At 34.3% G+C, this 57671-nt stretch carries 42 protein-coding genes (2 of these 42 running past the window's edge); 6 read left to right on the forward strand and 36 right to left on the reverse strand.

Features of this window, described 5'->3' with window-relative positions:
- From VF726_RS22785 to VF726_RS22885, 21 genes are all read right to left on the reverse strand, one after another.
- Window positions 1-2073, reverse strand: the 5' portion of a protein-coding gene (locus VF726_RS22785; protein WP_440172347.1) for a DEAD/DEAH box helicase. Its footprint begins 1143 nt before the window's first position; only the first 2073 of its 3216 coding nucleotides appear in the window; the start codon lies at window positions 2071-2073; its stop codon lies off the left edge, out of view.
- A 51-nt stretch (window positions 2074-2124) separates the two neighbouring features.
- Window positions 2125-2841 carry a hypothetical protein gene (locus tag VF726_RS22790; RefSeq protein WP_440172349.1) on the reverse strand — a complete coding sequence of 239 codons (717 nt, stop codon included), beginning with the start codon at window positions 2839-2841 and terminating at the stop codon, window positions 2125-2127.
- 14 nt (window positions 2842-2855) lie between these two features.
- Window positions 2856-4790 carry a BREX-3 system phosphatase PglZ gene (gene pglZ / locus VF726_RS22795; protein WP_440172351.1) on the reverse strand — a complete coding sequence of 645 codons (1935 nt, stop codon included), beginning with the start codon at window positions 4788-4790 and terminating at the stop codon, window positions 2856-2858.
- Window positions 4791-4802: 12 nt separating this feature from the next.
- Window positions 4803-7577, reverse strand: a complete 2775-nt coding sequence (locus VF726_RS22800) for a DNA methyltransferase (RefSeq protein ID WP_440172353.1) — start codon at window positions 7575-7577, stop codon at window positions 4803-4805.
- A gap of 16 nt (window positions 7578-7593) precedes the next feature.
- Window positions 7594-11292: a DUF6079 family protein gene (locus tag VF726_RS22805; protein WP_440172355.1), complete on the reverse strand. Its 3699-nt coding sequence runs from the start codon at window positions 11290-11292 to the stop codon at window positions 7594-7596.
- Between the two features lie 20 nt (window positions 11293-11312).
- The gene (gene brxF / locus VF726_RS22810) at window positions 11313-11753 is read right to left on the reverse strand and encodes a BREX-3 system P-loop-containing protein BrxF (RefSeq protein ID WP_440172358.1); all 441 of its coding nucleotides are present in this window, start codon (window positions 11751-11753) and stop codon (window positions 11313-11315) included.
- Between the two features lie 169 nt (window positions 11754-11922).
- Window positions 11923-13632 carry a DrmB family protein gene (drmB, locus tag VF726_RS22815; RefSeq protein ID WP_440172361.1) on the reverse strand — a complete coding sequence of 570 codons (1710 nt, stop codon included), beginning with the start codon at window positions 13630-13632 and terminating at the stop codon, window positions 11923-11925.
- Window positions 13625-16768, reverse strand: coding sequence for a DISARM system helicase DrmA (gene drmA, locus VF726_RS22820; RefSeq protein WP_440172363.1), 3144 nt, complete (start codon window positions 16766-16768; stop codon window positions 13625-13627). The genes drmB and drmA overlap by 8 nt, the downstream gene beginning before the upstream one ends.
- 290 nt (window positions 16769-17058) lie before the next feature.
- Window positions 17059-18012, reverse strand: coding sequence for a helix-turn-helix transcriptional regulator (locus VF726_RS22825; RefSeq protein ID WP_440172365.1), 954 nt, complete (start codon window positions 18010-18012; stop codon window positions 17059-17061).
- 88 nt (window positions 18013-18100) lie between these two features.
- Window positions 18101-18517, reverse strand: coding sequence for a hypothetical protein (locus VF726_RS22830; protein WP_254232354.1), 417 nt, complete (start codon window positions 18515-18517; stop codon window positions 18101-18103).
- A 69-nt stretch (window positions 18518-18586) separates the two neighbouring features.
- Window positions 18587-20431 (reverse strand): PD-(D/E)XK nuclease family protein, encoded by a 1845-nt coding sequence (locus VF726_RS22835; RefSeq protein ID WP_440172367.1) that lies wholly within the window; start codon window positions 20429-20431, stop codon window positions 18587-18589.
- A gap of 127 nt (window positions 20432-20558) precedes the next feature.
- Entirely contained in the window at window positions 20559-21338 is a 780-nt protein-coding gene (locus VF726_RS22840) for a hypothetical protein (RefSeq protein ID WP_440172369.1), read from the reverse strand.
- A gap of 215 nt (window positions 21339-21553) precedes the next feature.
- A complete protein-coding gene (locus VF726_RS22845; RefSeq protein ID WP_000951055.1) occupies window positions 21554-21730 on the reverse strand; it encodes a hypothetical protein in 177 nt (58 codons plus the stop codon).
- A 145-nt stretch (window positions 21731-21875) separates the two neighbouring features.
- Window positions 21876-22268, reverse strand: a complete 393-nt coding sequence (locus VF726_RS22850) for an SMI1/KNR4 family protein (protein WP_000434549.1) — start codon at window positions 22266-22268, stop codon at window positions 21876-21878.
- Between the two features lie 2 nt (window positions 22269-22270).
- Window positions 22271-22882, reverse strand: a complete 612-nt coding sequence (locus VF726_RS22855) for an HNH/ENDO VII family nuclease (protein ID WP_000260285.1) — start codon at window positions 22880-22882, stop codon at window positions 22271-22273.
- Window positions 22882-25983, reverse strand: a complete 3102-nt coding sequence (locus tag VF726_RS22860) for an ATP-binding protein (RefSeq protein WP_440172373.1) — start codon at window positions 25981-25983, stop codon at window positions 22882-22884. Before VF726_RS22860 ends, VF726_RS22855 begins: the two co-directional genes overlap by 1 nt.
- Before the next feature lie 26 nt (window positions 25984-26009).
- On the reverse strand, window positions 26010-26615 hold the full coding sequence (locus VF726_RS22865; protein ID WP_240671927.1) for a hypothetical protein: 606 nt from the start codon (window positions 26613-26615) through the stop codon (window positions 26010-26012).
- A 152-nt stretch (window positions 26616-26767) separates the two neighbouring features.
- Window positions 26768-28906 (reverse strand): dynamin family protein, encoded by a 2139-nt coding sequence (locus VF726_RS22870; RefSeq protein ID WP_440172375.1) that lies wholly within the window; start codon window positions 28904-28906, stop codon window positions 26768-26770.
- Entirely contained in the window at window positions 28903-29919 is a 1017-nt protein-coding gene (locus VF726_RS22875) for a hypothetical protein (protein WP_440172377.1), read from the reverse strand. The genes VF726_RS22870 and VF726_RS22875 overlap by 4 nt, the downstream gene beginning before the upstream one ends.
- Window positions 29920-29962: 43 nt before the next feature.
- Window positions 29963-31483 (reverse strand): dynamin family protein, encoded by a 1521-nt coding sequence (locus tag VF726_RS22880; RefSeq protein WP_440172379.1) that lies wholly within the window; start codon window positions 31481-31483, stop codon window positions 29963-29965.
- Between the two features lie 99 nt (window positions 31484-31582).
- Complete coding sequence (locus VF726_RS22885; protein WP_440172382.1) at window positions 31583-32554, reverse strand: helix-turn-helix transcriptional regulator; 972 nt, start codon at window positions 32552-32554, stop codon at window positions 31583-31585.
- 355 nt (window positions 32555-32909) lie between these two features.
- Between VF726_RS22885 and VF726_RS22890 the strand changes: the two genes are divergently transcribed.
- Window positions 32910-33248, forward strand: coding sequence for a hypothetical protein (locus tag VF726_RS22890; RefSeq protein WP_440172384.1), 339 nt, complete (start codon window positions 32910-32912; stop codon window positions 33246-33248).
- Window positions 33249-33556: 308 nt separating this feature from the next.
- Here VF726_RS22890 and VF726_RS22895 read toward each other — a convergent pair whose 3' ends face one another.
- Both VF726_RS22895 and VF726_RS22900 read right to left on the reverse strand, forming a co-directional pair.
- Entirely contained in the window at window positions 33557-34534 is a 978-nt protein-coding gene (locus VF726_RS22895; protein WP_440172386.1) for an ornithine cyclodeaminase family protein, read from the reverse strand.
- Between the two features lie 19 nt (window positions 34535-34553).
- On the reverse strand, window positions 34554-35606 hold the full coding sequence (locus VF726_RS22900) for a proline racemase family protein (RefSeq protein ID WP_440172388.1): 1053 nt from the start codon (window positions 35604-35606) through the stop codon (window positions 34554-34556).
- Window positions 35607-35695: 89 nt separating this feature from the next.
- On the opposite strand from VF726_RS22900, the gene VF726_RS22905 reads away from it, so the two are divergent.
- Window positions 35696-35938, forward strand: coding sequence for a YflJ family protein (locus VF726_RS22905; RefSeq protein WP_440172391.1), 243 nt, complete (start codon window positions 35696-35698; stop codon window positions 35936-35938).
- A gap of 205 nt (window positions 35939-36143) precedes the next feature.
- Here VF726_RS22905 and VF726_RS22910 read toward each other — a convergent pair whose 3' ends face one another.
- The 3 genes from VF726_RS22910 to VF726_RS22920 form a co-directional block, all read right to left on the reverse strand.
- Window positions 36144-37097: a TRM11 family SAM-dependent methyltransferase gene (locus tag VF726_RS22910; RefSeq protein WP_440172394.1), complete on the reverse strand. Its 954-nt coding sequence runs from the start codon at window positions 37095-37097 to the stop codon at window positions 36144-36146.
- Window positions 37098-37238: 141 nt separating this feature from the next.
- Window positions 37239-38828: an N-acetylmuramoyl-L-alanine amidase gene (locus VF726_RS22915; protein WP_440172397.1), complete on the reverse strand. Its 1590-nt coding sequence runs from the start codon at window positions 38826-38828 to the stop codon at window positions 37239-37241.
- A gap of 380 nt (window positions 38829-39208) precedes the next feature.
- Entirely contained in the window at window positions 39209-40258 is a 1050-nt protein-coding gene (locus tag VF726_RS22920) for a M42 family metallopeptidase (RefSeq protein WP_440172399.1), read from the reverse strand.
- A 126-nt stretch (window positions 40259-40384) separates the two neighbouring features.
- Here VF726_RS22920 and VF726_RS22925 point away from each other — a divergent pair, with 126 nt between their 5' ends.
- Entirely contained in the window at window positions 40385-40564 is a 180-nt protein-coding gene (locus tag VF726_RS22925) for a hypothetical protein (RefSeq protein ID WP_440172402.1), read from the forward strand.
- A 21-nt stretch (window positions 40565-40585) separates the two neighbouring features.
- On the opposite strand, the gene VF726_RS22930 is transcribed toward VF726_RS22925, so the two are convergent.
- From VF726_RS22930 to VF726_RS22940, 3 genes are all read right to left on the reverse strand, one after another.
- Window positions 40586-40912 (reverse strand): nucleoside triphosphate pyrophosphohydrolase, encoded by a 327-nt coding sequence (locus VF726_RS22930; RefSeq protein ID WP_429600902.1) that lies wholly within the window; start codon window positions 40910-40912, stop codon window positions 40586-40588.
- Between the two features lie 17 nt (window positions 40913-40929).
- Window positions 40930-41250: a hypothetical protein gene (locus VF726_RS22935; protein ID WP_440172405.1), complete on the reverse strand. Its 321-nt coding sequence runs from the start codon at window positions 41248-41250 to the stop codon at window positions 40930-40932.
- A gap of 111 nt (window positions 41251-41361) precedes the next feature.
- On the reverse strand, window positions 41362-42150 hold the full coding sequence (locus tag VF726_RS22940) for an enoyl-CoA hydratase (RefSeq protein WP_098667804.1): 789 nt from the start codon (window positions 42148-42150) through the stop codon (window positions 41362-41364).
- A gap of 299 nt (window positions 42151-42449) precedes the next feature.
- Here VF726_RS22940 and VF726_RS22945 point away from each other — a divergent pair, with 299 nt between their 5' ends.
- Complete coding sequence (locus VF726_RS22945; protein WP_440172409.1) at window positions 42450-43829, forward strand: O-antigen ligase family protein; 1380 nt, start codon at window positions 42450-42452, stop codon at window positions 43827-43829.
- A 34-nt stretch (window positions 43830-43863) separates the two neighbouring features.
- Here the strand turns inward: VF726_RS22945 and VF726_RS22950 are convergent, their stop codons facing one another.
- The 3 genes from VF726_RS22950 to VF726_RS22960 all read right to left on the reverse strand — a co-directional run bounded on the left by VF726_RS22950 (window position 43864) and on the right by VF726_RS22960 (window position 46795).
- The gene (locus VF726_RS22950; protein ID WP_440172412.1) at window positions 43864-44172 is read right to left on the reverse strand and encodes a putative quinol monooxygenase; all 309 of its coding nucleotides are present in this window, start codon (window positions 44170-44172) and stop codon (window positions 43864-43866) included.
- Between the two features lie 124 nt (window positions 44173-44296).
- A complete protein-coding gene (locus VF726_RS22955; protein ID WP_440172414.1) occupies window positions 44297-45328 on the reverse strand; it encodes a hypothetical protein in 1032 nt (343 codons plus the stop codon).
- Between the two features lie 9 nt (window positions 45329-45337).
- A complete protein-coding gene (locus VF726_RS22960; RefSeq protein WP_151631513.1) occupies window positions 45338-46795 on the reverse strand; it encodes an MBOAT family O-acyltransferase in 1458 nt (485 codons plus the stop codon).
- A 228-nt stretch (window positions 46796-47023) separates the two neighbouring features.
- Between VF726_RS22960 and VF726_RS22965 the strand changes: the two genes are divergently transcribed.
- Window positions 47024-48439, forward strand: a complete 1416-nt coding sequence (locus tag VF726_RS22965) for an MBOAT family O-acyltransferase (RefSeq protein ID WP_440172416.1) — start codon at window positions 47024-47026, stop codon at window positions 48437-48439.
- Window positions 48440-48561: 122 nt separating this feature from the next.
- The gene (gene patB1 / locus VF726_RS22970) at window positions 48562-49752 is read left to right on the forward strand and encodes a secondary cell wall polysaccharide O-acetyltransferase PatB1 (protein ID WP_440172418.1); all 1191 of its coding nucleotides are present in this window, start codon (window positions 48562-48564) and stop codon (window positions 49750-49752) included.
- 96 nt (window positions 49753-49848) lie between these two features.
- Here patB1 and VF726_RS22975 read toward each other — a convergent pair whose 3' ends face one another.
- The 4 genes from VF726_RS22975 to VF726_RS22990 form a co-directional block, all read right to left on the reverse strand.
- Window positions 49849-52434 carry an S-layer homology domain-containing protein gene (locus VF726_RS22975; RefSeq protein WP_440172420.1) on the reverse strand — a complete coding sequence of 862 codons (2586 nt, stop codon included), beginning with the start codon at window positions 52432-52434 and terminating at the stop codon, window positions 49849-49851.
- A gap of 714 nt (window positions 52435-53148) precedes the next feature.
- Window positions 53149-55581, reverse strand: a complete 2433-nt coding sequence (locus VF726_RS22980) for an S-layer homology domain-containing protein (protein ID WP_440172423.1) — start codon at window positions 55579-55581, stop codon at window positions 53149-53151.
- A gap of 678 nt (window positions 55582-56259) precedes the next feature.
- The gene (gene csaB, locus VF726_RS22985; RefSeq protein WP_440172425.1) at window positions 56260-57363 is read right to left on the reverse strand and encodes a polysaccharide pyruvyl transferase CsaB; all 1104 of its coding nucleotides are present in this window, start codon (window positions 57361-57363) and stop codon (window positions 56260-56262) included.
- Between the two features lie 141 nt (window positions 57364-57504).
- Window positions 57505-57671: the 3' end of a putative polysaccharide biosynthesis protein gene (locus VF726_RS22990; RefSeq protein ID WP_440172427.1), read on the reverse strand. The gene runs 1354 nt beyond the window's last position; 167 of the gene's 1521 nt are visible here — the last part of the coding sequence; its start codon lies beyond the right edge, outside the window — the gene reads right to left on this strand; its stop codon occupies window positions 57505-57507.

Raw genomic sequence — 57671 nt, forward strand, 5'->3', positions numbered from 1 at the left:
TTTCTCACGTTTTAAATTTGTAAGATCAACGTTATCTTCAGTCATTCGCTCTTCATTCATTAAGGCTAACAGCTTCTGATGTTCTTCAGATAAAGTTTTTTCCATACCAGCAATGACTTCATCAAGATGTTCACGTTTTATAATAGCTTGTTGCATTAAATCTGCTAAACTATCATAATGATCTTCCAAAATATCACCCATAAAATCATATACGAGATCAGACCCTAAATCTGATTTCATCAGCTCCATTTTATCTAGTAACTTAGTCATTACACTACCTTCACGAGTATTTTGCGCTACTAAATTAAAAACAAACACTTCATTTTTTTGTCCAATACGATGAATACGCCCCATACGCTGCTCTAGCTTATTCGGGTTCCATGGAATATCATAATTTATCATCTGATTACAAAACTGAAGGTTAATAGACTCCCCACCAGCATCTGTAGCTATCATAATTTGACATTCATTACGGAACATTTCAACTTGTTTCCGACGTTGCTCCATAGACAAGCTTCCAATAATTTTTGCTATTTTCGGTACCCGTTTCAAAAGCTTTTCTTCTAAATAATTCAAAGTATCTACAGATTCCGTAAAAATTAAAATCTTTTCATTATGATTTAAAAGCCCACTCGCTCCAAATAATGTCTCTTCTAACTCTTGATATTTTTTCTCCACAACATACAACTTAATATTTTCAGCTTGCTGAATAAGCTTTTTCAATACAATCAATTCTTTTTTCAGTTCTTTTGTATCAATAACATCAATTGATTTCTCAAGCTGAAGTTCTATTTTCTCTTGAATATCGCTACCTTCTTCTAAATAATTCTCTGTTTCTAGGTTTTTCATTTTCTTTATATACTTATTGCGTTCAGCTTCTGTTTGTTTATATAGCTTAATTAATCGATTATATCTTCTTTTTAAAGATAAATAAATCGCATCAATAGAAGAACTTAATCGACGCTGCAATAACATCATCGCAAACGCTGTACTATTACTGCCATTATTCATTGCGCGATTAAAATACTCTCGTACGTATTCAGTTACCGCATCATACAACGCTAATTCTTCATCTGTTAAATTAAATTGAGTTGTTTTCGTAGTTCTTTTTGGAAATAATGGCGTTCCATCAAAATTCTTTAAGTTTTCTTTTAAACGACGAATAATAAACGGATTCGTTTTTTCTTTTAAACTTTCAGTTGTCTTACTACTGGAGAAAATATCTTCATCGATTAACTTCATTAAGTGTCTAAAGTTTTCAGAATCACCTTTATGCGGCGTTGCAGTTAGCAATAAACAGTGATTTGTTTTTCTTAAAAGTGATTCCCCTAACTGATATAATTTTGTTCGAAATGTTTTCTTTTTAACCGTCCCATGTGTATACGCCGCCATCTTATGTGCTTCATCTACAATTACCAAATCAAACTGTGCTTCTTGAATCAATGCCTTTACATCATCCCTCATAGCCCAATACATAGAAGTTAAACACAATCTATTTGATATAAATGGATTCTTACCACCATACTCTTTTAGTACCGCCCGATTAATAATATGAAAATGCTCATCAAATTTCTGTTCCAACTCTTCTTGCCATTGCTTCAACACAAGTGGAGGAACTAAAACTAAAATTCGCTCAACACTTAACCTTGCTTTTAATTCCTTAATGAGCATTCCAGACATGATCGTTTTTCCAGAACCTGGATCATCAGCCAATAAAAAACGAACGTGTGGCACTTGAAGCATTTTCCCATATACAGCCTCAATTTGGTGCGGTAACGGCAATAAATTCTTGTTCCCTAATGCTCTTGTTTTAGAAAATTTCACTTCATTTTTTAACAATACATATTGTATGTATCTTTGAACATCTAACACTTTTAAGTTTGCAACTTCCTTTTCTTGTTTTAAATGTTTAAAATCATGAATCTTTTCTCGCTCTAACATAATTTCATAATACTTATTTGTTTCTTGACCAATTGCCTCAATAATGACGTATTCTCCAAAAGCTTCACATTTTTTTATTTCTACACTTTCAGGAAACTGTGAACTTGAGACAATTTCACCTACTTTCATCATGAACAATCCCCCTCTATTCATAAGAAAACCTTATTCACCAATGAATAAGGTTTAACTTCTCTTACACTCTACTATTAACATATCTACTCCTTGATGGTGTAACGTTACCTCTTCACATTGACGTAATTCAAACAAATTGAATTCATGACCAAATGGAAATAACATAGGATGGCTTTGTATTATATCAAGTTGTAATGCTGTATTCTCTAAAACATATAACATTATTTTTACAATAAACACATGTAGAACCGGATTACTAATGAATATCTTTTCTGGTAACTGATACGAGCGGTTTTTAGTTGGAATTATAATTCCCCACGCCTTTATACTCATTATTACAGCGCTAGTAGCTACTTCTACTCTCCGCCTATCACCATACTCTTCTTTCATTCTTTTTCCAATCACTGTACTAGGAACTGTATCTTGTAATTGAAACAACTTTCCTAGCTCATGTACAGCATCTTTAAAAAATGGATAAGCTGCTAATGTCATTCCCCAGTGTACAAACACACGCTCTTCTTTTGTTAACACGGGTAATACTTCCAAAACTCTATCACGAATCTCGATTAAATCCTTATCAACTAAATACCATATTTTCATTAACATTGTAACAGCGTTTTTTCTAGACTTCGCTCCTGTAATATCGTTTCGTAAATAGCCATCTAGCACTTCATACATATCTTTGCGAGAATATTTTTTGGCATGATTCGCTATAAAATCTAAATGATGCAATAATACCTTTTGATCAAATCCAACAGGTTTGGTCATAGAATATCCTCTCCTTAATTTTGTTGTACTTTTATAAAAGGTACAACTACTTCTTCTATACTGATTCCACCATGTGTCACAACTTCTTCATTTCTTTGAACAAACGCTTGACCATATTGAGATAAAAGAACATTGTAATTTTCAGGAAGACCAGTATTATTCCAACTCATTGCATCAATTTTAGATGCCGAATCTTTATAAAGTATTGGGTCACTATATATTCGTACTCTTTCGCCTTTTTGATCTACTAAAACACCTTCTGAAATCCGTCCCACCCCTTTAGCTATCGTATTACCATGGTCAGCAGTGAGATAAATAGTATACTTCTCTTTTATTAAATCAACTAATAAGTTTACGAGATAATTAGTCTGTAACCATATTTCTAAATTAGAAACTAAACTTTTTTCGCCTAAAACTGCGTGATGTGTGAACTTATCAATTACATCAATTACTGCTCCATATATTTTTACAGAATTTCTTTTTAATGCAAGAATATTCTCCCTATTGTAATCTTCTTTACCTAATCCTTTTTGATATGCTACATATTGCTTTAACATACCTTGTTTTTCCCAGAAAGCTTTCCAATATCTCTCTTCCGCTGCAGTTGTTTTTATTGTTTTGCTAAATGCAAATGGAATTCTACCTGAAAAAATAGCTTGTCGAGATACAGAAGTAAGTGTCGGTACCCATGCAAATACACCATTTTCCTCAAAAGAAAAACCATTTTCTTTCAAATGTTTTTTCACCTGTTTCCATTGAATAAAACTCATGCCATCCAGTACTAACAGAGCTATCTTTTCATTGTCTCTTCTTTGTGCATGCAATACATGTGGAACATGATGAACCATCTTCGGTTTTGGAATTGGAGGCAAACTTATTAAAGTATGATACTGTTTTAACATCCAATCTTGGAAGTTCTGATTTACTTTCATCATTAATGTGTTTGCCTCTTCCACACATACTGTATCATTACTTTCCAATGCAGTGTACTTATATTCAGCAACCAAATCAATTAACTCAATCCAGTCTTTATACAACTTAATCCTTACAAGTTTCTCGTTAACCCTTTTACTAATGTGGTTTAGCTTTTCGTGAAGCGTCTCTAATTTAGATTCTTCTTCAATTCCTATCTTCATCCAATTAGGGGTTTGTAAAAGTGAATCTTTCTTTACTTTTGAAACGGTCCCTTCCATAAATAAGTTAGCCATTAGTCTCCATACATCATCATTTGTAAATGGATGTATTTTATATAACGGCGCAGGTTCCGAGATTTTCTCACTCTCACACTTTGTATATTCAGATACAAAACAAGACCATTGTTCCTCTAAAAACCCATAAAAAAATCCCGCTGAAGAAATCAATTTTTCTATCGGTAACTTCTGAAACACTTCAAACTGATTGAATTTTTCTATAAGAAACTCCTGTACAACCTGAGGTATTTCTTTCTTTCTATAATGAAGAGAGAGAAGGAGCTTGTACAATTCCACTTCACTATCAATAATTTCATAGGATATTTTATACAAATGTTTTACGATATACTCCAAAGTATCTTTATTAGAAGAAGAGCCTTGATACTGTGCATGCACAGTGAACAAGGCATCTAAATCTTCACGGTTCATACTTCGAAGTATTGGCGCAGAAAACTTTGGAAAGATTGTACTGATATCAATCTTTGTACTAAAGTTACCCTTTATATACTCGTACGGAAACGTAATATCATCATTTGTGTATACCAATAATTTATCAGACTTTAATGACTCACGATATTGTTGCTCGTACAAATAACGAAAAGAAATACTATCTTCAAAACGAATAACCTCATAACCTTCCTCTTTTAAATGACTTAAAAGTAATTCATCATTTAAAAGAAAATCTTGATCATGGACTAATATCATTTTGCTATTTGGATATTGAAATTTTTTCAATATTCCATCACGCCAATTCCCCATCATCATCACCTACTATAGTCCTAAACGAATACAAGCATTATCATAGTACATTAGCAGCTTATCATCTTCTTGAATTATTTTTTCAGGAAGTCGATCTCCGACTTTCACAATCTGATCAAATTCCTTCTCACTATATGCTTTCTTAAATCCAGCACGGATGGCTTCCGTACGGAACTGCTTTAACTTTTTCTTACTACTTTCTAATTCTTCTACATAACCACTAAACTCACGAAGCAACGATTTCTCACGAAGCTTCTCTAGATCTGCTTGCTTGTTTGGATCTGGAACATACCAACGATTCATCGCTTTTTCAATAAGTGCAGAATCATTTGTATCTAAACCACGGAAATCTTTATAATTTCGTCTCAGGTAAGAAGCAACCTGATCTGGTATTTCTCCATCGCCTTCATAGGATAAGAAGTTTTGTTGCAATAAATCATCTAATTCTGGAAGTAATTCATGTTTAGCAATATGTTGAATTTCCTTCATATAATTTGGATGTAAATCTTGTCGAGTTTGCGGTTTCTTTAATAACTGCTGACGAATCCACTCAATTGCACTGTTTTCATCCGATACAAATAAGCTCATTTGTGCAAACTCTTTAACTAGCGTACGTTTTTTATCGTATTCTGCCACTTGACTTTCTAAAAATGCCATGCCGTCACGCATTGGGAAACGTTGTGCTACACCAGATTGAAACTCAGCTGATGAAATCGGAACTGGCAATCCATTTTGAACGTGATATGCTACCATGCGATCGAATAATATACGCGGTGTTCTTTCAGATATAATCTGTGCTTCCCCTTTTACCCCAATAAATACAGGTAATTGTTCTAAATGTTGATTAACAAAAGTCCAAGAAGATTCTGTTGTGTTTATTTCTTTTTTTATCTTCTCAATATTTTCTTGTTTAGGTTTGTATGCAGAAATAACTAAATCTTGTTTAACCGCGGTTGCAGTTGTTACAGCCTTAAAACTACCTTGCTTTTTATCTAAAGCAGATACATTTGCTATAATAAAACCAGCCTTTTGAATCGCTTCTTGGATCGCATTCCAAATAGATGCTTTAGAATTACTAAATTCTACAGTCATCCACCTTCCTGGCTTTAAAATCCGATAATTTTCTTTAAAACAGCTGTACATTAAATCTTTATAATAATTTTCATTTTTTCCTTGTGTATTGTTGACAATTGCTTCAGTTTTCTGATTACTAAACAATCGAAGCCAAGACTCCCAAATAAAATTGAGTTCAGAGTACATTAAATTGGCACCAAACGGTGGATCTGTAAAAATATAATCAACACTATTATCATTGATTTTCATTTCCAACGAAGACTGCGTACTTATAACGCTTGAATTACTAATGCTTGATATTTTTTTTATATCTTGAAATTTTCGTTTTATCTGGTTAAATGGATTGTTTTCTTGTGGAGTCGAACAAATATAATAAGTACCCGAAGTAGACCCACCTTTTTTATTAATTCTCCATCTATACATCCACGTTAAATTAGGAATTGATGCACTTAACACAAACAGTCCAATATTTTTATATGGAGATGACATGACTTCTTTGTATATATCCCCAAGAATAATATCATTCCTAATTGACATTATCTGAAAAACATATTCCAGATTTAAGACTTTTAATCTGCCTATCTCATCTCCTGTAATCATACGATTAACAGGATAAAAAGTTTCCTCTTTATAACTCTTTATTTTCTCAAGCACTAGTAAATCTTCTTTATCTGGTACTTTCTCATATCTTTTAGAGCCTACACTATAGTTAATTAAAACTGGTTTTAATTTCACTTGCGAATGTACTAAGTTTAATTTATTATTAAATTCAGTTTGTGTAGCTCTTTGTACATCTTTTTTCTTTAATAATCCCCCACAGCCTTCACACTTGAATTCTTCTTTAACCTTATTTTCTTTTAAATCAACAGCCACATCCCAATAAGAAAATTCATCACTACAATTGGGACATATAAAAACTTCACTCCATGCAACAAAATTTATTATTCCTTCTGCTCCTTCACTATGTGAAGTTGTTAACATCCATTTATGTTTTTCTTCTATTTCATTTAGCATCTGAAGAAAATATTTCTCAAAGTTTGCAAATTCTTTGTTAGTGTTGTAATTGTAGCTTATATGAGTAGCGACTGTAGATAAATCATTTAATATCGCCTTTCTTTTTCCAAGTTTGGCTACTACATCACCTTCCATATTAAGGATGTTTTTATTATCATCTACTTGCATACCTAACTCATTTATTATTTTTCTATCATCACATAATGAAGCTGCAACTCCAGCCATCCCTGTACCACTAAAACCATCAAAAATTACATCTCCTGGTTCAGTATAATGAAGTATATACTTCATTATTGCTTTATGCGGTACTTTTGTATGATATGCATGAGCCATATACACAGGATCTGATTTCCCTTCACTTACATCGGCTGCAAAAGGTTCACGGTGGTACTCTTCATTTATATCTCTACCATGTTTCTCTACTTTTTCTCTTTCCCACTCTTCAATAAAATCATTTATCCAAGGATTAGGACATACCGTATAATATGGCGGATCAGACAAAGCAATAATATCCTCATCTTCTCCAACAGGAAATCCTTCTATCCCCTTAAGGTCCGGAAGTATTTTACGTAATTCATTTTGAAAATATCTCCGACGGATTTCATCGTTTTCAAATGTCATACCTAAGCAGACAACAGGAACGTTGTCTGCTTGAGTATTTTCATCTAATAGTGATAATTGTTTCGTATCTTTATCCAAATTTGTTTCCTCCTACTTATTTCTTTACCGTTAAACGAACTCGATTTATTTCATTTGTACCAATTAATCCTTTTAGTAGCATATCAAAGTTTTTACGTGCTTCATCTACTGTAATAGGATTTCCATCTCCAAATACTTTCAGAAGTTGCCCCATTTCAATTTGCTCTTTATGAATTCCTTTAAGAACAACACTAATAGCATTAATTAAATTTAATGAAATTGGAAGTTTAAATGCTTTATTTTGAATTAATTCATCCATTAAACGTTTTTGTTCAGATTCAAGTAAATTAATACTTTCTTTTACAATTGAATCATTAAAATTCGTTAATAGTGTTTCTGTCCATGAGTTTAGAAGTTCCCCTAATTGATCTTCTAGCTGCGCCAAAGAAGGCTTTGCTTTATTTTGTTCTTCTCTTGGATTGAATCTGCAATTTGGACACTCCGGCATATGCTGCAGTTTTTCCACTGTTAGATTATAACAATCTTTCAACGCTTTTAAGCTCATTTGCCAATCATCAAAAGCTTGATGAGGTAAGAATGATATCTTAGAGGCCAATGTATTTAAAGCATCATAACGCGGATCCTTTAATAACTCTGATTTTTTCTTATTCTCTGTTGCATTTAATCTTGCTGTTTGATGAAGTACCATATAATGTTCAATATATTCTTTTTTCAATCTCTCAAGCTCTGCCACTTCTCTAGAACAATCTTCATCATTTTTTAAAGCAATGCTTAAATTATCAAGCGACACATCAACATCATCTATCCATTCTTGACTAGGAGACACGATATATCTTGCTTTCGTCAAATAATCTGCTACTTTTGTATATTCATTAATCTTCTGTTGTAACTTCTCAAGCTGATGAACAATTGCTAAGCTTTCTTTTTCTTCTTCAATACGATTTATATCATATTTCAAGTTCACCATTTTAGCACGAGTATTGTAAACTTGTAGCCCTTGTAAAAATTCATTTAAACTACTTAACTTTTTAATTTTTTCTTCTTTCTCTTCTAATGAAAATAACTGTCCATCCCAAATTACAAATCGATTGCGTATATTAGCAACCATCTCAACTGTATTGTTTGTTTCCTCTTTAGCTCTAGAAATAATTCTTTTAATAGAAAAATCTACAGCATCTAAATCAGTAAAATCAATTTGTTCTCCACCAAACATAGCAATTAAAGCTTGTACTGCTGGGACTGGTAAACCACTCGGCTTTTTAATATGACTAAAATATGTTAAATCATTTACAGGCAAACGAACAAATTCAGCAAAATTCATTGCTTCATATGTCGTACCATTTACAGTAACTACAATTTCACCACTTTGAATTAACGATGCTAATACTACCGCTAATAATTCTGGTTCCATTGCGAATTGCTTTGTTAATCTTTGATCCGGTGTCCCTTGTACTGTATTAATGACTTCTATTAATTCATTTTGATTTAACACTTGTCCAGGTTCTTTTTGATTTAGTAATTCTAATACCCATTTCGCATAACCAGAGTTTCTTGCAGTGACATTCCCATTATTATCAAGAAGGACTAAACCATTTAAAATTGCTTCCCCTTGATTTGTTTTCTTTCCATTTAAGTAATCTAACGCATCTTTTACGTATGTTTGCATATTTGATTTCGTAACAAACGATTTATCTAATTTACGAAAAGTCGGGTACTCACTATATTTCACCTCGAACCATTGGGAAAGTAAATCTTGTGAAACCGAATCAAGAATTTGAATTAGGGTATCTGGATTACTTGGAAGGAAGAATCCATGCTCTAAAACATCAGCGTGCTTTCCTCTATAAACAATTTCAAAAGCTTCAACAAAGTTTTCTTTTAACCACTTTACTAACTTCTTCAAATAATCATCCATTTTCGGCTTATATAGATGGCGATTTGTTGTTGTATCTTTGTACATTTCACATGAACCACTATATAGACGTAACAAATTAACAAAATCATCATTTTTCTTAATCAAACGGAAAAATACTTCATCTTCTTTCTGTTCATCTTTAAATTTCGGTTCTTCAAACGGTTGGAGCATATAAATATAAAAGTCACGTTCAGGTTGTGCTGTAGAGCGCTCATTCGGCGCTCCAAAGAATATATATCCTTCACGTTTGACACGACGATCAATCCATGGAATTTCATGCAACCAAATTTTATATCCGCTCACATAAGAAGTATCTGTTACTTCTGTCGCTTGTTTCAATACTTGGAAGTAATAACTATCTAACTGATTGTCTGTCAAACCTTCACCACGCTGTTGAATTAATTCATCAACTGCTGTTACTTTCGCAATATCAATATAATATTGACCATTATCTTTATTTAAAGATACAAATTGGAAACTCGCTGCAGTCATTAAATCTTTCATAGCCGCTTCAATCATCGTTGTTAAAAATTCAGATACGTCTTCATCTAACTCTAACAGCATAGGATTACTTATAAATAATTTGTCACGTAATGCTTCAGATGTAAGACCAATTGGTGTTTTTAAGTCGTCTGTCGTTAAACGATATACAGCTAATGCGTTAACTAGCTGATTGGCTATATTTTTGTATTGACGCTTCACACCTGTCTGAATACATCCTTTTAACATTTCAACTTTATTCATAACCAACTTTACGTTATCATTTGTTCGAAGGGACGAGTCTTCCTCAATGTATTGCCAATAACGATCAAAAGAGATTAATCCTGTAGCTTCTTCAGGAACTTCAAGCATTAATAATTTTTTAATTTCTTTACTAATTGTTTGAAGTACAACACGTTTTTCAGCAATATTTACTTTTTCAAATGTTTCAAGATAGGACGGATGAATTGGATACATGTTTACGAACGTTTCCATATCTTCCGCTAATCCATTGTACAATTTCGTAAATTTACTTAAATGTTCACGAACTAATGCCTTTTGTTCATCATTTTTCTTTAACAAACGCTCAGATACAACAAATGCAATATCCTCACGAACGATCCGAGCTTCTTTAAAACGCTCTTTTACACGACGAAGTGAATCAGCAACAAAACTAAATTTAGGATTATCAAATAGCATTTCCTGTACACCAGAAATAAAACGGAAGCGAGATTTACCACATACTTCTCCTACTTCACGTAAAAAACCTAAATCTAAAGTCAAATCTTGTTCTTTACGACCACGTAAATAGTCAAGTAACTCATCAATTACTAAAAGTAATCCTTTATCTGGATATTGCTCATGGAACAATTCCATCATTTCATAAAACATTTCTTTGTTATTAGTAACTTGATCCGCTGCTGGGAAAGTATAATCAATCCCCATTTTTTCCAATCCACTTTCTAATTCACGACAAATGATATCGCGTAACGGCATTGTAACTGCACCAAATTCGGCACGAACAACTTGAAACCTTCCTTCAATTTCCTTTGCCTTCTCAGCTACTTCTTTATGTCGTAAGTGCTCACTTGCTCCTGGTAATTCTGCAATTGTAGAAATAACACTCATTAAATGAGATTTACCCGTTCCATAGTTACCAACAATAAGCATTCCTTTATTATCAACCCAACGATCGAATTGAATATTTTCAATAATCTCATTCGTTAGTTTTTCTGCCATGTTATCTGAAATAACATATGTATTTAATAGTGAAATTGCATAATCTGTATCATTTGCTTCTTTTAGTTGAACAACCGATTCAACTGCTTCAAACTTTATTAAATCTCCATATTTTAACATCCTTGCAACACTTCCTTTGTTTAATTCGTAATTGGTTTCCCTTCAAAATTACCATTTGAATAATATTCTGGATGTCCATTCTCAGCATAAATCAACTGCCCATTTCTATATATTCCCGGCCATATTACAATGAGTTTATTTCGTTTGCTTATGTTTTCTAACAAACGAATTGAATTAATTTGTAAAACCGGATCAAATAAAATATCAATATATTGAAGTAAATATATTTTAGATGGATTATTAATCTTATTTTGCATAGCTTCTTCAACATAAAGTGGATATTTATTTTTTGAAATAGTCACTAGTGATTCACTTAATATTAGATTTACATTCAATACTTCAATATCTGAATTTAAACTAACTATTTCGTCCACTATAGATTCAACATTACATACAAAAATCAACTTATGCCACCAAGAACTCATATTTTCTATCTCATTTTTTAAAAGATGAAAATCCATCTAGCATACATCCTCTTCAACTAAAATTACAATACATAAAATTAAATTTTCTTTTTCAAAATCCCTATTTTTCGTGTATTTAAAATTCCCTTATATAAAATATAGTAATATAACTTAAATATATTCACAATGAAAAATGGCAATGAAACCCTTCCTAAAAATGGGATTATTATTTGAAAAGTGTCATATTTTCAAATCCTAACAGTGGAACTGTCGTACGACGATCTAATAGATGATTATTCCATTCACATGATGTTTCAGAAACATAAGAACATGCATGACATGCAGCACCATTAATAGATGTTTGTAATTCAAAATCACCATCAGAGCAATGAGGATCTGATGAACAATACTCAAAACGTTCTAATGCTCGTATAAAAATTGGATACAATTTTTCTGGCTTAGATAGTTCAATTAAACCACCTAAACTGCCTTCTGAATCAGAAGACGCTGTGTAAATTAATACGCCCATCATATCAGGACCACAATATAATCTTTCTCTTAAAGATGTTGAGGAATATCCCGAATGTGCTGCAAACTCCTTGATTAACATGTGTGAAAATGTGTGAATCAGAATATCCTTTGGTGCTAAATCTCGACTACTATAACCAAGCTCTTCTCGCATGACATTATATTTATTAATGATTTTGTTAAGTTGCTGCTGTACATTTTGATCTGCTTGCCATTTGTAAATCGCTTTAGGATTAAATTCAAAAAATACGCCTTCACCATGTACTAAAACACCAGGTAACCAATTTTGTCTTTCTTTCATAATAGGAAGTGCATCTAGAGCTTCTTCAAAAAATGGATCTGGATAGTTCAAACGTGTAAATCCATTTAGCACTCTTACTTCACGTAATCGGTCTACACGAACAATCGAATTAAAATATGTAGACATTTCCTCATGTATTGCAACTTGTTTACTAACAAAACCTGTTTCTTCTTGGTCATTAATATCACCAGAAATTAATGTTAACCATTCTTGTTTACGTATTGAATCGTAATTTACTGTCTCCTCATTTAGATAATAATTCATGATCCTTTCATAGTCACTTTCTGGTCTACCTAAAACTGAACAAATCAACGTCTTTTTTGCATTGTCATCATAGTTCTGCATTTCTAGTAAGTTTGCAATTACATCCCTTTTGCTATCAACTATAAACATGATTTCATCACCAGACGAAGCTGTTAAAGGAATTGAAAGAACGCTTGTAATAATTGGTGTATAAATATTGGAAGCTCCACGCAAACTTGTTTTCATACTTTCCGAGCATTCTTCTTTATCATTTAACCAAGGGCGCTCACCAGTACATTGAGGAACATATTTTTCAATTTCCTCCGTTTTCATAATTTGAGCAAGACTATTCTGTTCACCACATTTTACACATGAAACAACAATATCCGATAATGAACCAGCAGAACCTTTCGATTTATATTTCAAGACTGATTTATCACTAGAACATTTTTTACCATTATGCACCCAATCAATCCAAGGAAAATCACTTAAATGTCCTTTTTCACAAACGAGAATAAAACGGGACGGATACAATTTAACACTTTTGTCTTCATTTTTCTTACAATAAAAACACTCTTTACTTGCAAACGAATCCATCATCCCACAAGACGGACATATTCTCCATCGCGGAAACGATCTCGCTCCAACTTTTATACGATCTTCTTCCTCACTAATCAACTTAATATAATCAATATTTAACATTCTCTCTATTCTTGGCTCTTGATAACGATTTTCTCTTGGGATTGACCACTCATCCGCTGCAGAGATAACTACACTATCCTCTAGTAAATCAACAATAGCACCCGGTCCATGATAGTGTAATAACTGAGAAGGGCGCAATTTACCTATTTCCTGCTTACTCATAATTTCTCATCTCCACAATTTTAATTTCACCTTCAACATTTCGTAATGAATTTAATGTAGGTTTTGCATATTGATAATTTGTTCTTTCTTTGAAATTTTTTAAAATATGCCTTGTCCTTCCTTGTTTAACGTTTTGTCGGTAACTTAATTTCTCTTCAGAAATCGCCCTATTTTCCCACCACGAATAGATTTTCTCTATCTCTTTTTTTATATCATTTAGTTCTACTTCACTTGTAGATACCGCTCGTTTTATAATAAATTCTAGAATTTCATCAGTTATGCTGTTTTGCCTAAACTCCACCGCACCATTTTCTTTACGCAATGTATAATCGGTTTGTCGAATCATTCCGACTACAAGACCAGTTAATCCTCTTTCAAGGCTACCACTTGCAAAGGAAGTTACACTTGTCGGTTCAACATAACGATACATCGCCTGATGAAATGCATTGAAACGTTCAAAATGTGATAAATCTCTTGATCTCATCGAATTAAATAAAGTAACAACCAAACCTGGATAGCTACGACCAACACGACTCGTAGCCTGAATATATTCAGAGGCCGTTTTTGGCTGACTGTGCATGACCATTAGCCCCAATCGATTCACATCTACTCCAACAGAAATCATATTAGTTGCTAATACTACATCTAATCCATTCTCATCATATTTACGTTCAATCGCACCTAGCACTTGTGGGATTTCCGCCGCTTTTTTTCTCGAAGTTAATTCTTCCGTAATTAATGGATTGACCGTTTTACTTCGATCACTTAGTAATTTTAAACGAATCGGGATTTCGTCTTTTAACTTCGTTGATGTACCAGATAATTCTTTTACTGTATTAAAGTAACCAAGAATAGTCCAATATGGATCAATAGAGTCATCCTTTTCCTCTAGATTACGAACGATAGAGAGCAATGCAGCATAAACGTGTACCGTATGAATTGCACCACTAACACCTGGTGCACAAACACCTAAATAAAAACGACCAGGTTTTTCTTCTATCGGAATTTGGTAAGAAAAATAATTATCACGCGCATCCGTTACCGATAAAGGAAATTGAGACACTTCTCTACCATACAACCGTTTAACTTGTTCTTGTGCTCCACGAATCGTTGCTGTTGAAGCAATAATTTTAGGGCCTTTTCCATTGTATTGGCATAAATAATCAATTGCTAATTCATACAGTCCTGTTAAGGAGCCTAATGGTCCACTAATTAAATGCAGTTCATCTTGAATTATTAATTCAGGTGGTATTAAACCGTCTATTTCTTCTGTATAAATCCGTTGCTTATTAATTAAATGATAACCCTTATAATCTATATCATTTACAAACCCTTCAATAGGGCTATAGTGTGTTTTCCAACCAAACAACTCACAAAAACGTTTATTCCAAGCAATTTGCGCAATTTTATCTACTGTACCAATTAAGATTGTAGGCACATGATTGTATATAACTTCATCTACAGTATAGGCTGGAATGCCTCCATTACTAGCGTAATAACATTCTGAGTGACTACAAGTAATTCTCTGTCTATGATCTTCAAAGTGATAATCGTGTGCAGATAAACTCGAACCACACCAAGGACAATTTTCTAACTGCACTGGATTTGCCTCAGTCACTTCATTCCCATCAATAATTTGTTGTAACTTTTCCTTTGCTTCTTCAATTTTATTTGGTGTTGAAGCTTGGCCAATCCATAACCCAATTGAAAAAGGCTCTAACCCCCATAATACAGGATCCTTTTGACGTAAAAACTCCGCTGCGCAAACCATTGCAGTAGCACGTTGAAATTGTTGGGTAGTTAGTAATCTTAGTGTATATCTCATCAAAACAGTTACTCCTGCATATGTTTCACGTTGATGCGCTACACCATTTAACCGTCTCAGCCCCATTAAGAAAGCTGCTACTCCTAAATACGCTTCAGTTTTCCCTCCACCTGTTGGAAACCATAGCAAGTCAACCAAATCACGATCTTTATGTTCGGGATTACTAATCCCATCAATATTCATTAAAATAAACGCCAACTGAAAAAGTCTCCACTTACCATTATAAACCGGCTCAACTCTTTCACTGTTGGATCGATATTTTAGTGCCACTTTAGATTGAGCTTGTTGAATCGCTATTACTCTATTCATAAATCTAAATGCCTTTAATTTTTTATCATTTGATACTACCGATAAAATACCATTCTCAATTCTTTCAATGATTCGGCTAACTTTAGATAAATTATTATTCACTACACTATGTAAATGACTAGGAATTACTTCGAATTTATCTGATTGCTCTTTTACCCACACCCTATACGAATAAACTAATTTATATAAATTAGTTTGCAATTCTTCTGCCGACATCTCAGCCAGTTCAACCATAGAAGTTGTTAACTCCTTTATTTCCTTATGCTCGACAATTGGCACTTCTGTAGTTGGTAGCCATGTAGTTTCTAATAAACATTTCCCTTCACTGAAACTATAGCCGACACCAATACCATGACCGATAGCATATTCATTTACATGACGGTACAATAATTCATCTTCCAAATTCCATTGGTCTGCTCGTGAACTAAACTTCGCTATCGATTCCTCTTTAACTTCTAGGGCAAGCTTTGTTTGAAACATGATCTCATTTTGAAGTGGATAAGAATCACGTTTATACCCATTTAACAAATAAAAACTAACATGATATATTCCATCTCTTTCTTTTACCTTACATCGGAGAACTCCTGGTTCCTCTAATTGCCACTCTTTATTTTCTGGAATAATATTATCAAGCGTAACCATAATAGGTTTTCGCACATGATTTTCACCATACATTCCCCATGAAATCTTAATATTGATAGGAACTAATTGACTCATTCGAAAACTACATCCCATAGATGAAGCTCGAAACGGATTTCGGTTGGCAATCAACTCATCCACATTCTCTGTATCTAACAACTCATTTGTTTGAACATCATATTCTTCTTCATTTACAACTTCAACTGTTGATCCAAAAGGAACTAACTTACCTGTTAAATAGAGTGCCATAGGTGTTTTCTTACTACTTAATACTTCATGCTCTTCTATAGGTCCGATTAAAATTTTTTCAAGATCAGCAATTAATTCTGTTCTACGTTCAAGATGAGAGTTTAATTTTTTCATTTCAGCACATTTCTCCTTCTTACATTTTTAAATTTCCATTTTGGCATAAGGAAAAAAATAGGAACATATTTTCATATTACATAATCTTTCTATATATGTGCTATTTTTCTATTAATTACATAATTTTTTTACAAATTACTTTCCTATATGTATATCCTTCATATTTATATTTAACACAGTTCTACTAGTCTATAATTTATCGTTTAAACTAATTCATAATAATAATCTGATACTCAGTTAGCGACCTAAACAATAAATATTAAAACTTAGCGACTAACAGCCATGAAATTTTACAAATCAATAGAGTTATACAACTCCAACAACTTCCTACTCTCCTCAACAACCTCTTCTCTTAATCCCTTTGGTTCAACCACCCTAACCGAGGCACCCATCCCTAAAATCCACTTCTTAATCGACTCTTTCCCGCTCATCGTTGCATGGAAGAGAATGCTGCCATCCTCATTATGTTCTATCATTTGATTCTCTCCCCAAATGGATTCTGGTACGGATACGGCGAATGGTGGATAGATGAGTAACTCTACTTCTAATGGTTCTTTCATGATGCCGAATTTCGGAAACTCTTCTCGGATATCGAAATTGCCGGGTATTTTATATGTATCATACAAAGTTTTAATATCTTTTATTCGAGATAGTTTAAACATACGTTTTTCTTTTTTATCATTACACAGTGCTAGACAATAAAAGAATTCGTTGTAGTGCACAAAGCCGTACGGATCGATAATTCGTTCTGATCTTTCGCCAGATAGTTTCTCATACTGGATTTTTACTTTGCTTCTTGTAAATAGCGCTTCTTGCAGTTGTACATATTTTTGATTTTCATCCGAAAATGCATAATTCGGCTTCGATCTTTGCACAAAATATATATGGCGGTCTTTATTCGTTTCCACTTTCCGAACAGCATTCAATTTATCTAACGCTACTTGTGCGTCCTTTGCATAAATGTCATTACCTTTTGAAACTAGTTTTTTAATAGAGAATGTTAATGCATCTAGCTCTTGTTGAGACATATTTTTAATAGGAAATAGCGATGTATTCGAAAGAGAATAACCACCGTACCTGCCTTTTGTTGTCTCTATTTTTATACCTGCCATTTCAATATCATCACGATAAATACGGACCATCCGCTCTTTCACTTCTAACAACTCTGCCAATTCACTAATTCTCATTTTTCCTCTCGCATGCAGGAGTTCAATCATGTATAAGCAGTTACTTAATTTACTCATATAATTCCTCGTTTCTATTCATCCATCCTCATTCAAGTATAAAAGAATAGAATCATCTTTTAAATTGTTTCTATATACTTCCAAAACATCAATATATCACCCCAAAATGCACAGTAGCACACCCATGACATACACCATCTCTATCAAGATGTTCTGGCAAAGTTTTTGTATTACAAAACTGACACTGCTGATACCGCCTCTTTCTAAAATCAGCCACCATACGAATACTCTCTTTTATTTCCACCGCTTTCTCACTGTCACTTAATTCCTCTAGATGTTCCCATAATAATATATGATGCGTAAACCGTGTCATATCTGGCATGACAGAACTATTCCATACCCATCTATAAAACCCTATTTCTAGCCCAATTTCTCCTGCACGAATAAACATGTTCGGATCAAAATCCAGCCCTCGAACTGCGAATTCGACATCTAGTTCTTTCAACTCGCAAAGCTCCAGTTGTTTTGATAAAAATTGTTGTATCTCTGTTTTTGCTAATTTCATTAGTGATAAATCTCCTTCATTAAATTAAAGTAATTGCCAAGTACATTCCTCTGTACTTGGCAATTGTTTTTAAATATGAACGCCCTCTTCAGCGATATCCGTTAACATTTGGATGACATTTTTACAACCTTCATCACTAAATAACTCGTTCATTGCACTTAGTACTACATCTTCACCTGACCAATTACTAATCGGACATGTGCGTGTATAAATTTTAGTAAACATCGCTTCCGGTCTTTTAGCTTGTAGGCTTATTTTTTTCCCTTTACTTTCAAGCTTATGTAATAGCATTAGTCTCTTTTGTGGTTCCAACGGCCCGATTTCTAGCGTAAGTTTTAATCTATTATCTTTCAAACGTTCAAACCACATAATCGCGCAGTTATTTAACCACCAATTCCATTTCGGTATACCAAATTGTTCTTCAAGCGAGCGAAACTGTGGCATAATAAATGACGGTTTTTTACTACTAATATTATAAAGATCTTCCTGAAGGTTATGTTGACGAATAAATGATTGGAACGCATTAGCTAAAACATCTACATCTACTTCTACTCGATTACGTTCTTCAGGCGTATGTTCTTCTCCATTTATAAAGCTAGCTATCGTATCATCTATCGCAGAAACGACTTGATTAAATTCTGCACTATTATACATGTTATTCATTACTTGAAGAATCTCATCTTGATCCGCCCAATCCTTAACATCCATATATACCGTGTAAATTCTCGTAAACTTCGCTCCATTTTCTTTCGCTTTCTCTTTAATCGTCACACCATTCTCTTCTAACTTACATAATAACTTTAATCGATTCTCATATTGTTCTAACGGACCTACTTCAATCGTAAGCTTCATACGCCCATCTGGTTCTCTTTCAAACCAAGTAATAAGAGCATTACGTAACCACCATTCACCGTTTGGAACTCCGACAAACTCATCAAGTTGTCTCCATTCTTCAAAAATGAATGATGGAATACGAATATGTTCCTTGTAGCAGCCATTTGGTATTTGATTTTGTTCTACAAACTGTAAGAACGCCTCTCTCATTACACTATTTCCAGCTTTATGTATAAAACGAAGTGTTTCAGCATACTTCTTATAAATTTTGCGAAGATCTTCTTTCACTTCACCATCCAATCTCTTCACAGCTCGTTGCAACTCTTTACTAACAAACTTTCCAACCACTTTTCCGTTACCATTTAAACATAGAAAATCAACAGCAGCTTTATGATTTTTATACACTGTTAACGCTAGTTCAATGTCTTCCTCATCACGAACTAATTCTCCCTCTAATATATCAATATAATAGGAAATAAAATCTTTAATCGTACTAGACGTATACTCACTATAAATTTCTAATTGCCCTTTCAGGATATTTAATACATCCCCATAATCTAAAGTGAAATAATCTTTATGACTTGGTGCACTACCATCTAAACTTAAAAAGATTGGAATGATCGTATATTCTTTATATTTCTCGCTAACAAAATTGATATAATTTTGTAATTGTCCATCTGATTCCGATGACTTATATTTATTTTCAATCAGAATAGCAACCTTTTGCGACTCTGATACTGCCAAAATATCAATTCGTTTATTATTTTCCGTCTGTACTTCACGGAAAACTTCCAAATCTTGAAGAGACTGCTTATGTAATTTAATAAAATTATATCGCCTAATTAACTCCTCATTTTCCGTTTTTACAAACGTTTTAGAAAGCAACTTATTTACAAACATAGAACTTAAATGATGATTCTCCGTAGGATCAAGTAACCAAGCAATCATATTAGAATGCCTAATCTCAAACTTATCCACCTTCAATATTTTAAAAGGATTAAAACGATTAAACTTACTATGTAACTTCTCAAACTCCATCGAATCATCTAAAAGCGCTAAAATCTCAAAATTATAATCCATTCCCCACACCGCCGCTTATAAATTTGTGAACACTTCTCTTCAATAATCATTTTAATGTATTGTTATAAATAAATTATAGTTTGTAATGTGGTAGTATGTGTGTCATATTAACAAATTCTTTACACTCTCATTTTTCTTCAAAATATGAATCGGCCTTTACTGCTCCTTCCGGTTTCTCCTCTACACCATTATCCTCTTCAAAATACGAATCCGCCTTTACCGATCCCTCTGGTTTTTCTTCTACTCCCTTATCCTCTTCAAAATACGAATCCGCCTTTACCGATCCCTCCGGTTTTTCTTCTACACCTTTATCTTCTTCAAAGTACGAATCCGCCTTTACTGCTCCTTCTGGCTTTTCTTTTACATTTTTATCTTCTTCAAAATATGAATCCGCTTTTACCAATCCCTCTGGTTTTTTATCTTCTTTTACCTCATTTTTATTATTTTGATTTTTCTCTTCTTGATTATCTCCATCATAGATAGACTGCAACATAGCGGCTGTTATAAGCTCGTTTTGCGCTATATCATTTAAAGCCATTGCTTTTAATTTGAATGTTTGATCCCCTTTATTTAAAACAAATTGAATTTTAGCTTTTACTTCTTGTTCTTGATATACGCAATTCCCTGTAAACTCGACGATTTCTTCATGATCCTCCGAAACAAAGTATTTCCATTTCGGATTCTTAAAAAATTTATGAAAAGCTTCTTCTATCGTCACCTTCTCATAACCTGGTAATTTAGCAGTTTTTATTTGCTGTACATGTTCATGATCTTTTGTAGTAGCTACTGCAACTTCTTCTTTTACTTTTTTATCTGCTTTATTTACAGCTTCGTCCACATCATCTTTACTACAACCTGCTGCTAGTAAAATAGCACTTAATAAAATACTCCCCATAACTTTTTTCATCTTATTTCCTCCATACATATCGAATTTGAATTAAGCAATTTGTCAAAACTCAGCTTTAAAATAATATATCTTCGCTTATTTTATATATCGAATTATACTGAATTAAGGTGGACAGATTTTGTCCTTTTCTGTTTTAGTTAGATAAATCCCATCACAAAAAATCACCCTCTAAACGATTCATTTAGGGGATGATTTCATCTACTTCAAAATTGACTTCAATAAATTTTCGGAGTATCTGATACTATCCCATTTACAATTTTAATCAATTCTTCTACTGCATGTTCTTTAGTATATAGTTCGTCCACCATTAGCGAATGTGTTGTTAACGCTATTTGGCTAACCAATTCTGTTTTCCATGCAACTAATAACAACCTTTCTTCTTGTGACAACATAAAACTACACCCTTTCTATATAGAAAAACCTTTTCAATTCTATAAGTATTACCTAGATTTTAAATTCCAACCTTTATCGAAATATAAAAAAGCTCCATTCATGATAATGAATGGAGCCACGCTGTATAGTTTTACACTAAATATTTTATATAACTTCTTTGCTAAGGTAATCTACTAAAGAATTAAAAATAAGTTTCACCGAACCATTCGCACATTCATAAACCATTCCATCTTTATGTAACAAAATAAGAATTCCTTCGGATCCCATATTTTCTATAACAATATAATCTGTCGTTAATGCTTTTTCAAATTGTCGCTCTTCCAGAGTAGACTCAACAACATTCAAATATCCGCTAGTACCTAACCCAAAAACTTCATGACCATTAAGAGATATGATACCTAATTCGCTTAACAACTTCTTATATTGTTCTGGAAAGTTGAATTGCAAATCTTCTTCGGCTTGTTTAATTTCAGCCGCACTAACTCCCCCAATATATTTAGCACCTTTTTCTTTCATAACTAAAATAAATTGTTCCATGCTTATAAACCTCGTTCAATATTTATTTGCGCTGCTCTAGTTTTCCAATGCGCTTCTTTTTCTGCGTTAAACTGTGTACGATTAATTTCGGAGTCTTTTGATTTATCATGAAGGATTGTATCATTACCCTGTCCCCGATGCTCTGTACTTGTCAACTCTGCTAACGGACTCTCCATCTCTTGTCCAATATGGTGTAACTCTATCGGTCTCCCATCAACTAATGGAGCTTTCCCTTCAGCCATACGCTCTAAATTAGTTTGTCCAAACGCGTCAACTGCATCATAATCAATATCGGTCCTTTGAAGTACCTCACGTCCATTAATTTCTTTCAACTCAAGTCCAGCATTCTTATAAATCGCAACCTCTGCATCACTTGCATTTTCAATCGCTTCATTAACTGTTTTAAACTGCGCATCATTTTGTACTGGCTGCTCAATTTGCAATGCCTCTCTATACCCATGATCTATCCCTTGACTATTAAGAGTCTCAACTGCGTCTTCAATATTTGGAAAAGTCTGCTCTATTTGTGCCAATTCCTTTAAAGCTACCTCCGCAACCTCTGCAGCCTTTGCAACCTTCTCAGCTGTTATAGATACAGCTTCTATTACTACCATTAAATTAATTCCTCCTCAATCCAATATGCAAACTGTTTATGCAAGTTCTCATCATAACCATTCGTTAATTGAATTAATGTACGGTATACTAATTGTTGTGTAACAGCATTCCAACTCCAATTTAAAAATTGATTTTGAATTGAACTCTTACACTCCTCATATAACGCCCTTGCATTCTCTATAGGTTCTTTCTCTAAATCTATAAGCTTAAAGATTCCTGATTCTATTAAATATGCGGATAACAGGACAACATCACCATCTACAACATTTCGTTTTGTTTGCATCCACATATTTGCTGGTTCTGCAAATAATTTTCTCTCAGCTGCGATTATTAATTGCGGATAAATTCGTGTACTTCTCTGAACATCAAATTGCATTAACTCTTTTTTTGACCACTTGTAATCAATATTTTCAAGTAACCTTGTAAAACAGTAATTCACTTCTTCACACGTGCCTCTATAGCCTTTAAAATAAGTTTTTTCTTTCAAGTATTTTTTCAAAATACCCAATAATAGCACTGAAACAAATGTTGATTGTTGCATAGAAGGAATTGTATACCCAAACTTCTCTACAATTTTTAAAACATGTGCTTTATTTTTTTCTAACACTTGATTAAATTCCAAAGTCTCTCCATATAAAATATTGAAATAGAAACGACGGAAATGATTTATTAATTGTTTTTCTAAAACACTGTCTTGAGATAAAATATGATCTGCAATTGGATGAACCAACACATCATTTTGAATAAATGCATTATATTCTTTAGCATTTTCTTGTAACTCTTCTAAAGATGTAAACTTCACTTTCTCTTTGATAGAATCCACCTTTACATAAGCTGCATTATACATACCACTGGTGAAAAACAAGACTTCTCCTCGTTTTAATTGCGATAAGAATAATAAATCATTTTCTTTCGATATAACTAAAGATTGCGCAACATATTCAGCATCATCTTGAGACACTAACCTATGGATAATCTTAGTATCAGTATTTTTCAAGGCATCTGGTGCTAGTTTAGTCGGAACCTGATCGACTATGATAATCCCTTCACCACGGGAACGTATTTCACTTAATAAGTTACAGAAGTACTCTACTGCTTTTCCTTTTGTATTAGCTATTTCCGGATTCTGACTCTCACTATGATTTTTAAACAATCTATGAGCCTCTTCTATTACCGTAAAATGCTGCAATTCAGCATCAATGACTTCTTTACTTGAAACCTTTAATTGCTCAGATAGTCTAATAAAGAACAATCCAATTATAAGTGCTTTATCATCTTCATCCGCTATTTCTTCAAGCTCTATTACAGTTGGATACTTTAATAAATCTGCAAAATTAAACGTTTCAATGGTATTAAGCAGCTTCCCTTTACTGCCTGTCATTAAGCTTTTCAATCTCGTTAAAAGCGCTGCGCGAATATTCGATTTTTGCTCTTCAGCATAACCCGATTTTGATAAGTATTCATCTATTTCCTCATAGAGTAACTCTAACGTTGGGTAATGTTCCAATAATAATCCATCTGTAGCATAAATATTTTTAGATGTATTTAAGTCCCAGCCCATCTTTTGATAAACAGCGTATAAACACTGTTCTAAAATATTTGGCATTGAAGCATACATAGAAAAAGCAGACATAAATACTGCTTTTAACGAGTCAATATGGCTCATTACCGAAATTCCATTCGGAAAATAGAATGGATTCAACCTAATAGGCGACAGTTGCTCATTACCAGGTGTAAACACTTTTATATTTGGAATAAGGCTCTTCAAATGTCTATATTCTTGCTTAGACGGTTCTATAATTAAAAACGGCACAGGACTATTTTGAAGAAGTGACATAATTGTATTTGTTTTCCCACTACCCGTAATACCACTTATTAAACAATGTTGTCGTATATTAGCATATGGAATATAAACTTCCTTATTTGTAATCTGATTTCTTTGAAATAAACTACCTAATTTCCACGCCTTATTTTTCTCATCACTGCATTGAACACTAACTTCAAAATCATTTACTACCTTTATTTCATATCCATCATATGATTGGCTCGGAAGTCTATACAATACTGATAACTCTTTCGAATGTAAAACGTTCGAAATTGGCGAACAGTATCCCTTCAAATACGAAAAAGTATCGACTTCATATGGAATGGTTGCACTTTCCATATATCTTTTTAAATTTTCTTGCTGATAAAGCGTTACTGGTTGTCCATGTTTTCCAATCATTGTTGCAGCACTCAATGCACCAACTGCATTTTGAAGCACACTTTCCTCATCCGCAGATACATATATAACATTTTGGAATAGTCCTATCGATTTTGCTAAATGCTGCCTATCCATGTGATATTTTAATAACTCACAATACTGCTCTACAAGATAGCTCGCATACTCTATTGATTCATCTGTAGAATAATCTGTTCCGCGAGTAGTACTTTCATTAGTCGATTCATTTTTGCTTATTACAACCGCATTCCCTCCGCGTGAAATGTTTTCTCCTTTTTGTACTTGAGTGCTTTCTGATTCTGATATAGACTTTTGTATTTTCTGTTTTGGAAACCATTTTGCATATTCCTTTTCAAGTGCAACTAAGATTTCTGAGTCATCCATTTTTTGCGAAACCATACAAACTGAAAATCTTTTCATATAATTCGCTCTAAGAAATAGTGATAACCAAGAAACACTATTTTCATTTTCTTCATCGAATGTCGGCATACAAGATATAGCACCTACATGATTATATGTAGGTATTACACTGTCTTTATGATTAAATGTCACACTTGGAATACTTGAAAGTAATGTATTCTTACATACTGTCTCTTGATAATCAGAGAAGCCAATAGATAGCTTCCCTGATCCATCTCCTGATATTAATGTGATTACCCGTCCTTTTGCTGCTGTCAGCATCGAAGAAAATCTTATGGCTACATCTTGTAGCTGCTTTTCAAATGACACTTCACTATCTGACTCTAAAAAAATTTCATTGATTTCCTGGAAAGGTAATGTGACAGGCTCTTCAGTGCATTCTCTTAACTTAAAAGAAGCACTATTAAAAAACTTTTTTTGTTGCATTTGAATAACTTCCACATCTTCCAAACTTCTCATTACCGTAGCCACCCTCTATCAATTAATCATCTTACTAATTTTTCAAACTGTCTCTCTGAATCACTAATGGCTTTTAGTAATTTGACTTCCATCTCTTTATGGCGTACTACTAAAGCAGCTTCAATCATACTTCTCTTAAGTTCCCCTCTTGTACTTGTCTTTGTTGAACGCGTATCTATCGGCGACTCACTATCTTTAATATAGACTTCTTTTGTCTTTCCTTTTCCATCCATAATTTTTATTAACGCATATGCCATTCCGGATACAATTACAAATGTTAGCACCAGATTAGTTGCACCTGCGAGAAAACTCAATTCTTCCACTGTTGCGAACTTCACCGCTGTCACCATTGCTGCGCTAACCACCCCAGTACATATGGATATTGGCTTTATATTTTCAGTAAGTATAGCCGGTAATTCCTTTTCACGACGTTGCTCAAATTTTTCTAATGCAGATACCTCTCGTTTCTCTAGCTGAATTGGTTCTATGGATACCTCTCGTTTCTCTAATCGAATTGGTTCTATAGATACCTCTGGCATTAACTTTCTAAATCGTTCCATTAAATCGTCAGCTTTTGCAGGTTCAAAGTGCTCATCTAAGTAGTTACCAACATCTCTTCTAATTTCTTTCAATAATCCTCTTGTATAGCTATTGATACTTGAGGCTTCATTTTTTATAAATCCTTGTATAGCGTCTTCTGAAGCACCTACTTTAATATTTTTGAGATTAGTATAGTTATTATCCAAAAATCGCTGTACGTTATACTCATATTTACGAAAATCCATTAAACCAGCTCCACTTCTTCTAATCTTTGAGCCTCTAAATTTTGAATCTCTAGATATTTCGCAGATACCTCATCACTAATTTCCATCAAATACACTCTACGCACATCTAAATTTTCAATTTGTTGCTGCAGCCCTGTTTTACTTTCTCTACTCTGTCCTTCTAATTTATTTAATTGTTGTTGCTTCCATTGACTATAATATTTAATTCTTGTGTCTAATAGATGTTTCTGTATTACATTTTCCACCAAACTAGGTATCTCATCGTATGTTTTCCCTCCCATTTTACGGAGGCTCTGTATCAATTCGCCATGTGTTTCTTCAATCCCAATTCTTACCTCACCACTTACATCTTCAATAAAAGCATCTGTATCAAACACTTCCCGACGCTCTTCTCTACCAATCAAACTTTTTAGCCAATTGCGAATGCCAGGTATTCGCTCCGTGCTTGTACGCATGATTCTTCTATATTCAATATCCTCTTCTATACTCTTTCTTATACCCTCAACAGAATTACCTTTAAACATCTTCTCAATTTCAATTTCTAATTCACGAATTATTTCTTGAAGATCAAAGAAAGAAGACTCTGTAGCATCTATTTCTAATTTTTCTTCATAAATTTTATTAAACGAGCGTTCCATATCACTAAAGATTTCAGCACATTCTTCAACAACCTTTAACAGCTCTTTTTGAATCAATTCAAAGTTTTTCTGGTTAGATGATTGTTTCGTAGTTTCTACTTTAGCATCCGTTAAAACAAAGAAATCATTTACAACTTCTTCTGAATTATAGCGCGTTAATTTTCTTTTATCAGATCTCCACACCCTTTGCATTTCACCTAACCAATCTTCGGCTACCATAGGTGCATCTTCATCAAAACGTTTTCGCATCTTATTCATCAACGTTTTCTTCTGTATATCCGAGCTATCCTCAACCATCTCTTCCACAGTATTTTTAATGTCTTTCTTCAGCTTCCGAATACTTGAATCAAAAATATCTTTTAACTCTTCAATTTTCCCATTAAACTCATCCGTACCTTGTTTCAACTGAGTTTTTGTCACTTGTAAACTTTCATTAATAGATCGTAGCTCTACGTCTAAAGCACGATGATACTTTTTAAAGATATCTTCAATTAAATAAGAATTTTTTTCTTCGAAGTATATACCTAAACTATCTTTTACTGCATGTATTTGGCTTACTTCCTTTATAAACGGTATATCACTCTCTTGAATCGATCTACCAGACACTGCATATCCCTCTGGATCTCTAAATTTAATTGTCTCATCTCTACGAATATCATCTAAATTTAAATACCCTTTCTCATACATTGCCGTTACTAGACCAAAATAAGATGATACTTTAAATATGTTAGGTGTATCTATAATTCCTTCTAACACTTTATGTAATTCATTATATGCCTTCTCGACTTCTGCCTCAGGATACTGATCTAATTTATTTACAGCAAAGAAAATATGTCGATCTGAATTATCTATCGTACTTCTCTTTGCATTCTCCACGTACTCTTTAATTACACGCATGAAGTTAACTTCACCGACTGTTGTTGGATCTATAATAAATATAACTGCATTCACACTTGCTAAGATTGAAGAAGTTATTTTACTATGTGCTTCATATGGTGCGAAAAGACCAGGTGTATCAATTATTTCCACACCATTTTTACATAATTCAATTGGCCAATACACATCAACCGAACTAATATCATTCTCCACAACAAGTTCATCATCTTCAGTACGATTAACCGCTGTATATCGTTTCAGTTGATCTTTCAATTCAAACGAGCTAAATATTTGACCTTTTTCCGGAAACTCCATAATTGACCCATCGCGATAATTAATAACTACTTTTGGCTCGGCTCCATATCTCACCGTTGTTATTGCAGCTGTTTCTACTAGAATACTTGTAGATAATAAATCAAATTCTAGTAAACTATTTATAAATGTTGATTTTCCAGCACTAAAAGGTGCTACTACCCCAATTTTAAAAACTCCATCATCCAATCGCTTAAGATTCTGCTCAAATTCCATTGATTGGAGAATGCTCTCTGATATATTTGCTTCAGCAACCTTTTCTTCCATATATTTTTTTGTTAAGTCTAATTTAATTTTCGTTGTTTCAATCATTTTGTCACTTCCTCCACTTTATTTAAAATTTTCAACAAACCACTTAATCTCAATATCTCTTCATTCCAATTACCAACTTTACTTTTAGGAATCGGATAACCCCTCACATCTAATATAAGCAGTTCCTCGTCCTTTTCTAATACCCCTTTAGGAAATTTCCTCTTCTCATATATACTTTCGAAAAACGGCATCAAACGTTGATCTATATCCTGATTCAAAGATGCAATATCCGGATTAAGAACAATTACATTCACATTGCTTTGGCAACTTAAAATGTCATAAGCTTCGTTCAACGTATCCACTCCAACAAACGATATGAACCCCAAATTATTACTCATCACTTCGAATTCGGATTGTTTATTAAAAACAGCCATACTACACCCTAGCTTTTGTTCAATCTCTTTTATAATTATTTCTGGAATATTATTACCAATAACTTTTGGGATTGATAAATTTTCCAATAATAACTCTTTATTCTCTGACCAAAGAACAAAATGTTGTTTTAATGTATCAATACCTAGAAATTTATTAAATATTAACATGTATTCATTATTGTTATTTAATTGCTTAATGCTACAGTGCTCTTTCACTTGTTCATTCCAAAATATAAACCGATCATCCTTATTCATATAAGCTTCGTATCCCGCTAGGGACATTGAAATAATATTAGGATTATGAATAAATTTCTGTAATGATTTTTCCAAGTCTTTTTCAATCAATATTAGGTCTGCATCTTTAACACGGTCCCTATCGATTAAAATAAATAAAAAGCTTTGATCATGAGCACCTTTGTCTTTTAACATTTGTACTTGTTCAACTAACCAAACATTATTAGCAAAATGAGTATTTAAGAGAAAGACCGAGTAATGTGAACTCTCCTCTAAAGAGTCATCACCAAACGTTTTCTTATCAAATTGAAATCTTAAATCTTCATTCATGTCTTCAATCATGTACATGAAACGATCAAACTGCTCGTCTTTTTTTGTATAAACATTAACTTTCAATTTTTTCACCTCACAAAGTTCCGTCTCCTATAAGAGGAAGTACTTTCATTTTCTAATTAATAAATTGCGCCGTGGTTTCATTGATCAAGAACTTTTCAACTTCTTGAATCCCACTCATATATTCCATAATTTTCAAATCACCCTCTACAAGCCCACGCCCACTAATAATTTCTAAATCTTTTTTCACATATAATGACTGATCACGCCGAATATCATCCATTGTCAAATAACCTGCTTGGCAATATCTAGCTCGACTAGCAAAGTAAGATGAAACAAAAAATATCTTTTCTGCCTCAATTTGATTTAAAATTCCCTGTCGAATCTCCTGCTCCAATTTAATTCGATCATCTTCTTTAGGCACTAAATCCATTTTATTAACTACTAAGATACATTTTTTATTGTATTTCTTTTGAAATTCTTTAATCTTTTCTATATATGGCTGAAAACCAATCTGTAATGGGTTTAAAAGATAAATAACAATATCTAATTTTTTGATGTACGTTTCTGTTATATCATCATGCTCTCTTATCTTTCCGAACAAGCCTGGTGTATCGATATACTGTATGCGCTTATCCCTTGCATAATGGGGTAACATAACTTCAATAGTCGAACATTTTTCAAGCTCTAAATCGGTCGTTATTAAACTTAACCTCTCTTTGAACAGATCAGCACTCTGATATTCTTCATAAGTAAAAGCATATTTAAGATGACTCTTATTCGTAATAATATAGCGATCATCATACGATATTTCAGTAACTTTTGCTGTCTTCACTAATATATCCTCTTGTAATAGCGGCATGTACAATAGACTATTCATAAAAGCAGATTTACCATATGTAAACGGACTAACAACTCCAACTCTTAAATCACATGATTTAGCTCCAAAATATTTACATTGAATATACTCATCGGCTTTTTTTCTAGACATGCTGCGATAAGCTCCGATAATATCTTCTTTCTGCCCTTTGCTATACTTCTCCCAATTCTTATCAACTTTCCAAGCTAATTTTTTATGCCAACTCTTTCCCGAAAAATTAAACACAAATTCTGATTCATCCATGCTTGAAAGGTCAATAAATACTTTATCCGCTCTATTCCAGTTCATCTCTTTCACTTTCAATTTCAATCTATGAAATAGCTCATCACTATTTTCCCAGCTAATTTCTTCATTCAGACCTAAAATAGAACTAATAAACTTTGACTTATCTTTCAGAATAAAATCTTGATTTTTAAAATAAATTACATATTCCTTCTTGTTACCATCCTTAATAATAAAATATGACGAGTTCACAAAAGGTATATGGATTACCTTGATTCCATCAGATTCTTGTTCAAAACAAGATACCCTCTGTAGTAGCCCACTAATTGGAAATACGTTTCTAACTCCTTGAAGATTTTTATAAACATGATCAAGAACAAATAGTCGACACCCTGGGATACCATACTCTTTTAAAATTTTTTTTATAGCATCACCAAAATTGTTTTCGTCATATATAATAATTTCCTCATTTAAAAACCACTCTTCACCGGTTTCAATCTTATATAATCTCGAATCTAACAATAAAAGATTCATATTGGATCCTCCATTTAAATAACCATGCATTTACCAAATGATAACTGCATTAAAATATATAATAGTAACTCATTTTTAAATTTCGACTGTCCTTTACCTCTATTCATACTTCCCAAGCATCTCCCCCAAACTCTCCCTCATCTCCTCCCGAAACTCCACTGGCTTCAGCACTTCAACAAAAGGTCCTTGGCTGAGTAACCACATTTTGATTCCCTTACCAAATACTTTTGCTTCAATAATGGCACCATCGTCATCTTGAGATACGACGCGCGCAGTTGGAAGACGATCTAGTACAGCTTGTAGTGATGCGCCTGAAAAACGGAATGTAAGATCCATTAATGGTCCTGAATGCATAAATTGAATTTTCTTTCGAAATTCGCCTTCTTCAAAACGATCTGTATAGTTGACCTTAAAATGTTCCTTTTGAATTTCATAGTTTGCGATTCGATCCATCCTATAAATCGTTGGGAATTCAAAGTCACGTTCTACCGGAAAAGCCGCTAAGTAAAAATAATACTCAGAAAATAGAATTCCTACTGGTTTTACTTGTCTTTTAATCGCTTCTGTTGCTGTTTCTTTTTTGTACTCCATTTCCAGTACCTTCTTCGTTCTAACTGCTTCACTAATATCCCATATCATTTGTTGTAAAGAACGTTGATGTTGCAGAGGTTCATAATGATAGCGTTCATTTCTCATAACGTCTTTAATAAAATCGCGATCTTTCGGCGCCGACTGATTTATAATTTTATCAAGTAACGTATTCATTTCATCCTTCGAAAAAGCTCTTGTTTCTAGCAAAACTTTTCCTAATGATAGGATTTCTTCTTTGCTAAGCCATAAATCACTACTTCGCGACAAGTGAACTTGTTGTTTTTTATCGTCCTGTTCTAATTGTAGTGAATTACCCGAATTCATTTCTAAATACAACTCTATTTCTTCTAAATCTCTTTTCATTGTTTTTGGATGAACTCCAAAATTGTCTATTTCATCTTTCTTTATTAACACATTCCCCTTACATAGACGATCATATAAAGATAAAAGCCTTATTGTTTTTTTCTCACGTTCATTCAAATCCCACACCAACCTTTATAAAAAACATAATATATTGCTTTTTAAAACTATACGTCTTAACTATAGTGTTTATCCTTATTCTTCCACTTAATTACACAATTACTATACCATAAGAAGGTAGACAACTTTTGTCCGTTCCTACATTTTTTTTGGATAATCCATGACAAAAATTGTATAATCATTCCAGCAATATGATTATACTATCTTTCCGAATAAAACAATATAGTTAACCCTAAATATTCTTAAAATGCCACCTAAACTAGCAACCTAAAAAAACACCCTCTAAAATAATTGTTATATATAATCAAAAATGTAGAATGAAATTAAAGACAAAAAACACATTTAGGAGGTTATCATGACATTTGATGAATTGAAAAAAAACAAACCAACAACCTCATGGGTTGAGTATGATGAAGATGGGGAATTTTTCACTAAAGAAAATATAGGTGCAACAAATACGGCTCTTGACACTTACATTAACAATTTGCAGCAATTAGGGGAGAACCCAACCGAAGTCGAAGTAATGCAATTTGTTAAAGAGGTCGTTATTAAATTAAATGAACTAAATATCGAACATGACCATTTTATCGAAACAATGGAAAGAGAAGACCTCTATGAATTTATCGATACAGCAGCACAAATAGCTGGCTTAGAATCCGAAGAAGATATAACAGAAGAATGGCGGGAATGGTAAAAAAGCTGCACCTCTAATTGTTAGAGGTGCAGTTTGTTTCATAAGCTAATTGAATTAATAATTTGATATCTGCAAAGGATTCACGTGTTCCAACATATCATTAAGCTCATCCTGCCAATGAATACCACACCCAAAAAAAATATATCAACGATTATCCAATTATATCGATCACAACTCCGAATATATCGACGATTCGACACAACATATCGACTTACCGACAATTTTCGCGAAAGCTACCTCCAAAACTATTAACTAATCCCACAACTGCACCAAACACCAAACAAAAAAGACCACCAAAAGGCAGTCCCTCAAAACTCAATCCTATTCCCAACTCCCTGCTCCACTGCTCTCTCATACAAATACTTCGCAACAATTATATCCACTACCGCCAAACCAACTGATTTAAAAATAGTAATCTCTTCATCGCTCTCTCTACCAGCTTTTTCTCCACTAATGATTTGTCCAAGTTCAGCGTAGATGTCGCTCGCTTCAAATAAACCTTCTCGCACTGGAACTTGAAGATCTCCTGTTTCTTCTAGTGCTGCTTCTTTTGATTCGACTACTACTTTGTTTGCGCTTGTGATGGCGTGAGATGGTAGTTCTTGCATGCTTGGCCTGAATGAGCCGACGGCGTTTATGTGGACGCCTTGTTGTAGTTTTTCAGAGAAGACTGGTGTGGATGCGTTCGTAGTTGTAACGATGATGTCTGCTTCGCTTATTGCTTCATTTGCATTTGTGTGAACATAAGCAGGTTTATTGAATCTCTCTTGTATATATTGCGAGAATGCATACGCCTTTTCTTCTGTTCGATTGTATAAAATGACTTTTTCGATATCTCTCACCGCAAATACAGCTTCGGCAATTCCCTTCGCCTGTTCGCCTGTCCCGATGATGCATAAAGTTTTTGCGTTATGACGCGCTAAATGTTTTGTCGCTACTCCTGATAGGGCGCCTGTTCGAATCATCGTTAAGTAGGATCCTTCTAAAAGTGCGAGCGGTTCTCCCGTTTGAAAGTCTGATAGCATCACAATCCCGTTTATCGTTTTCTTTCCTATCTTTTTGTTCTCGGGGACTACTGTTACTACTTTTAAGCCAAGTGCCTCAAGTCCTTCCGCTACTGAAGGCATAATTAATGCCGTATTTTGCTCGTTCGCAAATGGTAGTGAAGTACGTATTGGTGTGATCGTTCTTTCTGCGGAAAATTCTTTTAAAGCAAGCGCCGCGTATTCAATAACTTCGTTCATATTTACTAAGTTTCTTTGTTCGTTCGCGCTTATGACTAGCATATCTTTCCACCTCCTCCTTCTATCCTAACAAAAATCCCCGATTCAAATCATCTCTCGGATCTACAACGAACTGATGAAATCCTGTAATAAATGCATTCCCTGTTACTTTCGGAACGACAGCTTCATATGTGTCTACTGCGGTTACCGACAATACTTCTCCCTTGAATTTCCCGTCAGTAATGCATTCATGGACGAAAATTTCTCTCTTTTGTAGGGCATCTTTTTCAAAAAGAGTTGCGATTCTTGCGGAAGTTCCTGTGCCGCAAGGAGAACGATCTACTTGCCCATCAGCGAAGATTGTTACATTTCGTAAAGTTGCGCCTTCCCCTTTCGGTTCATCTGAAAAAATAACGCCGTATATTCCTTTTAATCCTGCTTCAAGTGGATGCTTCACTTCCATTTGGCTCTCGATGTAGCGCTTAATTTTACCGCCCCACGCTTGAATAGCAGATAAGTCTTTGAAATCAACTTTCAAACCAAATTCTTTACTATCTACTACCGCGTAAAATGCTCCGCCAAATGCAATATCTACTTGAAATTCGTAGTCATCTATTTTAATAGGAACGTCTTTCTTATATACAAAAGAAGGAACATTTTCAAATGATACAGAATCTACTTCGCTCCCGTTATATTTTGCGTACGCAATGACTTCCCCAGCAGGGCTATCAATAATGAATTTTTGTTTCTCACCTGTCACTTCAAACATACCAGTTTCAATTCCGACTGTAATAACAGCAATAATGCCGTGCCCACACATCGTACTCCAGCCTTCATTGTGCATAAATAATACGCCAAAATCAGCGTGAGCACTCGCAGGCGGAGTAATGATACAACCGTACATACCGTGATGTCCTCTCGGTTCATACATAAGAATTTCGCGAAGATGATCCAAATGTTCCATACAGTACGCGCGTCTTTCTAGCTGCGTTTCTCCTTTTATTTCTGGCACGCCGCCTGTAATAATTCGAAGCGGCTCCCCGGCTACGTGAGCATCAATTGTCGTGTACACTTTACTAACCTTCATTTCTATCTCTCCCCTATATGTTGATACTCTTTTTATTGCAAATATCATGCCAACGCATAAGGTATAAATTTGTATACATTGTGTAAAAAAGCATACACTACTGTCTATTTTTTTATACACTGTCCAGAAATTATTTTATGGAACACCTTGATACAACTAGGCTCATTATTTTCATTGGAAAGTTACTTCCACCCCCAACATATACTGTTCAAAAGCAAAAAGGAAGTGATCCAATGTATTACGGAACAAAAGGCTGGTACGTAGCCGAACTAAAAAAATTAGGTGTGCGCTATCACGAAGGGCGAAAACTAGAAAGTTACCGCGGACACGTCTTACGCAATTTATTAGCGGAGCAACAGGAGAAGTCAAAAGAAGATTAATATAATAATATAAAGATATTGAACGATTCTCGGAATATATCAGCGATTTTTCAAATATATCAATCACAACTTATCATATATCGGCGATTCGACAAGAAATATCGACCATTCGACAAACCACGTCACCCCTCCCTTCTAAACCACCAACCAATCACACATCAATACAAACCAAAAAAAGGTCACCCAAACGGGTGACCTTCTCTTCTTATTCACAAACAAGTATTTGTCTAGTAAATGATCCTTTTCTTGTAACACAGCGATCTGTAATTTCGAATCCTGCTTCATGGATCATGTCGTCCATTGTTTCCATCGTGACAACGACTACCTTTTTAGCGATGCGGCGCGCGCTTGAAAGAATGGAGAGCTGGTCTTCTGGTGTTGCGTGCGTAAATAAGTCGTACGGCATATCGATAATAGCAACGTCGTAGTTCTCAGTAATTTCCTCGATTGGACCTTTTGTTACTGTTCCTTCAAACCCGAAATGTGCGATGTTCTTTCTCGTTCCAAGCACTACAAGTGGATTTATATCTCTACCAACGATGTTAATTCCCATAGAAAGTGCTTCTACTACTACTGTTCCAATACCACAGCACGGGTCAATTGCTCGTACTCCATCTGGATTTGGTACAGCGATATTTGCAACTGATCTCGCAACACGTGTGCTTAGAGATGTCGAATAACTATGCGGTTTTTTTATGTGATGATACCAAACTGGCTCACTTTCTACATAGTGCCCGAAGTACCAGCGTCCTCCAAGAGGAACAATCCCGAATACACGCTCTGGATTACGAACATCCGCCTCTCCTTCAATATGCATGCCAAGGTCTCGTTCAATAAGACGTCTTTCTCCATATTCAATTTTATTCTCTCCAACGAGGTCATTGATTTTAACGAATATAACTTTAAATGACGCCCCCGCCAAATCAATTTGTTCTACTTGTTTTAAAATGCTTTCTAAGTCGTCTCCTTCATACATAACCTCAACGCGCTCTTTCATAAACGCACTTCTACTCGGGTCAATTTTGACATCACTTTTCAAAATATTAACGTGAGACTCCGTTCCAAAGAACGAGCGCATTTCCAAGTAACATAAAGCACGCTCCTCCTCGCGAAATGCGTACGTATATATACATGCAGGTGTTTTACTATGATTATTCAATCTATTATCATCCTCTATATCGTTATAATTACAATTACTACAGTACTTTTTTATATAAAATTAAATGATATCACATGCCGGAAATAAAGAGAAACGTTAATAAATAAAAGAGACTGCCTATTGGCAATCTCTCTTGACTTATTAACGGAAAGAAGATACGTTATTACCCATTGCTTCGTAGTAATCTAAAATACCTTGGTAAATCGCTTCTGCTGCAGCTTGTCTCTGCTTTGGTGTAGCAATTTTATCTGCATCACTTTTATTATCTACAAATGCTAATTCTGTTAAGACAGCTGGCATTGTATTTTCTCTAATTACATATAGATCACCTTTTTTCACACCACGGTCTGTTGTTCCAAGTGCTTTCACAAGACGGTCTTGAATTTTTTGTGCTAATAAACGACTTTCAGCTACATATGGATTCGTTGATCTTGTCGGTGCTGCTGCATAATAGAATGTTTCTGTACCGTGTCCTTTTTTATCATCCGTACCGTTACCATGGATACTTACAAAAATATCTCCATTATGTTTCTGTGCAAATTCTACACGTTTCTTTAATGAATCAGGACCACTTGTTCCTGGACGTGTATTATCTGTACGAGTGAACATCACAGTAAATGGTGTCTTTTTCTCAAATATTTTCTGTAATCGTAATGATACATCTAATACCGTTTCACTTTCTTTCTCATAATAACCAGGATTACCCGAGTCAATTCCACCGTGACCTGGATCAATAATAATCGCTTTACCTTCTAAGAAGTTACCTTGCTTCACTGGGTTTAATTGATTTTTATCAACCCACTGGAATCCAGCGCCTACGCGGATACGAATCCAGCTGCCACTCTCTTCCATAATCGTTACTGTTTGTGCATTATATGTACCTAGCACTTTAGAACTATGTGAAGCTTCTGCATAAGCAGTAAATTCTTCATGAATCGTTTCTGTTTTTTCTTGTATAGGTGTCCACTTCTCACCTTTACTTGTTACAATTTTTAACCAGCCGTCTGCTCTTTGTTCTTTCACTACAACCATTTGTGGCTTGTGCTGAACATCAGTAATACCAGATGATAATGATGGTTGATGATATGTAATAAAGTTTCTGTTCATATACATTCTTTTTGATGTATTTGTTTTATCTTTATCAGCCATCGCAATGAACTGAGCTGCTTCTGCACGAGTTACAGTTCCTTCAGGATTCCAGCCATTTCCCGTACCCTTAGAAATCTCTAAAGCTACTAAAATATTAGCTTGTTTCTTACCCCAATGAGGTTCCAAATCTTTAAACTCTGTTGGAAGTTCTCCAATAATTTTCTTATCTAATGAATATGCTTGTACTAACATAGATGCCATAGATGCACGGTTAATTTGGCTGAATGGACTAAATTTCCCAGTACCATCTCCAGTAATTACACCTGCTTTTTCCACTGCAGCGATGTACGGAGCTGCCCAATGGCTTTGTGCATCTTTAAAAGATGGCTTTGCTTTTGGATCAATTGGTAAACCAAGAACGACTGCTAAGATTTTTGCAGCTGATCCTCTATCTACTGCTTCAGACGGAGAAAACGTTCCATCTGGCTTTCCATCAAGCGCTTTTTTACCTACTAAATAATCAACTGATTCTTGCGCCCATGTAGGAACATCCGAAAACTTCTTCGCTGCTGCGAAACTACTTACTGGAGACGATAATAAACTTGCGGCTAAAATACCTGCCGCGACTGCACGATACTTCATAAAAAATAATACTCCTCTCAACAATCATCTTTAATAACGCGTAATCTTAATATATAAATCAGAATAAACCCAGACAAAAAAAATTAGTGCGCCTCTATCATTTTATAATACTCGAATTATGTAGTAAACCTACTTTCTTAATATTGTAAAATAAAGTGAAACTTTAATCAGTGGGGGTTTTCTTCATCCCCCACTGATTATTAGTTGAACCAATCGGACTTTTATGGGCAGTTGATCCCCCACCTAACTTCTTTGCTTTCGCTGAATTTCGAGGTGGGGGGCTTACTGCCCATTAAAGCGGGATAAATTACTTTTTGTTACATACAGTCGATTTCCCTGCAAACAAAAAATAGGCTACCCCTAGCAGCCTATTTCTTTTCTTATTCCGTAATCATCTCTGATAATACATATGAATAAACAAGTGCTTCTGTATGAGCAATCGAACTTTCATGTGTGCGCTCAAATGCATGAGAAGAATCAATACCCGCTCCAATTAATGCATGTTTCACATCAAATCCAGCGTGAATCGCAGCTGACGCATCCGATCCATAGTATGGATAAATATCTACTTTATATTCAATATTGTTCGTCTTCGCAAGCTCTACTAAATGTTTACGTAGCGCATAATGATACGGCCCGCTAGAATCTTTTGCACAAATAGATACTGTATATTCGTCAGATGCTTGTCCATCACCTAACGCCCCCATATCAACTGCTAAATATTCAACCGTTTCTTCTGGAATATTAGAATTACCACCGTATCCAATCTCTTCATTATTAGAAATTAAGAAATGAGTTGTATATGGTAATGTTATGTTTTCGTCTTGTAATCTCTTAATTAATTTTAATAAAATCGCAACACTTACTTTGTCATCTAAATGACGTGATTTTATGTATCCACTCTTTGTAATTTGAACGCGTGGGTCGAATGAAACGAAGTCTCCTACTTCAATTCCTAATTCGCGTACTTCATCAGCTGAAAAGACACGCTCATCAATACGAACCTCAATATTTTTCTCATCACGTTTCGCTTCACCTGCGTCTTTATATACATGGACAGATGTTTGATGCATTAAAATCGTTCCTGTATACGTCTTACCGCTTGATGTTTCAATTTCGCAATATTCCCCTTCTACAGAGTTCCAGCGAAATCCGCCAATCATAGAAAGACTTAGACGACCGTCAGGCTTAATTTCTTTCACCATTGCACCTAACGTGTCAACGTGTGCTGTTAATAAACGGTGCTGTGCATCATTTTTCCCTTTTACCGTTAAAATAAGAGCGCCTTTATTGTTACGCTTTGTTTCTACGTTCCACTCACTTACATAGTTTTCAATAAAACGAATGATTTTCTCTGTATTCCCAGACGGACTCGGAATAGAGACAAGCTCCTTAATCAGTTCCATCGTTTCTTTCGCATGATGTGCCATTGTTGTTTCCTCCTCATTTTCTCTACTATTCAGTATACAAAATTTGCTAGAAAACCTCTACTCATATAGCTTAATTTTCTAAATTATAGTAAAATTCACTTTAGTATACAAAAGGAGTTATGAAATATGAATATATCAAAAAAACATGTACACATTGCACTCATTTGGTTTTTAGCATCATTATTTTGTTTACAAGTTTCTTATGCAGTTTACACTACTACTTCTATTACAATTGGCTGGGTATTAACAGCTATCTTCTTCATTATTAGTTTAATTGCAACAAAAAAGCATAGCGTTACTCACTAACGCTATGCTTCCCTTACAAAACTATTCTTCTGAAACATCTAATAAATAAATGCCTCTTTCAAACCCACCGCGCTCTATTTCTTTTTTCTTACGAAGACGTTCTACATCTTCAATGGTTGCACCTTCTGCACGTGCTAATGAAATGATCACTTCCAGTGCATCCGCAAGAGAATCAAGCGCATGTTCACGCTCTTTCATAGAAGCAAATTCACGAATTTCTTCTGTGCCAATTTTCGCTAAAGCTTGTATGTATGCGTGTCCTGTTAGCTTTTGTGCTGTATATGTTTTTCCAGACATTAAAATCTTCTCTGGAACACGATCTCTTACTAACTTGTTATATGCTGACATCATTTATCCTCCTATGTTTAATAACATCCGAGCTCTGCTGTATAGAAAAACCATTTCTTCGTCACACATGCACTAATCATATCAATTCCTGATCCTTTTGCTCTTACGTGCGGAAAGAAATAGTGCTCTGATCCTTCTTCTTCCTTGCCATATAAAGTTTGGTATTCGGCTGGAATTGCTTCTTTTTTCACATCTGTTTCTTTCGTCACCCCGTCAGAAAACGCAACGCTTGGATGTCCTTCAAAAAACAAAGCAGTCCGTACCGCCATAGATGGCGTACTATGCAAAGCATAATATGCTATTACAATCATACCGATAACACCGATAAGTTTCTTCATATATTACTCCTTAAAAAAAGTGCTAACACAATTATACTAAAATGTGTTAGCACTTTCTCCCCTTTACCTTAAATTAACGGTAGTAAAACTATTATTCATTCAAATTTCACTTTATTCCCCTTTAAATGCTGGCAAACGCTTTTCTAAAAATGCAGCAATGCCTTCTTTATGATCCGCTGTTTGTCTCATCGCATATTGGCCACGTTTTTCAAGTTGCAGCGTTTGTTCTAAATTAGAACGATTTACTTCACATAAAATTTGCTTCGTTTGAACCATTGCTTTGATCGGTTTTTGTGACCATTCACTAATTTTTTGCTTCACAGCCGTTTGGAAATCCTCACCGATTACTTCATCAATTAAACCGATATCAAGCGCTTCTGTTGCTGATAATTTCTTTCCTTCCCAAATAATTTGCTTCGTCATATTTTCACCAACGCGCTTTTGCAGGAAGAAATGGCCGCCACCATCTGGAATTAAAGCGATTCCAATAAAGTTCATCGCAATAATGGATGAAATATCTGCCATCACATAGTCAGCTGTTAATGCAATACTTAATCCAAGACCAGCAGTTGGTCCATGAATCGCACTAATCACAAGCTTTGGCATCGTATATAAAGTCACAACGACTTCAGAAATAGTATTCATAATACCATCAAACTTACTTTCATCGTTACTTGAAAGCATGGATTTAATATCTCCGCCCGCAGAAAAACCGCGGCCATTTCCGCATAGCACAACAATATGCGCAGAACTCTCCGCTACTTCTTTCAGTTTTTGTAATAACTCTTTTAACGTTGGCTCATCTAATGCATTTAACACCTCTGGGCGATTGACCATAACCGTTGCAACGTGTCCTTCATATTTCACAATGACAGATTCTGTTTTACTTGTTACTTCCATTATATATACCCCTCTTTTCTACATAAAGATTATACTTATATAATTATAGAAAGAAGGTAAAAAACCCTTCTTTTTTCTTAATTTTCTGTCTAATAATCTTGTATTTTGTATATAGCCTTGTATAAAACATACAATTCCGTTGAAAAATATAGCAATTAAAGTCGGTTTATCGCCTCTCCTCATCTATTTACCATTACAATGAAATGGTGTATTCTTAAGTCTGATATAAAAAGAAATTCATTCCCCTTCCTATTAATAGAGGGGTGCTGAAATAAAGGAATGAAGAAATGGAGGAACATATGGTTACTAAGTTAAAACAGACGGCTAATTCCTTCCCGCATTTCCTACTGCTATTCATCGTGTTTCAACCAATCTTAGATTTATTAACATCTTTTTCAATCTATGTATTACACATGAGCGCAACAGTCGGAATCGTAGTCCGTTTCGCCTTTATGCTTCTTGCATTAGGTTACCTACTTCTTCACCATAAACAACAAGGCGCGAAAAAGTATATTCTTTATTTATGTCTCTTTGGCATCGTACTCGCAATCGGCCTTGTGAATAATTTAATGGTTAAATCTCCAGTTTCATTTGGAGAAGAAGTGAAATTTATTTTGAAAAGTGTATATCCAATTGTACTACTGTTTGGATATATTATCGCACTAAAGGAATTAAAAAATAACGAATATGTATTTCATAAAATGATTACCTATTTCTTATATGCAACATTAATTTTGAGTGTTTCACTCATTGCAGCGATGGTAACGGGTACAGACTTCCAAAGCTACCCGCACTCAAAGATCGGTTCAAGAGGCTGGTTCTTTGCGGGGAATGATTTAAGTGCTATTTTTGCAATTATGTTCCCAATCGTTGTCCTATACTCAATTCATAAAACAACGTCTTTCTCAAAATTCTATTACTGGATTCCAACTGTACTCGCGATGTATGCAAGCCTTATGGTCGGAACGAAAGTAGGATATGGTGCAATTATTGTTACGCTCGGCGTTGCACTACTATTCTCATTCATTCAATATATGATGCATCGTAAAAAAGAAGGAAAAGGATTCACATATCTTGTAAACACAGTTGTTGCTGCTGTCGTATTAGGTGGTTTACTCGTTCTTACACCGCAAACTCCTATCGCAAAAAACATGAGCATCCACTTACAAATATATGAATACAAAAAATCAGCACAAGAAGAAAAAGACCGAAAAGAAGGTAAAGAAGTTCAAGAAGAAGAACATAAGCAAGGCGAACTAACAGACTCTGAAATGAAGAGTTTAATTTATAGTGATCGTGACAAGTTTTTAAACGTATACAAACAATACTATAAAGAAGCACCACTATCTCAAAAACTATTTGGAATGGGCTACGCTGGTAACTATACAACGAAAATGAAATTAGTCGAAATGGATTTCCACGACCTATTCTTTGCATTCGGAATTGTCGGTTTCCTTATGTACTTACTGCCGCTTCTTTATTTCGGTATAAAAATATTCATTCGCTTGATCACAAACTTCCAGAAACTATTTAGCGTAAAACATATGCTACTAGCTAGCACACTCGTCTTATCGCTCGGTATCGCCTTTATGTCTGGACACGTATTAACAGCACCAGCCGTTAGTATTTTCTTCGTTGTGATACTCGCTTACTTAATTGTTGATTTAGAAATAGAATAAAAGAAGCAGCATCCATTTAGATGCTGCTTCTTTTTTATTCCAACCCTTTACCGCCTCTAGCATTCAAAGTATTCATTCTTTCTGCTCCAGTAATCATTGGTTTTGCTCGCTTAATTAAATTTTGTGTAGACTCTAACATTAAAGATGCTTTATGTGCTTCTTCATTACTCCATACTTCAAAAACATATACAGCATTCGGCTCGTCATCAGAAGTACTTACAATATACACCTCACAACTATGAAGTGAGTTCATTGATTCCGCAGCCTCTAACAAAATATTCGTTAATTCTTCCCGGTTACTTTCTTCCACAATAAACTTACCATACAATCCGAATTTACTCATTCTTCTCCCCCTAATTATGCCTCTCCCCTTATCCAAACTAATATTTCTACATCCATATCTATGTTTCCTGTAAAAAAGACCGAATCACATTATGATTCAGTCTTTTTTACAAAACTATTTTATTCTATTGAAAAGACGCCCGAATTTCCTCCAGCACCTCATCAACATTATCTTTCGTAATAACAATACCGAAATCTTTCGGCACATTACTATCTTCTTCTTTTACAACTTTATGTGCAATCATCTTCCCGACTTCTGGTCTGAAATGATGTCCATCCATATAATTATCTAAGTTCTTTGTTACCGAATTTAAATACATGAAATGATGTACTTCTCCAAATACATCGACAGCATCATGGAGCCATCTTTTATACTCTTCCCATCGTCCTGATTGAATCATTGTACGGAACAATGGCTCTGAAACAGGTGTTGTGAAAATATAAAACTTTGCATTCGGATTATGAGATTTTACAGTACCCAATATTTCCTTCATATTTTGATACTCATAATTCCCGCCATAAATCTCTCTACTAAATTTCTCTACTTGCGCGGCAATTTGTGCGTCACGCTCTTCTTTCGTATACTCACGCATCGATTTTACATTATCACGATTATATACATCGATAGTTTTATTGTGATGAATGGAGTTTTGAATTGTATTTCGGGAATGTGTAATCCCATCCATACTCACATACGATTTAATTGGATATAGTAAGCCTTGCGCCTCATTAATATACACTTCTGGTTTATCAAAACCGATTTCTCTATTTTTGTTCGTTCCAAGGAAATCTAAACCAATCACAATAGAAGATAGTTCACTACCTTTTCTCTCTTTTGCATATTCAATGTACGCATCGTATTCACGCGGATCTGTACTGCTTACCGCATAATTAAATGCGTTTAATCCGGTAAAATCATTTTCATTAATAAACGTCGTTCTACTACTTCCAAGTATAACGCCATCATAAGTAAACGGACGATATGTTATATAATTCGTTTTTTGTTGTCTCTCATTAAACCCAAACTGAACATCATTCCACTTATTTTTATGCGAGAATAGCCAAAGTGAATCTGTATAGCCATTAAATATTCCAACACCAGCAAGTGGAACAAAAACACATACAAAAACGAAAATAAGCCACTGTTTGTTTTTCATATTCTCCACCTAGAAATTAAAGTATAAAAACTCACTAATACTCGTTAAATGCAACACACTATACACAAGTAATATTGCAGTAAATAACGCTGTCCATACTGTCGGACGGAATGAGTCTTTTAACTGAATTGAATTTTTTAAGAAGAAACTAATACATAATGCCCCGAAAATGTACGCTACTATTTCCGTATTTAATAATGAAACATGGTATGCTTCAGTAAATGACACACCGTACTCTTTTAAAAATTGTAGTTTCTCAATAATAAATACCGGGAACACGCTATTTGCTAGTTCGAATCCATTAAATCCAAACATTCCTTTTAGCACTTTCACCGCGTCATGCATCGATGTTGCTCTAAAGAATACCCACGTTATATTAATGAAGAAAAACGTCACGAGCCATCCTGCCCAGGCCGGCATGCGACCTCCTGCTTTATTCCACAAACGATGTACGACAGAAGCTAATCCGTGCAGAAATCCCCAAAAAATAAATGTCCAACCAGCACCATGCCAAAGTCCACTTATTAAGAAAACAATCATAATATTGACGTATGTACGCGTAATTCCTTTTCGATTTCCTCCAAGAGAAATATACACATATTTCGTTAAAAACTGACTTAATGTCATATGCCAACGATGCCAAAAATCTTGTATACTCACCGCTTTATAAGGAGAATTAAAGTTTTGAGGCAATTTAATATTGAACATTAACGCAATCCCAATTGCCATATCGCTATATCCACTGAAATCAAAGTATAGCTGGAATGTAAATGCTAATGATGAAAGCCACGCTTCAACAAATGTTAGCGACTGTTGTACATCAAATCCTTCCCGTACAACGGGAGATAAAACATCTGCAATCCCTACTTTTTTGAAAATACCGATGGCAAATACAAAAATACCGAGAACGATATAATTCGATTGCCAACGCTTTTTACTACGATCAGCAAACTGCGGCATAATTTGCGCATGGTGCACAATCGGACCTGCAATAAGTTGCGGGAAAAATGTTACAAACAGAGCGTAATCAAGAAAATGACATGCCTCCGTCTCCCCGCGATATGTATCTACTAAAAACGCAATCTTTTGGAATGTATAGAAACTAATCGCAAGCGGTAACGTTAATGATAATAATGTAAAATGAGTTCCAAATAACGAATTCACATTTTGTAAAAAGAAATCATAGTACTTGAAATAACTAAGCATTCCTATATTAAATATTAAACCTACCGTTAAAAGGAATTTACTCTTATGCTTCACAAGCCTCATTCCAATAAAGTAGTTCACAATGAGCGATATTAACATAAGCGGCAAATATTTTATATTCCAATAACTATAGAAAAATAAAGATGCTGCCACAAGCCAAGCTTTCGCTAAAGTCGTTTGTCCCAATTTATTTAATAGAAAATATAAAAGAAATGCTATCGGTAAAAATAAAAAAATAAACTCAAACGAGTTAAATAACACACCATCTCTTCCCTTCTAAACAAATCACACCTTATTCATCTTATCTTATCGAGATAGCGAGTGTCAAAAGGATTCCATACCGCTTTCCTTCTATTATATAGAATAATTATTTTAATCGAATTATTAACATGCTAAAATATTAAAGGCATCATTATATAAAAGAATATATAATAGATATGTCGGTTTTTTTTTGCACGAAATGTATCTCAAAAAAGTGAGGAGAGTCCTTTGGTATTTAGTAGTTCGATTTTCTTATTTATCTTTTTACCTCTCGTATTATTTTTCTATTTTATAGTGCGTGCCGAGCTACGTAATTTCGTATTACTTGCATTTAGTTTAATTTTCTATGCATGGGGCGAACCACGTTTCGTTCTTTTAATGCTCTTTTCCATCGTATTAAACTACTGCTTCGGCCTACTCGTGCATCATTATGATAAACGAAAAAATATGAAAGTCACATTTTTAATTATGGCTGTGGTCGGAAATATTTTATTACTGTCTTATTTTAAATATATTTCATTTTTCACAGACATTTTAAACAACGTCTTGCACTTATCTATTCATGTGGAACCTATTCCACTACCAATTGGAATTTCATTTTATACATTCCAAGCGATGTCCTATGTCATCGATATATACCGTAAAGATGGGGATGTTCAAAAAAATCCACTTAACTTAGCGCTATATATATCTATTTTCCCTCAGCTTATTGCCGGACCAATTGTTCGTTACAATATCGTCGCTGAGCAAATTAAAACGCGTATCCATTCTTTTGAACGATTCACAGAAGGTATTCAAATTTTCGTTCTAGGGCTAGCAAAAAAGATATTAATCGCCAACCAAGTCGGATTTGTCGCCGATAAAATATTTGCCTTACCACCATCTGAAATAAGTGTTGGAACGGCATGGATCGGTATTATCGCCTATACCCTGCAAATTTATTTCGATTTCTCAGGATACTCTGATATGGCAATCGGACTTGGAAAAATGTTCGGATTTGATTTCCCGAAAAACTTCAACTACCCATACATCTCTAAATCTATTTCAGAGTTTTGGAGAAGATGGCATATTACACTTGGCTCTTGGTTCCGCGATTACATATATATCCCGCTCGGCGGAAACCGCGTTTCAAAACTAGCGAATTACCGTAACCTCTTCATCGTATGGGGATTAACTGGTTTATGGCACGGGGCGAGCTGGACCTTTATCGCCTGGGGCTTATATTACGGCTTTATTATTTCAATTGAAAAAGCTGGATTCGAAAAAATATTAAACAAACTATGGAAACCGCTGCAACATGCATACGTACTAATAATCGTTATGATCGGCTGGGTGTTCTTCCGAGCTGACAACTTCGCTTACTCGTTCCAATATTTAAAAGCGATGTTCGGCATAGATGGGCAATCTCTCATTGATGACAATACAATGTTATACGTACATGAATACATTATCGTATTTCTCATTGCCTTTATCGCAGCGACACCAATTTTAAAACGAATGAAAAACATACTAGAACTTGCACCAAAAACGTACATGTTCACGATGCAATTTGTACGTCCTGTATTATTACTAACATTATTTATGATTTCGGTTATGTACTTGATTAACTCAACATATAATCCATTTATTTATTTCAGGTTTTAACTTATCCAGCTATTTGCCGGGCAGCCCTTAAAAGCCCAATTAGTTAAGACTCATAATTAGCGGGGGGGATGAACACCCTCCACTAATTCAAGTTTCACTTTATGTAGGAAGGAAAAGTTATTATGAAAAAATTGGGAAACCTCATCCTGTTTATCGGTTTTCTCACCATTATCTTTTCATTTGGCATATTATCGTTACTCAAAACAGACCGAGACATTTCACCAGTTGAAAATCGGCCGCTCGCTCAAAAACCAGCACTTACGAAAGAAGCTCTCCTAACTGGTAGCTTCTTTAAAGATTTTGAAACATACACAAATGATCAACTAATCGGACGAGATGAGCTTATTAAAAACTATACGATTGCTCAAATTAATATGGGCAAATCTCTCATTAACGACATTATTTTGACTGATGATAAATGGCTCCTTAAAAACCCAGCGTGGACGAAAAAATATAATGAAATTGACCAATCCATGCCCGCTATAAACGATTTATCTCAGTTTTTAAAAGAACAAAACGTTGAGTTTTATTTTGCTTTACCACCGTCAAAAACGAATGCATTATCATTTAAATTACCTTCTCATATTCACACATATGCACAGGAAAATTTAAATTATTTTCTAAAAAAACTTCCAGCTGACGTAAAGCCAATAAAACTGATGGAGCAATTCAAACACAACTATACGAACGATGAAATACAGAACATGTATTTCAAAACAGATCATCATTGGAATATGGACGGTGCCTTCGTAGGCTACCAATATATAATGAACACAATCGGGCAACAATCTTCTATCTATAAAGGAAAAGAAATAAAAAAAGAAGACTACACTCGTACATGTGCGCAAAATAAACATTTAGTCGGAAGCTTCAACAACCAACTATACCAACTCATCGATGCCAATGGTGAAAAATTATGCTACTACACACCGAATGACGGTTTCAACTTCACAAGCGTAACCGCAAAAGATGTGAAAGGTACTGTTCATCAAAACTTAGATGACATATACGGCGTAGAAAAACAAAAAGATATAACTTCCTACGCAGGTTATTACACAGACGACTATCCAGAAATCGTCTTTGAAAATAACAATGCACCAAATGAAGTACGCGCCTTAGTCCTAAAAGACTCATTCGCAAACGCAATCGTGCCACACTTAGCACAAAGCTTTAAACATACATCCATCCTTGACCTGCGTCACTATCACGAAAAAGATGTATATCAATACATAAAAGACAACAACATTAACATGGTATTGTTCGTGTATAGTGATTCGAATTTGAGTGGGGATATGTTTAAGTTTAAGAAATAGAAAGAAGCCTCTTGTACATGTACAAGAGGTTTCTTTCTATAAAAAAATCAGTGAGGATTCAATCCCCACTGATTTTTCACTTTATCTATAATCGAATTATAGATTTGGGTTGTTAAGCACGTTCACGTGTACAGCTTGTGAACCGATTTCGCTTGTTAGAACATCTTTCTCACCTAATACTTTGAATACTAATGTACCTTTGTCAGTGTACTTAGTAGTTAAAGTATTGTAGATGTCTGCACTGAAGTTTGGAAGTGCAGAATCACTTGTTTGAGATACTGTTACATGACCAAGCTCTTGATCAAATAAATCGAAGTGAGCATTGCCATTTGTATCAAGGTAAAGTTTACCTTGGTCGTCACCAGATTTCACAACGCGTACTTTATGTTGTGTATCTTTCGTTAAGTTAATACCTTTTACGATATCATCTTGGTTACTCTTCTCAAGTTCTAATACAGTACCGATGTTAATTTTCTTCTCAACGAAGTTTTCTGTTTGAACTGGTTTGAAGTTTACAGATTTAATAGCGATCTTCTCTTGAACGATTTCAACTGTCGCTTTACCAGCAGTTGCACCATTTTTCGTTAAGTGGATATCAACTTTACCTGGTTTTAAACCTTTAACAACAACTTTATTTCCAACAATTTTAGCTTCAGCTACAGCTGGATTTTTAGATTCAACTACATAACCTTCTAAGTTTTCAGGATCAGAGTATACGCGATCTGAAGTGTACTTAGATAATTGATATGCAACTGTGTTAGAAACATTTAGGTCAAGTTTTGTATCAGGTGATTGGCCGTATTGACCTACTTTAGATACAAGTTCGAAGTTTTTGAATGCAACGTTACCTTCTGTTACGTTCACATATAATGAACCTAGAGTTTCACCGTTAGCATTTTGGAAGTGAACTGTACCTTCTCCTACTTCGTTACCTGTAACACCAATAGTTTTTGTACCAATTGAACCAGAGTCAGTCGTTACTACTTCTAATCCACCTTCTGCAACTACACCAGTTTTTGGAAGAACTTCTTTAATTGCAGCTACGTTAGCACCAAATGGATCGCCATATTGGTCAGTTGTTACGAATGTAACAGGTAATGTTTTATTTTGAACAACTTGTAATTTATCTGGGTTAGCTTTTACTGATTTCAATGTACGAGAATCAGTCGTTACTTTAAATTTAACATCTTTTGTAACGTCGCCTACTTTAATAGTAAGTGTCGCTTCACCAGCAGCTTCAGCTGTAATGTAGTTATTTACTACAGAGATAATACCGTGGTTTGAAGATTTAATGCTGATTGAGTTTGGATCAACAACTTTATCTTCTCCAGCAATTGTAGCAACTACGTTATGAATTTGTGCTTTTTCACCAACAACTAAGTTTTGGCTGTTTAACTTAAAGTCTTTTCCAGTAAGTTTATTACCGTATACTACACCGTTTTTATCTGCATCTACCGCAAATACAGTGTTTTTAATTGCAGAAGCTGGTGTATCAAGGTTTTTCACTGTAATAATACCAGTGTTAGAAACTGTTAAACCACCACGTTTTGTAACTTGTACTTCTACTTTATAGTCACCGTGTGAAAGGCCAACACCAAGTTTACCTGTAGAAGAAGTAGCGTTTCCACCCTCAAAGATGTTTGCTGGTGAACCGTCTAAGTTATTTGCTACAAATTTGACGTCATGGTTTGCTAAGTTTAAGTACTCAACATCAGCGTTACCTTTTTCATCGTTTAATTTAAAGGCAATTGCTTGACCAGCACGATCATCATCAAATGTAAGTTTTTCAACTGCTAATTTTTTAACTTCGTATACGAATTTCGTTACGAATGATTGATTTTTCACTTTTACAGTAAGGTCTTTATTTGGAGCTACTTTACCACCAAGTGTTACAACTGCAGAAGTACCGTCAGCACTTGCTTCAATCGCAACAGCTTTGTCTCCTTCAAGAGTTACATCTTCAGCAGCAAGCTTATCTAATCCAGTTCCTGTTAATGTTAATTTCGTTGGTTCAGAAACTTTCACATCAGTTACATATGCTTGTGCATTATCTTTTTTGCCATATTTTTTATCTGTTAATGCGATAAATTGAGCTGCTTCTGCACGAGATACAGATTTATTCGGCTCCCATTTACCACCAGTACCTACAGAAATTCCAAGGTTAATTAGGATGTTTGCTTTTTCTTCACCCCAATGATCTAATAAATCTTCAAATGTCGTAACTAACTCGCCGTTAACTTTATCTTTTAAGTTATAAGCACTTACTAACATAGAAGCAAATGAAGCACGATCAATCTTTCCATCTGGATAGAAGTTTTCTTTTCCATCACCTTTAACGACACCAGCTTTTTCAACTGCTGCAATATATTTTGAAGACCAAAGATTTTTAGCATCTTTGAAAGAAGGTTGAGCATTTTCATCAACTGGTAAATTTAAAATTTTAGTGAAAATAACAGCTGCAGAAGCACGATCGATTGACTCGGTTGGACCATATGTACCGTCTGGCTTACCTGTAATTGCACCTTTTTCTACTAAGTAGTTAATAGAACCTTCTGCCCAATGACCAGCTGGAACGTCTGGGAATGATTTTCCTGCTGCTGCTACTGGAGATACAACACCTGCTACCATTGCTGCTGTCATCGTACCTGCGATTACTTTTTTGTAAGAGTTAGTCTTTGCCATTTTATAAATTTCCTCCTTCAGGAATATGCTACTAGTTTCATATCATATTAAATTTGAAAACTAGCTAGTTAGAAAAGCCATAAAACAATAAAAACATAAACAAAAAACTATAATGAAAAGTAGTTCACATAATAAAATGATATAAACCGTTAGATGTAAATATAAGGTTTAAATACCATTTTCTGAAACAAGTTCATCATACTATACAAAACCATTCGTTATCAAGAACTTTCTCAAAAGAAGATTCGACACATTCTGATAATTCAGTCTTTTAATTGTATTATTATGATATTAATAATACTCAAATATAGAAATGAACAAACTGTTTTCCTATAAAACCACTCTCACTGCGCTTCGTATATTTTTCATATCGAATACACAATTGGAATTATAGCACATATTTCCACTTCAGCACCTAAATATTTTTTACAAAAAATACAATTTTCAGACTTTATTTGACTAAAATTATTACATTTCGACATTTTTTTCTTCTTTTCGAATGATTTTTTAACAGAAAAAGGTGTATATTCACAAATATTTTACATATCAATGAGGTATTCTTCTATTTTTGAAAGCGCTTTTGATTTATTTCTCAATAAAGCTAACTACTAATCTGCAAAATATGATCTACGTTTCAGAGCTCGTTTTATATAAAAAATTAGATAAAAAAAGAGTCCACATGTTGTGGACTCTTTCTATTGAAATAAATTTCAATTAGCGAGTTGCTGTTACTGATTTGAAAGCAACAAGTGCATTTCCTGCTTTGTCAGCAGTTTTGAACTCATATTTAGCATTATTTTCTAGTTCTGTAGCTTTTACTGTTACTGTACCAGTTGCTAAGTTAACATCTGTTGGAGCTGTTACTTTAAGAACTACGTCTTTAGCAGCTTCTGCTTTTTCGTCAGCTTTTGCTACTGTTAATGCTACACCGTTTAAGTCAACAGTGAAGTCAGCTGTATCAACTTTTACAGCTTCAGAGAATGTTAAAGTGATTTCTTTAGCATCAACTTTTGTAATTTTAGCTGATTTGAATTCAGGAGCTGTATTATCAACAACTGTAACTAATAAGTCAGTATTATTGATTTTAACATTTTCTGTGCTTTCAACGTTAGCTACTGTAAATACAACAGTTTTTGTTGCATCGAATTTAGCTGATGCTGGTAATTCAATTGTAGCTTGTTTTCCATTTTCGCTTAATACAATGATTGTACCTTCTGGTAATTTCTTACCATCTAATGTGTAGTTATTTACGTTAGATGCTGAAGTTGCACCTTGGCCACCTTTAACAGCTTTATCAAAGTCAACTACGATTTTGTTAGCTTCGAATTTTGCAGTAGCTTTTGGAGCATCTTTACCTACTACATCTTTTGGTGCAACTTTAACAGTTGTTTCAAAAGCAGCTGATTTATTACCAGAAGCATCTGCTACAAATGCTTTGTTAGCAAATACTTTGTAGTTTCCTTTTTCAGCGAACTTAACAGTTACTTCTTTTTCATTTGCAGTAACATTTTCTGCTGGAACTGCTACTTCTTTACTTGTATCAAGGTTGATAACACGTAATTGTTTTGCATCTACTGTGTTAACTTTTTTGTCAAATACTAATTTAGCATCTAATCCATCAGTTTCTACTTTAGTAAACTTAGGTGCTACTACATCTTTTGAAACTTGAACAGCTTTTGTTGTTTTTGTTCCAACGTTACCTGCAAGGTCTGTGTGTCCAACAAATTCTACAGATAAGTTTGCAGCATTTTCGTTTTCAGCAAATACACCTTTTTCTACAGTGAATGTTGCTTTTGTTTTATCACCTGTAGCATTTAATGCATTACTAGTTTCAAGAAGAGCTTTGTCTCCTTTTTTAACTGTTACTTTATTAAGTGATTTAAGTTCTTCAGTGAATGTTGCTTCTAAAGTTACTTTTCCATCAGCAGTAATGTCAGTTACTTTAACTTCTTTTACTTCAGGTGCAGTTACATCCTTTTCTACTTTGAATGTTGCTTTCCCTTGGTACATAGACATTGCATTACCAACTAAATCAGTAGCACCGTTAACGATGATAGAGAATTCTTTACCGTTTTCAAGTTTTAAAGCAGATTTAGAAGTGAAAGTATTGTCTTTAACATCTCCTGCAATTTCTTGACCGTTAACTACTACTGTAACAGGTTTTGTTGTATCTAATTTCTCACTGAATACCACTTTTACTTTTCCATCTGGAGTAGTTACTGTAGATACAGTTGGAGCTACTTCATCGTTAAAGAAGATAACTTCTAATTTTTTAGGAACATCTTTACCATCTACAGCTTTTACGTCTTTAACAGTTAAAACGTAAGCTTCTTTATTTTTTAACTTCGCATCTCCATCTACAGTTAAGATAACAGATTTTTTATCTTCGCTTAATTTTGGTGTAACTGTAAGACCACTGATTTCAAAGTTTGCAGCAGTTACATCTTTAATTTCAGTACCGAATTTAACTTCGATCTCTTTAGCGTTTACTGCTTTAATAGACTCAACTTTAGCTTCTGCTTTTTGTCCGAACTGCTTGTCAGTTTTAGCAATAAATTGAGCAGCTTCTGCTTTAGTTACAGTTTTCTTAGGCTCCCATTTGTCGCCAGTACCAACAGAGATTCCTAATTCAACTAGGATGTTAGCTTTTTCTTTACCCCAGTTTAATGTTTCTAAATCTTTGAATTTAGTTGCTGGAGTACCGTTTACTTTAGTATCTAATTTGTAAGCTTCTACAAGAAGAGATGCCATTGAAATACGGTCGATTTTTCCGTCTGGCTCAAAGCCGTTGCCTGTACCTTTAACAACGCCAGCTTTTTCAACTGCTGCGATGATTGCAGAAGCCCAGTGGTTTTGAGAATCAGCGTAAGATGGTTTAGCATCTTTTTCGATTGGTAAGTTTAAGATTTTAGCCATCATTGTAGCTGCTTCTGCACGAGTGATTTCACGATCAGGAGCGAATGTACCATCGTCGTTACCTGCGATAGCGCCTTTTTCTACTAGGTAGTAAACTGATTCTTTAGACCAGTGACCATCTACGTCAGGGAATGTTTTACCTGCTGCTGCTACTGGAGAAACAACACCTGCTACCATTGCTGCTGTCATTGTACCAGCGATTACTTTTTTGTAAGAGTTAGTCTTTGCCATTTTATATATTTCCTCCTTAGGAATGTAATACTAGTTCCATAATGTTTTAAATAGATCTTCTATTTATTTTTGAAACTAGTAGATATAAATGTGGTTAAAGTATTCCTTATACAGAATAATAGAATATCCCGTATTACAGAATCATAAAGAAATCATACACCCTTTTCATCCAATTTAAAACCTTAAATTCGACAAAAAAGTGAATTTTCACAATTCTAAACGATCGTTTTTTCGACTTTCATTTCACAAGATTCAAATTATAAAATCAGAATATTTTAAATGAATAGAAAAACGCGTCAGAATTACATTTTTAACAATCTTCTTATAACCATTTACAACTATAACAGAAAAACGTTTCCAATTTCAACATCTAACTATAGAGATATTACGACATTAATCGACAGATTATTTTTATATAATTCGACATTTTTCTTACCATCAAATTTTCCGAAATTCCCATACCTATTTTTCTATAATTTACTAAATAAAACGCCAAAAACCAACATTCACTATATATTAATTTTAGGATTATTAAACATACATCTTATCTCTTAAACTGCCTTTTTTATGAGCATAAGTTTAAAATCACTCCTTTAATTCGACATTTTTCTACAAACGTTTTATTTCTTTCGACATTTTCTTTTTTTCAAAAAATAAAAAAGAGGATGTCCTCTTAAATTAAGATCGCATTCCTCTTTTTTTGGACTCTTTTGAATTCAAGTCACTTATGATGTATCGAGACGCTGTTGAAATTTGTTCTCTCAACTCTTCTACTCTTTGTTCCAATGTTACTTGTACATATTCTTTTTGTTCTAGTTGTTTCGCGGCCACATTATACAAAGTTTCAGCTGACCAGTCACCATCTACGTTTCCAATAATCGGCTGATTTACTTGTTGTAAAAACGAATCAATCTTTGGATCATATGAGATACCGACCATAGGAATATTGGCAACCGCAGATAGTATGAGCGCATGAAGTCTCATCCCTATTAGAAGCGAACATTCCGACAAAATTGAAATTTTCTCATGAATATCCAGCTTATATGGAAGCATATGAGCTTCTTCTCCCATTAAGTTAATAATATCGCGTGATGCATTTTGATCAAATGGCCCATGCATTGGTACGAATAAAATATGATATCCATCACGCTTAAATTTTTTCAGCGTATCTGCTAGCTTCTTCATATAATCTTCTTTCGCGTCCCAATACCTCACACTAACTGCAATTACTTTCCCGTGAATTGAATGTTTTTGCAGCCACTCCGACTTCATTCCTTCTGGTTGACATGCCAATACTGGATCTGGAACTAGTTCGATATCTTTCTTAATACCCATGTCTTTTAAATATAGAAATGAATCTTCATCACGAACTGATATGTATGCCGCTTTTGATACTTGCCATTTCACTAACAAACGGTTTTGTCTTTTCGTAATTGGACCAATTCCTTGCGCATAAATATAATACGGCTTCTTCAAAAAACGAGCAATCCGCATAATACCTGTATAGTACAAAATACTTTTAATACTCGTTTTATCTTGAAGGAGACTTCCCCCTCCGCTAATTAAACCATCGCTTCTCTTTATTTCCTTATAAATTGCTCTTATATCCCAACGATTTACTGCCTCTACACCGTACATTTTTCTTGTATAGTCAGGGTCATTCGAAAGTACAACAAGCTCCAGAGTAGGATCCTCTGCATGTAGCGCTTTAATAATTGATTGCAAAATTGCTTCGTCCCCAACATTATAAAAACCATAATATCCTGATAAAACTAACCGCACTCTTAATCTCCTCCAACATTTCGCAATCAACTTTTTGTCATTCAACAAATTGCTATCAACTCTTTAATAAGAAAAGTTGGATAACTTCAAATTGATTTCTTTCACAAACATATAAATAACCATACTCATTTATGGGAAAATTCACTTACGTAAAAATGGGATTTGCTTTTTGGATATCCAGTTCAACTTTAATGCGCATATGCCATATATGAACAAGGCCACACAAAATGCTAAACCACTATATATCATTGCGATAAGTCTAGAATCTACCACATTTATTACAGTAGATGTGAAATATAATCCTATCC

Source organism: Bacillus sp. Brlt_9 (genome assembly GCF_051948935.1).
In the GTDB taxonomy this organism is placed as follows: Bacteria; Bacillota; Bacilli; order Bacillales; family Bacillaceae_G; genus Bacillus_A.

Coding starts and splice junctions, on each gene's coding strand:
- VF726_RS22890 (WP_440172384.1), top strand. CDS start 32,910: ATGACATTTGATGAATTGAAAAAAAACAAACCAACAACCTCATGGGTT.
- VF726_RS22900 (WP_440172388.1), bottom strand. CDS start 35,606: ATGATATTTGCAATAAAAAGAGTATCAACATATAGGGGAGAGATAGAA.
- drmB (WP_440172361.1), bottom strand. CDS start 13,632: ATGAGTAAGCAGGAAATAGGTAAATTGCGCCCTTCTCAGTTATTACAC.
- VF726_RS22805 (WP_440172355.1), bottom strand. CDS start 11,292: ATGTTAAAATATGGAGATTTAATAAAGTTTGAAGCAGTTGAATCGGTT.
- VF726_RS22840 (WP_440172369.1), bottom strand. CDS start 21,338: ATGAAAAAAGTTATGGGGAGTATTTTATTAAGTGCTATTTTACTAGCA.
- VF726_RS22935 (WP_440172405.1), bottom strand. CDS start 41,250: ATGAAGAAACTTATCGGTGTTATCGGTATGATTGTAATAGCATATTAT.
- VF726_RS22850 (WP_000434549.1), bottom strand. CDS start 22,268: ATGGAACAATTTATTTTAGTTATGAAAGAAAAAGGTGCTAAATATATT.
- pglZ (WP_440172351.1), bottom strand. CDS start 4,790: ATGGGGAATTGGCGTGATGGAATATTGAAAAAATTTCAATATCCAAAT.
- VF726_RS22975 (WP_440172420.1), bottom strand. CDS start 52,434: ATGGCAAAGACTAACTCTTACAAAAAAGTAATCGCAGGTACGATGACA.
- VF726_RS22830 (WP_254232354.1), bottom strand. CDS start 18,517: ATGAAATTAGCAAAAACAGAGATACAACAATTTTTATCAAAACAACTG.
- VF726_RS22835 (WP_440172367.1), bottom strand. CDS start 20,431: ATGGATTATAATTTTGAGATTTTAGCGCTTTTAGATGATTCGATGGAG.
- VF726_RS22950 (WP_440172412.1), bottom strand. CDS start 44,172: ATGAGTAAATTCGGATTGTATGGTAAGTTTATTGTGGAAGAAAGTAAC.
- VF726_RS22920 (WP_440172399.1), bottom strand. CDS start 40,258: ATGGCACATCATGCGAAAGAAACGATGGAACTGATTAAGGAGCTTGTC.
- drmA (WP_440172363.1), bottom strand. CDS start 16,768: ATGAAAAAATTAAACTCTCATCTTGAACGTAGAACAGAATTAATTGCT.
- VF726_RS22860 (WP_440172373.1), bottom strand. CDS start 25,983: ATGAGAAGTTTGGAAGATGTGGAAGTTATTCAAATGCAACAAAAAAAG.
- VF726_RS22870 (WP_440172375.1), bottom strand. CDS start 28,906: ATGATTGAAACAACGAAAATTAAATTAGACTTAACAAAAAAATATATG.
- VF726_RS22945 (WP_440172409.1), top strand. CDS start 42,450: ATGGTTACTAAGTTAAAACAGACGGCTAATTCCTTCCCGCATTTCCTA.
- VF726_RS22915 (WP_440172397.1), bottom strand. CDS start 38,828: ATGAAGTATCGTGCAGTCGCGGCAGGTATTTTAGCCGCAAGTTTATTA.
- VF726_RS22895 (WP_440172386.1), bottom strand. CDS start 34,534: ATGCTAGTCATAAGCGCGAACGAACAAAGAAACTTAGTAAATATGAAC.
- VF726_RS22980 (WP_440172423.1), bottom strand. CDS start 55,581: ATGGCAAAGACTAACTCTTACAAAAAAGTAATCGCTGGTACAATGACA.
- VF726_RS22905 (WP_440172391.1), top strand. CDS start 35,696: ATGGAACACCTTGATACAACTAGGCTCATTATTTTCATTGGAAAGTTA.
- VF726_RS22825 (WP_440172365.1), bottom strand. CDS start 18,012: ATGAGTAAATTAAGTAACTGCTTATACATGATTGAACTCCTGCATGCG.
- VF726_RS22855 (WP_000260285.1), bottom strand. CDS start 22,882: ATGGTAGTAATAGAAGCTGTATCTATAACAGCTGAGAAGGTTGCAAAG.
- VF726_RS22940 (WP_098667804.1), bottom strand. CDS start 42,150: ATGGAAGTAACAAGTAAAACAGAATCTGTCATTGTGAAATATGAAGGA.
- VF726_RS22930 (WP_429600902.1), bottom strand. CDS start 40,912: ATGTCAGCATATAACAAGTTAGTAAGAGATCGTGTTCCAGAGAAGATT.
- VF726_RS22925 (WP_440172402.1), top strand. CDS start 40,385: ATGAATATATCAAAAAAACATGTACACATTGCACTCATTTGGTTTTTA.
- brxF (WP_440172358.1), bottom strand. CDS start 11,753: ATGGATTTTCATCTTTTAAAAAATGAGATAGAAAATATGAGTTCTTGG.
- VF726_RS22845 (WP_000951055.1), bottom strand. CDS start 21,730: ATGTTGTCACAAGAAGAAAGGTTGTTATTAGTTGCATGGAAAACAGAA.
- patB1 (WP_440172418.1), top strand. CDS start 48,562: ATGAAAAAATTGGGAAACCTCATCCTGTTTATCGGTTTTCTCACCATT.
- VF726_RS22880 (WP_440172379.1), bottom strand. CDS start 31,483: ATGAATCTTTTATTGTTAGATTCGAGATTATATAAGATTGAAACCGGT.
- VF726_RS22955 (WP_440172414.1), bottom strand. CDS start 45,328: ATGAAAAACAAACAGTGGCTTATTTTCGTTTTTGTATGTGTTTTTGTT.
- VF726_RS22790 (WP_440172349.1), bottom strand. CDS start 2,841: ATGACCAAACCTGTTGGATTTGATCAAAAGGTATTATTGCATCATTTA.